Below are 56,343 nucleotides of genomic sequence, written 5' to 3'. Positions count from 1 at the left end.
GCGACCATCCACGGGGCCCGCGCCTACGAGGTGTTCCGCGGATTCGTTTCGGAGCAGGCCGCACAATAGTGACGAGATACTGATAGGAAGTACGACATGTGCCAACCCATCCGATGCCGCATCTGCGGCAAGACCACCTGGACAGGCTGCGGCAGCCACATCGAGGAAGTCCGTCGCACCGTGCCGCCGGCCGACTGGTGTCCCGGTCACGCCAAACAGTCCCTGCGAGACAGATTCAAGTCCTGACCGGAGGGGACCACGGACACCCGCCGTCGACGCGACCAGCGTCGTTGACGGGTGTCCGCGCGTAGAATGGCCGCCATGACCGTCGCCCAGACGTACCCGCAGCTCTTGTCGCTGGCGGACTGGCGTGCCCTGGGGGAGGACGAGGATACGCGAACCGAACTGCAGGAGGGCGTGCTTTTCGTGTTACCCGGACCGGCAAAGTCGCATGCTCGCGTGATCTCCCGGCTCGTGACGCAGATCTCGGCTCAGCTTCCTGACGGTGTCGAGGCCCTCGCGGAAGTCGATCTCGTCGTCGATTCGTCAACACCCGCGACCGTACGCGTGCCGGATGTCGTCATCTGCGCGGAGTTCGCCGAAGAGCTGTTGGAATCAGCACAGGTCGAGGTAGTGGTTGAGGTGCTCTCGCCCGGTACCAGGCGTACCGACCTGGTGACCAAGCGCAGCGAATACGCCGACGCCGGTATCGGTCACTACTGGATCATCGATCGGGACCTGGGAGTCCTGACCGCATTGGAACTGACCGATGACGGGTATGTGGGCACCGACCATACGGGTGTGTTCAGCACCGAAAAGCCCTATCCGCTGAGTGTAGACATCGACGCACTCAGTCTGTAGCCGGTACGAAAGGTGCTTGCGTCTGTTCGGTCGTGGGCGTACGTTGGCCGACATGATCTCCTGAGCCCGATCACACGGTCATTGCGCGCCCCGACAGTGGGCGCGTCATTCTCATACCCTTGAGGGGCTCTCATGCGAAAACTTGTCTATTTTGTCGCGACCACACTCGACGGCTTCATCTCCGATGCCGCCGACAGCGATCCCACCGGTACGGTATTCAATCCCGAAGGCGCTCACGCGGTGCCACTCATCGCCGAATATCCGGAGATGATTCCCAGCCACATCCGGCCGATGCTCGGTCTGACCGACACTGCGCCACAGCATTTCGACACCGTGCTCGAAGGACGTGGCACGTACGAGATCGGGTTGGCGGCGGGCGTGACCAATGCCTACCGGCACCTGCGGCATCTGGTGTTCTCCACCACGCTGACCGTCGTCGACGATCCTGCTATCGAACTGGTGCGCACGGATCCGGCTGAACGCGTCCGCGAGCTGAAAGCCGAAGAAGGACTGGATATCTGGCTGTGTGGTGGTGGAACCCTGGCGGGCGCGCTACGCGAGGAGATCGACGAACTGCACCTCAAGGTGTATCCCGTCGTCCTCGGAAAAGGTGTGCCGCTCTTCGGAACCCAACCATCCGGCGCGCAACCCGTGATCGACCGGTACGCGCTGCGGTCGGCTGCACCGTTCGACAGTGGGGTATCGCTGATGACCTACGAGCGGATCAGTAGCCGGTGAAGGAGTCGGTGTGGATTCGCCAGGGGCGCAGCAGGAGGTCGCGGTGGGCTCGGATCAGGCGCGAGCGGGTGGCGGAGACGAAACCGGGGACGCCGGAGATGTAGTAGCGAGGCGGGGGACCGGCGGCGGCGAGTTCGTGGGACAGATCGACGATGCGGTCGATGGCCTGGGGAGAGGCGTCCGGGTTCTCGATGATCTCGACCCGAGCTCCCCGGACTGCGGCCGCGGCGAGGACGTCGCGATAGACGCGCCGGCTGTCGTCGCCCACCATGTGCACCAGCACCACCGGTGACAGATCGGTGCCGGCGGCGAGCCAGGTGCGCAGCATCGAGATATACGGGGTGATACCGATTCCCGACGCGATCAGCACGATCCGGTCGGTGGCGAAATCGGCGGGCTTCACGACGAAGTCGCCGCCTGATTGTCGATGAAGGCGGCCTTCTGGTCGCTGATCAGACGTGCCTTGAACGGTGAGGGATGCGGGCCGGTGGTGAACGAGAATTCGGCCGAATCGGCACCCGGTACCGACGAGAACGAGAACACGCGTCGCGAACTGTGCCACACCGGCATCGACCAACTCGGGGCGCTGAGAGTGGCCCACTGCCCGGGAACGAACATCGGGGCATCGCCCGTAGGTTCAGCGGCCACCACATAGGTGCCCGTCGCCGACGGTTCGGTGGTGGCCGACAACGGAATCCGCCGCGCCGTCCCAGACGACAGCCGGACCGCGAACGCGAACAGGCAGCCGAACGCCAGGGCGATCTCCGGGTCGAAGGAGAACTCATAGGCCGAACTCACCTCGAACGTCAGCTGGCTGTGCAACAGCACACCCACCAGCGCGCCGTAGATCAGTGTCGTGATCCGGGTGGGCGGCGACGTCAGCGGTTCGGGCAGCATGATCGTGCCGAGGAAGAGCACCGGCGTCGACTTGAGCCACATCCCGGCGTCGGGGACCGCCGTGAACTGCCCGGCGATCAGCAGCGTGATCACCGACGCCGCCAGAAACACCCCGACCAGTTCCCAGATGCGCAGCACGATCACCAGCAGTGCCCCGATGACCAGCATCGGGACGAGCAGCGGCTCGGCGGCCACCCACCACGAGATGAACATCAGCCCACCGATATCGGCGTACATCAGGGCATAACAGACGATCGCGCCCACCACGACCGGGTTGAAGATCAGGCGTCGCCGCCACACGAGCACATACTTCGACGCCGCCGCGGCAGCAGCCCCGATCGCTGCGGTCTTCCAGGTCGCGGAGTCGGTGGCCACCGGCATCACGAAGAACAGGATGAGTGCGGTGATCAGCCACGAATCGGAATTCGGTGGCACCTGGACGATCGCGGCGCCGGCGAAACTGACCGTCGCGAACACGACGATCACCGTGACGAGCGACTTGAACAGATCGGCGGGCAGGTAGCCGAATTCGTCGTCGGTGGCGGCCACCAAGAACGCGCACGCGGTCAGCGCCACCAGCGCCAGCAGAACCGCCCGATGCGCGGTGAGCCCACGCGGTACAAACCGAATCATACGAACAGCTCCAACCCGGGAAAATCGGAATACTCGACCTGGCCATTGTGCCGGATCAGCACGTAATCAAAATCCAGGCCCTCCGATCGGGCATACAGGTCCTCCGCGGGAGTGAAGAACAGCGCCGTCGCCAGACCGTCGGCGATCATTGCCGACGGCGCGATCACCCAGGTGGCGACGACGTCCCAGGTGGGTGTCCCGGTCTTGGGATCGATGATGTGATGCCAGGTTCCGGCAGACTCCCCGATCCCATCCGCCCAGGACCGCCGGTTGCTAGCCGACGCGCAGATGGCGCCGGAAGACATCTCGGCGACGCCGATCGCCTTGGTGGGGTCGGCCGGGTGTTCCAGAGCGACCCGCACCGGCGTGTCGCCGGTCGAGATGACCATGTCGCCGCTCCCGTCGACGATGAACGTTCCGGTCTGCTCCGCGACGATCGCCGCGACGCGGTCGATCGCGAAACCCTTGCCCGCGGCACCGACATCGATGATCGCGGCCAGCCGGGTGACCAACTCGCCGTCGTGGGACTCGATGACATCGGACCAGGTGGGGCACGGCGCGATGCCGGCGATTCGACGCAGCGAATAGCTCGCGTCGTATCCGGCGTCGGCCAGGGCCTGCCCGACGAACGGGGAGACCGCGCCGCCGGTGGACTGGTACAGACGCCAGTACCAGTCCACCAGTGGCTGATCGGACTCGGGAATCGGGAACCGCCCAGGGCGGCGGGCCATCTCACCGACGGTGGAATCGCTGCGGAACCTCGACCACATCACGTCTATGCGGTCGAGTTCGGCGGTGACCGCGTGGGTGCACTCAGGTGGCAGTGGTTCCGGTGTGGACACCATCCATTGCGTCCCCAGTGATTCAAAAGACCAATCGGCGGTGATGGCGTGTGTCAATTTGCGGTACTACCGCCGGGCCTGCGATTTGATCTTGGAAATCGCGTTGTTGAATCCCTTCGGCGTCAACGACGATCCGGCGGTCTTGCCCACGTTGACCGAGTCGATGTTCTTACCGACGACCTGAGAGGCGATCGAACCGGCGGCCAGACGCTGGAACCGCGACGCGACCGGATGCGACGAGCCGGGAGTGACGCGGACGGACCGGACGATGTTCTTCTTCAGTGTGACAGTCACATTGATCTTGTCCGGTCCGCCCGGACGGGTGTAGTTGCCGGTGGCAGAGTAGGTGCCGTCCCGGTAGTTGGCGGCCTCCGCGTCCGCCGCGAGTGCGGTGGTCAGGGTTCCGGCCGTGGCGACGGCCGCGAGCACGCCCGCCACCCGAACGGATCCGTGAACAGAATTCTTTGTTGGATTCATGGCTAGAACAGTACCAAGTCGGACACTACGAAAGATAGCCTTCCCTAATATTGCGCAGCGATGAAATACCGATCTGAAATTGTTTTCCATTCACTGCGGTCAACGCGACTGCAGTTCTCGCCGCAGGACCTTTCCGGTGGCATTGCGGGGCAACTCATCGATGAAGTCGATGTCGCGGGGCACCTTGTAGCCGGCGAGTTGGCTCTTGACCAGTGCTTTGAGTTCATCCGCGGTGGTCTGCTGGCCGTCGCGCAGGACGACGAACGCCCGCAGACGTTGCCCGAACTTCTCGTCGTCGACACCGATGGCCGCGACATCGGCGACCGCCGGATGCCGGGAGATGGTGTCCTCGACCTCCTTGGGGAAGACGTTCTCGCCGCCCGAGACGATCATGTCGTCGTCGCGGCCCACCACGAACAATCTGCCCGCGGCGTCGAAACGGCCCACGTCGCCGGTCGCCATCAGGCCGTTGCGGCGCTGTTTGTCGCCGCCGCCGGAATAGCCGTCGAACAGCTGGGAGTTGCCGACGAAGATACGGCCCACCTCGCCCTGCGGGACCTCGGAGTTGTTCTCGTCCAACAGCTTCACCGTGGTGCCGCGGGTCGGTTTGCCCGCGGTTCCGGGTGCGCGCCGCATGTCCTCGGGTGTGGCGATGGTGGCGTTGGCGACCTCGGTGGAGCCGTACAGGTTGTACAGATTGTCGCCGAACTCATTCATCCATCGGTCCGAAAGGTCGCCGGGCAGTGCCGATCCCGATGCCGCGACCACCGTCAGCGACGACGTGTCGTACCGCTGACGCACGTCACCGGGCAACTCCAGCATGCGTTGCAGCATCACCGGTACCACGGCCAGCGCCTGCACGTCGTGCTCGGCGATCGCCGCCAGCCACTGCTCGGGATCGAACTTGCGCACGCACACGAAGGTGCAGCCCAGGCCAAGCCCGAGAAGCAGATTCGACAGACCCCAGGCGTGGAAGGCCGGTGCGGCCAGACCCACCCGCATCCCGGTCTTGAGCGGGATGCGGTCGAGCAGCGCTGCCGGGGCCTCCAGCGTCGGGATTGAGCCGCCGCCCGAGATTGCTCCTCGCGCAGCACCTTTCGGAGTTCCGGTGGTGCCGGAGGTGAGGATGGTGATCTTGCTGGTGTGGCCTGGGCTCGGCGGCGAACTGTTGGGGTAAGCCGCGGCCAGGGCGGCCAGCGTCGTCGGTTCGGGTTCGAGGTCGGTGCTCGCGCCGTCGGCGAGGATCGCCCTGCGGTTGGCGGTAGCGTCGGACACCAGTTCGGCGAACTCGGAGTCGTAGATGATCGCCGACGGCTGCTCGCGGCGGCACACCTCGGCGATCTGATTGGCGGAGAATCCGGTATTGAGCAGCAGCACATCGGCTCCTGCCTTCGCCACCGCGGACATCGCCAGCACGAAACCGCGATGATTGCGGGCCAGCAACGCCACGGCGTCGCCCTCGCTGACCCCGATCATCCGCAGGCCCGCGGCGATCGAGGTGCTCTGCCGGTCGGCCTCGGCGTAGGTCAGTGCACCCTGGTCGTCGATGATCGCGATGCGGTCGCCGTGCCGGGCCTCGCCGATCGCGATCAGCGATGCCGGTGACAGCCCCCAGTTGCGCGCGGCAAAACCTATGCGCACCAGGCGATCCGGCCGCATCGGTGCGATGATGCCGGCCTTGGTCAGGGTGGTGAGGTACTCGACCTCGTCGGTGATACGCCGCGGCACCGATTTGGTGGGCGCGGCGCCGATCTCGCCCTCGGCCTCGGTCTTGATGTGTTCGACCATGTCCTTGAGGACCGAGAACACCTTGGGATAGGCGGCCAGGTCGGCGACCGCGCCGAGCAGGCCCGGTGCGTCGTAGGACACCCGCAGGGTGAGCGAGGTACCACCGCCGACGGGTCGCAGCCGCAGCCGGAACCGGTGTGTCACACCGCCGTACGTGGCCCAGGCGAGTTCGCGCGGCTCGGTGTACTCGGTGACGATCACGCTGCCGCCGATCGTGGCGCCGCCCACCTGCATCAACACGCGGTAGCGGGAGTCGAGTGCGGGTTCGCGGTCGGGTTCCTGCGCCACGATCTGCATGTGCGAGCCGGTGAACCGGGTCAGTCCCACCGGGTCCGAGCACAGCGCCCACACCTCGTCGACGGGGGCGGCGATGACTTCGCGATGTTCGATTTTCATCCGAGAACCGGCAGCTTTCGTTCGGCTTGGAGAGCGGTCAGCACGTCCTGCATCTGCCCGACGACGTCGTCGTACACCTTGTCGAGATCGGGATCGTCGCCGTAGGTGGCGCGCAGGTCGATGGGTGGCAGATAAGAGATGGTGATCTTGGCCGGCAGCGGAATGAACGGGCTGAACGGCAGGGTGACGCCGAACGGCGCCGAGAGCACGATCGGCAGCACCTTCAGGCGCATGGTCCGGTCGAGACCGAGGAAGCGGGCGATCGAGTCTCCGCGGGCCAGGAACAGGGCGGTTTCCTGACCGCCGATGGTCACCTGCGGCACGATCGGCACATTGTGTTTGAGGGCCAGCCGCAGGAAGCCCTTGCGGCGGTCGAAGTCGACCAGCGCCGATTGTGACGTGGGCCGGTACACCTCGTAGTCGCCGCCCGGGAACACCTGCAGCAGACCGCCGTCGGCGAGGACGGTGTGGCCGTTCTCCGGGTCGGCCTCGACGGTGCCGAACTTGCGCAGCATCGGGGCGAGCGGCGAGTTGAGCACCATGCGGTGGGCGAGTTGATAGAACGGGCGCTGCGCACCGAAGTACGAGGTGACCGCGAGTTGGCTGATCAGCACCTCCGGCGAAAGGATGCCGCCGGTGTGGTTGCCGACGATCAGTGCCGGGCCCTTGGCCGGAATGTGATGCAGCCCACGTACGTCGGGCCGGAACCACACGCTGATGGCCAGCCACATTCCGGGCAGCATCTCGCGAATCGCGTCGGGGTCGCGGTCGTCGAGGTTGCCCACCCGTAGTCGCGGCAGGAACCGCTTGACCTGCCCGGTCACCAGCGACAGCACAGCGGGGCCCACCCCGGTGCCACCCGATTCTCCACTCATCCTCAAGTCCCTCCAGGCGTGCGTCATTGTGGCAGCAGCCGCCGATGAACGGTAGCCGACCGCACGCGCGAGTGTTGGGATTTGCCGAAATACATGCCGCTCGGCGAATCCGCAGCGGGGAGCGTCAGCTGATGTCGCGTTTGGATGCGAATCGTTCGACGCCGCAATGACGTGGGTTGTCAGCTGATGTCGCGCTTAAACGTGGTGAACCGGCCGATCAGCGCCAGCGCGACGATGTAGGCGACCATCATCGCCGCACCCGCCGGACGCGACAGCAGTTCGATGGCCGTGCCGCTGCCGGCGCTGCTGTAGAAGCTGGAGCCGATGATGCCGTCGGCCGCCGCGCCCGGCAGGAACTTGGCCACCGACGACGTCGAATCGAACTCGGCGAGCGCGACCCGGGCGATCGGTTCGACGAACTGGGTGAACGCCAGCAGCACGATGATCGCCGCCACTTGATTCGACAGCACCGAGCCGATCGCTACGCCCATCATCAGCCACAACGCCATCACGATCACCGAGAACACGATCACCTCGACGGTCGCGCCGTCGGTGAGGAACGCCCCGTCACCACGCCAGGCCAATAGCGGGGCGGCCGCGATCACGACGGTCGCGGTGGCGGTGACGCCGTAGATCAGGCCCATCGGGATTCCCGCGAGCAGTTTGGCGCCCAGCAGCACGCCACGTCGCGGCTCCACCAGCAGGCTCGCGGTGATGGTCTTGTGCCGGAACTCGGCGGTCACCGCGAGCGAGCCGATGACCAGCGGGAACACGTAGCCGATGGGGGAGATGAGGGCGTAGATGGACCGGGCCAGCGGTGCGCCGGCGAGGGTTGTCGCGTCGAGTTCGTCGGTGCCCGCGGTCAGTGAGAACGCCATCGCCAGCCCGACGAACCCGAGATAGGCGATGAGCCCGATCAGCAGGATCCACCACATGCGGGTGGAGGTGAACTTGCGGTACTCGGCAAGTAGTGCGGTCTTCATCGGACGGCTCCTGCCTGTGTGGTCCCGGGTGGGGTGGTTTCCGGTGCAGGGGTGGCCCGGCGGTCGGTGCCCGCGGTCAATTGCAGGAACACCGACTCCAGGTCGCCGCCGATGTCGGTGAGTTGATGCAGTTCGATGCCCGCGGCGAAGGCGGCGGCACCGATGACGGCGGCGTCGACGTCGTCGATGCGGAAACCTCCCGGGCCCTGCGAAATGGTCCATTGGTGTTCCTGGGCCAGGGCCAGCAGCTTGTCGGGTGCCGGTGTGCGGATGCCCACCGACTGCCGTGCCAGTCCCTCGAAAGCGGTCAGCGACGACGCGTGCAGGAGCCTGCCGCCGCCGATCACCACCACGTCGTCGACGGTGCTGCGGACCTCACCGAGGACGTGACTGGACACGAGGATCGTGCGGCCCTGTGCTGCCAGGGAGCGCAGCAGTTCCCGGATCCACACGATGCCCTGCGGGTCGAGGCCGTTGGTCGGCTCGTCGAGAATGACGATCCTCGGATCGCCGAGCAGGGCGGCGGCCAGGCCGAGGCGCTGGCGCATACCCATCGAATATCCGCCGACGCGCCGGTTGACCGCGTCGGTGAGTCCGACGAAGTCGAGGATCTCGCGGCAGCGGGCGTCGTCGACGCCGACCTGCGGTGCGAGCATCCGCAGGTGACCGAGCCCGGTGCGGCCCGGATGGAAACTCGATGCCTCCAGTGCGGCTCCGACGACACCTGCCGGCCGCTCGATGGCCTCGTAGGGGGTATCGCCGATGAGTGCGCGCCCGGAGGTCGGGGCCATCAGGCCGAGCAGCATGCGCAGCGTGGTGGTCTTGCCCGATCCGTTGGGGCCCAGGAAACCGGTGATCCGGCCCGGGCAGACGGTGAAGCTGAGGTTGTCGACGGCAGTGAACGCGCCGAAGCGTTTGGTCAGGTTCTCGACGGTGATGGCGGGTGGTTGCACTCGTGTCCTCTCGACGGCCGGGCGCCTTCCACCGTATCGTCAGGACGAATTTTCACAGTCGGGAATTAAATCGGACCAGGGTCCGTTTAGAATACGTGAAGGCCGCGGTCCCGCTCGTGAAGATCCTGGCCTCCCCCGATCGGGTTGTTCCCAATCCTGTTGTCCCTGTTCACCACCCGCCAAGGAGAAACGCCACAATGACCGTCAAAGCCCCCATCCCCGCCGGCACCTGGACCATCGACCCGGTCCACTCGACCGTCGGCTTCTCCGTCAAGCACCTCATGGTGAGCAAGGTCCGCGGCAAGTTCGACACCTTCTCCGGCACCATCACCGTCGCCGAGGACGGCACCCCGTCGGTGCAGGCCGAGATCGAGGTCGCCTCCATCAACACCGGCAACGACCAGCGCGACGGCCACGTGCGCTCCGCGGACTTCTTCGACGCCGAGAACTTCCCGAAGGCCACCTTCGTGTCCACCGATGTCGAGGCCGACGGCGACGACTACGTGCTCACCGGTGACTTCACCCTCAAGGGCGTCACGAAGAGCGTCAGCCTCAAGCTGGAGTTCAACGGCGTCAACCCGGGCATGGGCGCGGGTCCGATCGCCGGCTTCGAGGCCACGACCGTGATCAACCGCAAGGACTTCGGCGTCGACCTGGAAATGCCGCTCGAAGGTGGCGGTGTGGTCGTCGGCGACAAGATCACCATCAACCTGGAGATCGAGGCCGGCAAGGGCGCCTGATCCAACGGCCGACCATTCCGGCCGGTGGCTGCCCGACGGCGCCACCGGCCGGGCTATATGTGCGACGCGCCCGTCAGTTATCGCGTAGGTCGCTCGGCTGACACGCGATTGGGTAGGCTCCTACTACTGGTCGTCGGTGAAAGAACGGGCACGCGAGGAGGGCGCATGGTGGCGCCGCGCTGGGCCGCATCCAGGCGCCCGATGCAGAGGTTCGCGTTCGGTCGTCAGGTCACGGCCTTCGTCCTGGGCACCGGCGAACCCGCCGTCGACTGGGGTGGCCTCGACGTCGCCACCCGCACTCGCCTGGCAAAACGTGCCACGGCCATCTCGATCCTGGTCATCGTCGTCAGCAACGCCGCGATCAGCGTCGAAACCTTCCTGCTGGTGCAGCTCGCCTACAACGGCGGAGTGCTCACCGTCGACTCGACGATCGGCGCCCCGAACTTCCCGGCCATCGTCGCGGCGGTCGTCGTGGGTCTGGCGCTCAACGTGTTGCTGGGGCTGGCGATGCTGCGTCCGCAGATGCACTGGTTCCGTACCGGTTCACTCGCCGACCACGAACGGCGCAGGGCCGTGCAACACGTGCCCTACCGCCAGGTGGCGGCGACGGTCACGGCCTGGTTCTGTGCCGTCGGCGTCTACGTTCTTGTCGCCGACGATGTGACAGCCGGCCGGATCCTCGGGGTGACGGTGGCGTTCACCCTGGCGGCGTTGTCGAGCGGATCGCTCACCTTCCTGTTCGCCGAGCGGGCGTTGCGCCCGCTGGCCGTGGTGGCGCTGCACGACTACCCCGCCACCCACGCGATGCACGGCGTGCGAGCCCGGATGCTCGCCGCCTGGGCGGTCAGTTCGTCGGTGCCGTTGATCGGGCTGATCATCCTCAATCTCGGGCGCGGTCTGGACATCCTGCCCCGCCCGCACGGTCGCATCGATTGGGCCACCGTCATCCTCGCGTTCGTAGCGGTGACCGCGGGCAGCCGCGTGGTGTCGCTGGTCGCGCGGTCGATCTCGGACCCGCTCATGGAACTGCGGCAGGTATTGCTGCGGGTCGACAGAGGTGATTTCGACGCCCGCGTCGCCGTCTACGACTCGTCGGAGATCGGTGTGCTGCAGCACGGTTTCAACGAGCTGGTCATGGGTCTGGAGGAACGCGAACGGGTGCGTGACCTGTTCGCCCGGCACGTCGGCGACACCGTCGCCGAACGCGCGATGTCCTCGGGACTGGGCCGCTCAGGTACCAAGGCCGACGTCGGGGTGCTGTTCGTCGACATCGTCGGGTCGACGTCGATGGCCGAGTACAAGGATCCGGGCGAGACCGCCGAACTGCTCAACGCGTTCTTCACGATCGTCGACGAGGTGGTCAGCCGGCACAACGGGATGATCAACAAGTTCGAGGGCGATGCCGCGCTCGCGGTGTTCGGTGCGCCCGTCGAGCACCCCAATCCGGCGGCGGCGGCGTTGGCCGCGGCCCGTGAACTGGCCCGGCAGTTGCGTGGTGAACTGCCGATCCAGTGGGGGATCGGGGTGTGTTACGGGACCACCTTCGCCGGCAACATCGGCTCCGAACGGCGTTACGAGTACACCGTGATCGGTGACCCGGTGAACGAGTGTGCACGACTGTCCGACCTGGCCAAGACCGTGAACGGTTCGGTGCTGGCGAATGCGTCCGCGGTGGGTGAGGCCGACGGCGAGGCGCGGCATTGGCGGTCGGTGGGCGCCCGGGTGGTGCGCGGCCGGGAGGAACCCACCGAACTGTTCATGCCGGTCGAGTTCCTGCCACACGATCCGCCGAAGATCTCCGACGTCCTGACGTCGATCCTGCGTCCGGCGCGCCGTACGCTACGGCTATGACAGACGCCTCCCGGGAATCCGCCTCCCGCAAATCCGCTTCCCGGAAATCATGGCCCGATGCCCATATCCCCGACCAGAGCGGTCGCACGGTGATCATCACCGGCGCCAACAGCGGACTCGGCGCCGACACCGCCAAGGCACTGGCTGCCCGCGGGGCGCAGGTCATACTGGCCTGCCGCAACACCGACAAGGCCGATCAGGTGGCCGCGCAGATCGGTCCGGCCGCCACCGTGCGCGAACTCGATCTGGCCGACCTCGACTCGGTGCGCAGATTCGCCGATTCCGTCGACGCCGCCGACATCCTGATCAACAACGCCGGCATCATGGCGGTGCCGTTGCGCCGCACCGCGCAGGGCTTCGAGTCGCAGATGGGTACCAACCACCTCGGCCACTTCGCGCTCACCGCGCTGTTGCTGCCCAAGATCTCCGATCGGGTGGTCACACTGTCGTCGTTCATGCATCTGCTCGGCCGCATCAAGCTCGATGATCTCAACTGGGAGCGACGCATCTACCGGCGCTGGCAGGCCTACGGCGACTCCAAGATGGCCAATCTGATGTTCGGCCTCGAACTGGCCGACCGTCTTCGCGAGGCGGGCTCGGAGAAGAAGTCGTTCATCGCCCACCCGGGTATCGCACGGACCAAGTTGATGGGGCATTCGCGCAGCGTGTACGGGCCGCTCATGCAGGTCTTCGTGCGGCCGCTCGGTCAGTCCTCGGCCGCCGGCGCGCGGCCCACCCTGCTGGCGGCGATCACCTCCGACGCGCCGTCGGGTACCTTCTTCGGCCCCAAGCTCGGTGTGCGCGGTGGGCCGGCGAAGGCCGGCCACGCCGGTCGCGCGAACCGTGAGGCCGGCCGCGAAGGACTCTGGGAAGAATCCGAGAAGCTCACCGGTATCGGATTCGACGTCACAGGATGACCGGCGGTGCCCTATGTCATGGTCGCCCGGGTCGCGGGCCTTGTCGCTTGACAAATCTCGGTGTCCGCGGTGAGTTTCTGGTGTGAGCCAGCAAACACCGACCACAGATTCGGACCCGATACGTCGACATCCGGCTGCTGTGCGAGTGGATCGCCGAACTCGAACTCACCCACATCGGGCAGGACGACGACAGCCCTGAGGTGCTGGACCGGTTCCGGCGCAAGATCCGGCAGTTCCTCGTGCCGGCGCTCGAACCGCGCTGAGCCGGAACCGGTCGCGGGATGTTCAGGAGGGGTGCGCTCTGCCGGCGTGACCGCATGGGCCTGAACACGATGCCCGGCCAGGCCGGCTACACCGCCGCCAAGCACGGCGTCGTCGGACTGATGCGTCTGTTCGCCAACCAGCTGGCCAAGAACTTCATCCGCGTGAACACCGTGCACCCGTCGGCGGTCAACACCCCGATGGTCGCCAACGCCGAATACGGCGAGTTCATCAACACCCACCCCGACGTGGCCAGCGATCCGGCCTTCAAGAACCCGATGCCCGTCGAGATGATCGAGGCCGTCGACATCAGCAACGCGATGGTGTTCCTCGCCTCCGACGAGGCCCGCTACATCACCGGCGTCACCCTCCCCGTCGACGCCGGCTACAACAACCGCTGACGGTCATCTTCCGTCATCATGGGCCACCAAACGTCGCCGGTGTGGAACTATTCGGCGAGCCACCACACGATTGGGTGTTCGCCGAGCCCTTCCGGTGGTGTTTCGGCAAGGCCGATGAGGGCCTGTGCGAGTTTGGCTAGGCCCGGCCGGGTCCGTGGAAATCTGCTGTGATGACAGAACACCACTCCGAAGTGGTTGGGCACCAGGCTGATTGCTACACCGAATGTTGCCACGTCCTCCGTGACGACGACTCTGTGCTCGGCCACGGCATGCTCCAGTACCGCACGGTCGTCGGCTCCGCGGAGTTCCGGTCGATCACGGGCCAGGGCGACGGCATCGACACCGGCCGAAGCGAGGTCGTCGGCGAGGCGTCCCGGATAGTGTTCATCGAGCAGGTAGGTGATGCTCACGCGTTACCGAGGGCTTGGCGACGCTCCCACGCGGCGACCGCCTCGTCCTGTGCGAGGTGGTGCCGGGTGATGAGGCCGTCGATCTCCTGACGATTGTCGGCCCAGTAGGCCAGGGCGGTCTCGACAGACTTCATGCTCAAACCCAACGTGTCGGCCAGGTCGCGTGCTGTGCGGTGCTCAGGCTCGTGCTGTAGCCATGCTTCGGCAACAGTCCACACTTGTGGGCCACTGATGAGCGCAGCCCGGCGTTCGCCGGTCACCTCGGTGACGAAGACGATCCCGCGGTGCGCCTCAGCGCGTAACCACTCACTGACCGCTTGGCTGATGACGGTGGATTTGCCCGCGCCCACGCGCGCGGCATAACTCGACAGCGCCTTGTCCACGTCGTCGGGCAGTCGAATATGCGTTGCCGTAGCCATGTCCTACAGTGTAGCCGCAAGTGTGACTGTCGGCTTCCGCATCAGGTCACATCTTCCGGCTCGATAGTTCGCCTGCGGCGGACGAGGGCGGGTACGGGGGCTGCGGCGACCACCGTGAACGGGACGGCGATCGGGAAATCGGCTCTCTGCGAGGTGAACTCGTAGTCGCGGACCAGGGTCGCCAGGGCGAGAGTCGCCTCCAGCATCGCGAACTGGTCGCCGACACATTTGCGACGCCCACCGCCGAATGGCAGGTACTGCCAGTGGTCGAGCGTCTTCATCTTGTCGGGGGTGAAGCGGTCCGGATCGAAGCGCAGCGGATCGTCCCAGAGTGCCGGATCGCGATGCATCGCATAGAAGGACAGGGACACGACGGTGCCGGGACTCAACCGGAAACCGTCCGCCGCCAGGTCGTGTTCGATGGTGCGGATCGCCCCGGCACCGGGTGGGCACAATCGCAACGCCTCATGCAGAACACGCACAGTGCATTCGAGGCCGCCGACGTCCTGCGGGGACAGTTCCGGCCCGCACGATGACGCCTCGGCGCGCACCTGCTCCTGAATCTCGGGGTGATTGCCGAGAGCCCACAGGGAGTAGGCGAGCGTGGTGGCGGTGGTGTCGTGGCCGGCGACCAGGAAGGCCGCCAGCTCTTCCGCCACTTCCGCGTCGGTCAGGGTCTCGCCGGTGTCGGCATCGTGGGCACCGATCAAAGCTCGTACCAGTGGCGCATCGACCGTGGGATCCTCGTGGCAGCGCCGGACGATGTCGTCGGCGGCCGATCGGATCTCCCTCGCGGCCGCATACGCACGACGGTGTGCGGGAGTGGGAAGTTGATGTGGCGGGCGCAGTGGTGCGAGTGCGCGGTCGGTGATGTGCGCCAGCACAGTCCGGATCGCGTGTCCCAGTGATTCGGTGCGGGCGACGTCCATGTCGATGCCGAACATGGCCCGGGTGACCGCATCGAGGGTCATCCTGCGAACCTCGGCGTCGATGTCGATCGTCGCCGCCGGACCCCACTCGGTCATCCGTGATCGCGCTGCGGCGCTCATGTCCCCGGCGTAGTCCTGCACTCGATTCTTGGTGAACAGCGGCTGTACGGCTTTGCGGTGTGCGGTCCAGGGGTGATCCTGCATGTCGAAGAGGTTGTAGCCCAGGACATATCGCATCTCGACGAACAGCGGCGAGGTCTTGTCCGCGCTGCCGTGCGGGGCGGTGAGAACATCGCGGATGCCTTGTGGCGACGTGATGAAGACGATCGGGGGCATCAGCGACTTGGGACCGAGCTTGACCATGACGACAGGTCCGGCCGAGTCGCGAACCGTTTCGGCGAATGTGTGGAACTCCCGGATCTCACGCAACTGGCGCAACTTGGGGAGCGGGCAGCGTGGGGGTGGTGGCAGCGTGGAGACGTCGGGCTGAGCGGATCGAGTGGCCATGGCGGCCTCCGTGTCGGGGCAAGAAGTCGGCTGTTATGCGCGTCGTCGCGCGGCTGTGTGGGACTGACGTCGATGCGGTGGAGAGTGCGGCAACAGTACACCCGCGCATTCCTATATGTCCAGGTCAAACGTACTTTTTGGGTGCTAAACACTCGCCCGGAAATGTGAGGCAGGTAACACTCCTTCGATATGTACCGATATGACCGATATGTCACGCACATCGGTCAGAAATGTCGGCGTCGGGCTTCTGTCCGGCGTACTCATCGCACTCGTTCCGGCGGCGCCGGCATCGGCGTCGACACGGGTCGAGTACACGCCGACCTACACACACGGCAAGACCGGCTCCGGACCGATCTGTGGTGGGAAGATCTCGGGGGTCGTCGTGACCCATCCCATGGCGCCCGGCCGCGCGACCGTGTATCTCACGGCGAAGCTCAAGGCTGAACCGACACTCACGCTGACCTGGGCGTGCGACGTTCCCACCACCGTCCACTGGGTGAACACGCGGACCGGCCGGCGCGGCGCGACATCGGTGACGTTCACGCTCACCTCGCTGCCGCAGACGAAGGAATGCACACCGATTGTCAATGGAGTCCGCTGCGGCACCACCGCCGAACTGCGCCTGAACACCGGAACCGGCCAGATCCGCTCGTGGATCACCACCCGGCTGCGCCACATTCCGGGCCACGCTCGCTTTCAGGTGTTCTAGGGCGTGTCGCCCAGCCCGCCTGCTCAGGAGTGCAGGGAGCGGAGGCGGTCGGCGGCTTCGGCGATGACGTGTTCCTGTTTGGAGAAGGCGAAGCGGACGAGGTGGCGCCAGGAGTCGTGGTCGTCGACGAAGGCGCTGACAGGGACGGCGGCGACACCGACCGTCGCGGGGAGTTCGCGACAGAACTGTGCGGCGTCGTCGAATCCGAGGGGTCGGGGGTCGGCGCAGATGAAATAGGTTGCCTCGCTGCGGTGTACCCCGAAACCGGCGTCGCGCAAGGCGCCGGTGAGCAGGTCGCGCTGATGCTGCAGGCGGGCGGCAGAGCCTGTGACCCAAGGCATCTCGTGGTCGAGCGCGTGGGCGACGGCCGGCTGGAACGGTCCCGATCCGACATAGCTCATGAATTGTTTGGCCGCCCGCGCGGCCGCCACCAGTTCGGGCGGGCCGCTCAGCCAGCCGACCTTCCAGCCTGTGCAATTGAATGTCTTTGCAGCGCTGGAGATCCGGAGAGTGCGCTCGCGCATGCCGGGGAATGTCGCGAGGGGTCGATGGGCGCGGCCGTCGAACAGCAGGTGCTCGTACACTTCGTCGGTGACGGCGACGATGTCGTGTTCGATGCACAGCCGGGCGATCTCGGCGAGGTCGCCGTCCGACAGGACGGTGCCGGTCGGATTGTGCGGCGAGTTCACCAGGATCAGGGACGTCTTCGCGGTGACGGCGCCCGCCAGGCGATCGCGGTCGAGGCGGAAACCGTCGCCGTCGGGGACCAACGGCACGGTGCGCCGCACCCCGCCCGCCATCGCGACCGTGGCCGCGTACGAGTCGTAATACGGCTCGATCATCACCACCTCGCGGCCCGGTTCAACGAGTCCGACGATCGCACCCGCGATGGCCTCGGTGGCGCCGACCGTGATCAGGACCTCGGTGTCCGGGTCGTAGTCGAGGCCGTAGTGCGCGCGCTGATGCCGCGACACCGCCTGCCGCAACACCGGCACCCCGATGCCGGGCGGGTACTGGTTCTGGCCGTCGTTGATCGCGTCGACGGCCGCCGCCAGCATCGACGCCGGGCCGTCGGTGTCGGGGAAACCCTGCCCCAGATTGATCGCGTCGTGGGCCACCGCCAGCGCCGACATCTCCGCGAAGATCGTCGCCCGGAACGGGACCAGGCGCTCGACCATGCCTGCGTGGGACTCGGTGCTCATGCCCCTCAGGCTAGTGGCAAGTAACATGGCCGCACGTGAGCACTCCACCGCCCGGCTACCCCGGACCGCAGTACCCGCCGGGAACACCACAGCCGGGCGTCTATCCTTCTGCTCCGACCGGCGCATTCGGGCAACCCCAGGTTCCCGGGCAACAGCCTTACGCCCAACAGCCCTACGGCCATGGCTATCCGTTTGGGCAGCCACAGCAACCCGCGTATGGTCAGGTGCTCGGCTACGGCACCCCGTATCCGGCGCCGCCGTCACCGCCCAAGAAGTCACGCACCTGGTTGTGGATTCTGATCGGTGTCGGAATGGTCCTGGTCGCAGCGCTCGCCGGAGTACTGGTCGTGGTCGCCACAAAGGGCAAAGTGACAGACGCCGACGACGTCGCCATCGGCGACTGCCTACGGGTCACCGAGTCGGCATCCTCGGTGAAGGCGAACGAAGTCGATTGTGGCACAGAAGAATTCCATTTCGCTGTGGTCAGCAAGACCCAGGACCGCACCGCCTGCGGCGACTACTCGCAACTGTGGTTCACCGGGCTGAGTGGCGACAGGTCCGGTGAGGTGCTGTGCCTGGCGCCGATCATGCGCGAAGGCAGTTGCTACCAGTTCCCCACAGTCGAAACAGACACCGCTCTCGCCGACTTCAACGACGCCGCATGCGGTTCGAATCCGACCGTCACCGGTGCCCGGGTGCTACGCGTCGAATCCAAGGTGTCCTCGCAGCCGTCGTGCCCGAGAGGTCAGGTTCCGCTTTTTATGGCGCGCCCGACTCCGGCGGGCTACTGTTTGGCCGAAGTGACCGATGAGTGGCAGAGCTGAAGGACAGGTAATGCGGAAGAATACAATGCTCACAAGGGTTTCGGTGGCATGTGCGGCGCTCGCCGTCGCCGGGTTCGCGGTGGCCTGCAGCAGTGGCGACGACACTCAGATCGGCAAGGCCGCCGACGCGAAGATCGGTGAGTGCCTCACCATTTCCGGCGGCGGCGGCAAAGAAGAAAAGGTCGATGTCGACAAGGCCTCGTGCGACTCCGGTGACAAACTCACCTTCTACGCCGCCTCGGTCATCGCGGAAGACGCCAAGTGCGTCAACGAGAACTACTCCGTCCTTACCTTCGAAGACAAGTCGCGGCTGTGCATCACGCCGAACTTCGTGAAGGACCAGTGCTACCAGATCCCGATGAGCAGTGGCATCCTCGCCGACTATCAGAAGGTCGCCTGTGATGCGACCCCGAAGGAAGGTTCGGCGATCTTCAAGACCACCGAACGCAGCGAGGCCACGCCCACCTGCGACGGCACCCAGCTCGCCGTCGGCTACGAAACCCCGATCAAGGTCGGCTACTGCCTGCTGAAACAGGATCAGGCCTGAGCCATCAGCCGATGGCCGGGCCGAGGAGGTCGTCGGCGTCGGTGATGCGGTAGGCGTAGCCCTGTTCGGCGAGGAAGCGCTGGCGGTGGGCGGCGTAGTCGGCGTCGAGGGTGTCGCGGGAGACGACCGAGTAGAAGTGGGCCTGGCCGCCGTCCTTCTTGGGGCGTAACAGCCGGCCGAGGCGCTGCGCCTCCTCCTGGCGGGAGCCGAACGTGCCCGACACCTGCACCGCCACCGACGCCTCGGGCAGGTCGATGGAGAAGTTGGCGACCTTCGAGACCACCAGCGTCGATATCTCCCCGGACCGGAACCGGTCGAACAGGATCTCGCGTTCCTTGTTGCGGGTGGCACCCTGCACGACGGGGGCGTCGAGTTCGTGGCCGAGTTCTTCGAGCTGGTCGATGTAGGCGCCGATGATCAGGGTCTGCTGGCCCGGATGCTGCGCCAGGATCGACTTGACGACGTTCACCTTGGTGTGGGCGGTGGAGCAGAGCTTGTACTTGGTGTCGTTCTCGGCGACCGCGTACTGCAGGCGTTCCTCGTCGGTGAGGGTGACGCGCACCTCGACGCAATCGGCGGGCGCGATCCAGCCTTGGGCTTCGATGTCCTTCCACGGGGCGTCGTAGCGCTTGGGGCCGATGAGGCTGAACACATCGCCCTCGCGGCCGTCCTCACGCACCAGGGTGGCGGTCAGTCCGAGGCGCCGTCGTGATTGGAGGTCGGCGGTCATCCGGAACACGGGCGCGGGCAGCAGGTGCACCTCGTCGTAGATGATCAGGCCCCAGTCGCGGGAGTCGAACAGGTCGAGATTCTTGTACTCGCCCTTGGATTTTCGGGTCATCACCTGATAGGTGGCGATGGTGACGGGCCGGATCTCCTTGCGCTCGCCCGAATATTCGCCGATCTCGTCCTCGGTGAGTGACGTACGCGCCATGAGTTCACGTTTCCACTGCCGGCCGGCGACGGTGTTGGTGACCAGGATCAGTGTTGTCGCACCGGCTTTCGCCATCGCCGCCGCACCGACCATCGTCTTACCGGCACCGCACGGCAGGACGACAACACCGGAGCCGCCCGCCCAGAACGAGTCGGCGGCCAGCTCCTGATAGTCGCGCAGGTGCCAGTCGGACTGGTCGAGCGCGATGGGGTGTGCCTCACCGTCGACATACCCGGCGAGATCCTCTGCGGGCCAACCGATCTTGAGCAGGATCTGTTTGAGTCGGCCGCGTTCGGACGGATGCACGATGACGGTGTCGTCGTCGATCTGCGCGCCCAGCATGGGGGAGACCTTCTTGTTGCGCATTACCTCGACGAGCACGGCCCGGTCCAGACTCACCAGCGTCAGCCCGTGCGCGGGATTCTTGACCAGTTGCAGCCGCCCGAATCGGCCCATGGTGTCGATGACGTCCATCAACAGCGGCTGCGGCACCGCATACCGCGAATACTTGACCAGCGCGTCGACGACCTGCTCGGCGTCGTGACCGGCGGCCCGCGCGTTCCACAGGGCCAGGGGCGTCACCCGGTAGGTGTGCACATGTTCGGGGGCGCGTTCGAGTTCGGCGAACGGCGCGATTGCCGCCCGCGCCGCACCGGCATCGGGGTGATCCACCTCGAGCAGCAGCGTCTTGTCGGATTGCACGATCAGGGGTCCATCGGTCACCCGCTCCATTGTCCAGATCCGCGGACTGCCCGGCCACCGGGGTGCCGGCGGGCCGCGTCGGGGTCGAGAGTTGACCAATACTCGCAATTATTTTATAAAATAAAATCTATCACCGGCTGCGACGCTGCTCCCCTGGGAGCCACCACCCGCCGGGTTGAGGTCCGGCTCAGGAGGGGAGTTCCGTAGGTGAAGCTGGTAGCGAGTGCTGCTTCGGCAATAGTCATGTGGTCCACGCGGCATCGGCCGACGGTCTTCGCGGCCTGGCTGGTCCTGCTGGCCGGCAGCATCGGCGTCGCCCTCCTGGGGGTCGGACAACTCGGGAACGACTTCGGGGTTCCCGGGTCCGACTCGGACCGGGCCGTCGAGATGGCCCGGCACATCGACCCGCATCTGTCGGGCACCAACGCGATCGTGGTCCTGCACACCGACACGCCGATCAGCTCCGGCCCATCGCGGGCTGCCGCCGGCGACGTGGTCGCGAACATCCGTGACATCGAGGAGGTGTCGGCGGTATCGGACCCCTTCGCACGCAACCGCGTGTCACAGGACGGGACGACGGCTCTTATCGACGTTCTCTACCGATCGCCGGTCGAGAAGCTGTCGCACGACGACGTCGACACGCTGCGGGCGGCGACGTCGCCCGCAGCCGCCCTCGGCATGACAGTCGAGTTCGGTGGTCAGTTGATCACGGAGAACGCATCGCGTGGATCGGTATGGGTCGAACTGATCGGCGTCGCATTCGCTCTGGTCGTGCTGACACTCACGCTCGGGAGCGGCTCCGCGGCCCTGGTCTGCATCTCTGTCGCCGGCATCGGTGTCGGAACGGGCCTGGCTCTGGTGACGGTGCTCAGCGCGGCTACGCCGATTCCGACGACTGCCCTGACGCTGGCGGCGATGGTCGGCCTCGGCGTCAGTGTCGACTACGCGCTGCTGTTGGTGGCCCGGCTCAGAGATGAGGCAGGACGGGGAAGCGAGGCCGACAATGACAGCTCCCCGGTCCTGACCACCAGCCGGACCGCAGGTGGGTCGATTCTGGTTGCGGGCATCACGGTCGTCGTCGCGATGGCGGGACTGCTCCTCGCCGGGATTCCGGCGATCTCGGCGATGGCGTACGCCTGCGCCCTCACGGTGGCGACGGGCGTCCTCGCCGCATTGACCCTGCTGCCCGCGGTGATGACGGTGCCCCGCCTCGCCCACGTCGTCGACGTGGGGCCGGGACCGCACGGTGAGAGGGCACACCGCACCCGATCACGCTGGCGGGCCTGGTGTACCCGGGTGACGGCACGCCCGTGGTGGTGGCTCGGCGCTGCCCTGGTCGTCGTCGGAATCTGCGCCGCACCGATCGCGAACCTGCAACTCGGGCAGCTCGACGCGAGCGTCGATCCGACCAGCCACACCCAGCGCCGCGCCTACGACCTCATCGCGGAGAAATTCACTGCCGGCGCGAATGATCCGCTGTTGGTGGTGGCCGCCACCGAGGGGGCCGCGGTCGAGCCCGGCCATGTGGTCAAGCAGCTCGCGGCCGATCCCGACGTCGCTCGCGTCGACGTGATCGGTGCCGACGCGCGAGGCATCGTGCTGTCGGTTGCACCTCATCCGTCGGCGAGATCACCCGAGACCGTGGTGCTCATCGACCGGGTGCGGCGGATGGACGTATCCGGCAGGCCGATGCACGTCGGTGGCGCGAGCGCCGCGTACGTCGACTTCACGAAGAAGATCGAGTCGCGGTTGCCGATTGTTGTGCTGACGACGATCGGATTGTCGTTCCTGGTCCTGTTGTGCGCTTTCGGGGCGCCCGTTGTCGCGGTGAAAAGTGCCCTGCTGAACGGGTTGTCGATCGCGGCGTCGCTTGGGGTTGTCGTCGCGGTATTTCAGTTCGTCGTCGGCTGGCCGATTCCGTCGTTCATGCCGTTGCTGATGTTCGCACTCGTCTTCGGGTTGTCGATGGACTATGAAATCTTCATCCTGTCGCGGGTTCGTGAGGCTTACCTGCGCGACGACGCGGCAGACAATCGGCGCTCGATCATCGACGGAGTGGCGGCATCGGCGCAGGTGATCGCGCCGGCGGCGATGATCATGATCTTGGTGTTCGCCGGGTTCGCGATGGATTCGGACGGGAATATCCGCATCATGGGTTTCGGGCTCGCGGTCGCCGTCCTTATCGACGCGACCCTGATGCGGCTCATACTGATTCCCGCGTCGATGTCGCTCATGGGACGGGCCAATTGGTGGCCGCGGACCGGGTGCGTGTATCGCCGTCAACAAGTAGGGAAGTAGCTACAGATCAAGCAATTTCCGGTGTCCGTCAATCTGAACTCTGAACAAGGTGATCATGTGCGCTGACCTGCGCTAGTGCTTCGCGCGCGTGCTCATACTCCCGGGCTATAGCGATCCTGGCCGATTCGGGGTCATTCACGGCGAGTGCGGCCAGCAACTGTTCGTGGTCACCCCGTGCGGTGTGGTGCCAGCCCGGTGCACTCGTATACGTCCCGAACGGCGTGTAGCGATTCGCATGGCCGAGAAGGTTCTCAAGTTTTCTCGCTCCGGCGATCGTGTTCAGGACGAGATGGAACTCCATCTCCCATTCGGTGATATCGGCAGGTTCTCTGTTATTTATCTCAGTGAGCGCTGCGATATCGGCGGGCTGAACATTCTTTGCGCACCGCTCGACGATCCGTCCGTAGATATTGGCCTGAACCCAGAACATGTCGTCGATGTCCTCCGGCGACAGTGGTGCGACGACGAAACCGCGATACGGTTGCAACTCGACGAGATCCTCGGCCTGAAGTTTCAGCAGGGCCTCCCGAACCGGTGTGATGCTGACACCGAACTCGCGTGCGGTCTGTTCGAGCCGAAGCCGATCGCCCGGCGCGTAACTGCCGCTGAGGATCCGTCCGCGCAGATCGGCCGCGATCGCTTCGGTCTTGAGTCGACGATCCTCGCCGGCCACGGGATCCTCCCACTGATTCGGTCGGGCTTCGGGTCTCTCGATGCTACGCCCGAACCGTCGGGCCCCGGATCGGCACCGGGTCCAGCCCTCTTGTAAGGGTTACCTAAGCGGCGTAGCGTGCCGGGGATGGGGAAACTTGCCGAATCACCGCTGGATCCGAGAGCACGCGCCGTCGCCGACCGCCTGCATGGGGCCAGCAAGAAGGAAATGGTCCGCAGTGCGGCGCCGATGCTGGCGGGTATGGTCAAGCACCGCATCACGCAGGGGAGTTGGGACACCACCCAGACCGCCGAGGGTAAGCGGTTTCTCGCCGACAAGATGGTGGCGCTCGATCCGTCCAAAGCGGCGCTGGCCTACTTGTTGTGCCGGTCGCTCGGTGCCCGGCGCGTCGTCGAGGCGGGGACGTCGTACGGGGTGTCGACGATCTATCTCGCGGCCGCGGTCCGCGACAACGTGGCCGGAACCGACGATCCCGCGATCGTGTACGGAACCGAACATGAGCCGGGGAAAGTATCTGCGGCGGAACGGAATCTGACCGAAGCCGGGGTCGCAGAGTATGTGGACATCCTCTCCGGCGATCTGCGCGAGACGCTGACCACGGTCGACGGCCCGATCGATTTCATGCTCGTGGACATCTGGATCCCGATGGCGCTGCCCGCGTTGCGGGCCGTCGAACCGAAACTACGTAGTGGTGCACTTGTGTTGTGCGACAACGTGGTCAGTGGTGCGACCGACTATGCCGACTATCTCGCCTACGTCCGAGACCCGGACGGCCCGTTCCAGTCGGTGACCATCCCCGGCCAAGGCGGCGTCGAGATCTCCATGAAACGCTGACGACTGAAACGCCGAGAATCGCTCCCACATCAGAAAAGAATGTGGGGGCGATGGCGTCAGCCCTTGACGCAGACCACCTGGCGCAGGTGGGCGACGACCTCGACGAGGTCGGTCTGGGCGGCGATGACCTCGTTGATGTCCTTGTAGGCGGCCGGGATCTCGTCGACGACCCCGGCGTCCTTGCGGGACTCGACGCCCTGGGTCTGGGCGATGAGGTCGTCGGCGGTGAACAGCTTGCGTGCCTTGGACCGGCTCATCCGCCTGCCCGCACCGTGTGATGCGGAGAAGAACGACTGCTCCGAGCCGAGGCCCCGGACCACGTAGGAGCCGGTGCCCATCGAACCCGGGATCAGGCCAAGGTCACCCGTGCCGGCCCGGATGGCACCCTTACGGGTCACCAGCAGTTCCATGCCGTCGATCGTCTCGGTGGCCACGTAGTTGTGGTGGCAACTGATCGGATCGTCGAAACGTACTGTGCGGGTGGGGAAGCTGTCGCGGACGGCGTTGCAGACGAGCGTCAGCATCACCTGCCGGTTGCGGGCGGCGTACTCCTGTGCCCAGTCCAGGTCGTGCCGGTAGGCGTCCATCTCCGTTGTGCCGGTGAGGAACACCGCAAGATCCCGATCGGGCAGAGCGCCGTTGTGCGGGAGCTTGGCGGCGATCGACATGTGCCGCTCGGCCAGTTCCTTACCGATGTTGCGGGATCCGGAATGCAGCATGATCCACACCGCGCCCTCGTCGTCGAGGCAGACCTCGATGAAGTGGTTGCCGCTGCCGAGCGTGCCCAGTTGCTTTCCGGCACGGGTATCGAGTTGCCGCACACCATGATGCAGGTCGGTGAACCGGCCCCAGAACGCGTCCCAACCCCGGCCCACCTGCAGCTTGCGCACGTTCACAGGCCGCTCGTGCGACCGGAAACCGACCGGGACCACCGCCTCGATCGCCGAACGGATACCCGACAGGTCGTCGGGCAGGTCCTCGGCGGTGAGATCGGTTCGTACCGCGGACATTCCGCAACCGATGTCGACACCGACGGCCGCCGGACACACCGCATCGCGCATCGCGATCACCGAACCGACCGTCGCGCCCTTGCCGACGTGGACGTCGGGCATCACCCGAACCCCGTGCACCCAAGGCAGACTCGACACCCGGCGCAACTGGTTGCGGGCGTCGTGCTCGATCGACTCCTCGTCCGCCCACAGCAGTGTGGATGCCTTGGCTCCCGAGAGGGGCACGGGAAAGCTGGTACTCATGACTGTTCCTGAGGTCTGCGTGCCCCGCCTCGTGCGGGGCGCGCATCACCGTACGACACGTACCCCGGTGCCGTCCAAAGGTTTTCAGGTGATCAATTGTCGAGGAGTTCGACGCTGGTCATGCGGTGCAACCAGAATTGCCGCGAATCGTCGGTTCCTGATTCTTCGGCGAGTAATTGGCCGGCACCCAGCGACAGTGGGGACACCACATGTTTGCTGGCCGAACCGTGGCCGTCGACGTAGCCGATGAGGAGCTTGCGGCTTGCGCGTAATGCGAGCTGGATGAGGGCGGTCGCCGACTCGCCGGCGTCGGTGGCACGTACCGGACGGCCGGTCGCGGACGACGATGCGCGGCCCGCCCGGTCGCCGGCCCGCAGTCGGCTGATCACAGAGAGCAACTGCTCTTCGGTGGGGGCGGAGCGGCGTGGGGAGGGCTGCCGTGGTCGGCGGGACGTGCCGACGCGGCTGCCGATCTCCCGCAGGTCGACCAGCGCACCCGACGAATCCTCGCCGGCGGGAGCGAAACCCGCGCCGCGCAGGGCCTCGATCACCTCCCGCACCTCGGCGTGCGCGACCGCGACCGTCGGGGCCAGCGCCCGCAGCGCCAGACGCCCGGCGACATCGCTGCGCAGCACCGCCGCCAGCGTCGCCGGGTCCTCGCACCGCACGAATGACGACGCCACTCCCACCCGGAGCTGGCCGTGGCGGCGGGCGACGTCTTCGATCAGATAGGTGAGCGACTGCGGGACGGGGGTGCGCGAATGCGCGGTGAGCATGGTGATCAGTTCGCTGCTGCTACGTCCGGTGTCCAGCGCCCGGCGGACGCTCGCCTCGGTGATCCGGTACACCGACGCCGCGCCACCGGACTCGAGGTCGGCGATCAGTTCGACCTGCTCGGCCAGCTCCGGGGTCAACGGCCCGGGCACCATCAGCGTCAGATCGGCCTGGGTGAGGAAGTGGTCGACCGGCTCGGGCAGTGCCTTGTGCATCGCCGCGACCAGAGCCGTGTCGTCACCGGGCTCACCTGCCAGTGCGGTGCGGCCCACGGTGGTGACGCAGCCGTGCGCCACCAGGCCCACATCCCGCGCCTCGCGCAGGGTCTCGGTGACCACCCGCGAGGTGAGCCGGCGCATCTGCCGCGGATACGACCACACCAGCACCTCGCACAACCCGGCCACTTCCCATGCCTGCGCCGGTCCGGCGAGTGCGAGGGTCTCCAGGATGGTGCGGCGCTGCGCGGGTGCGTACGCGTCGAACAGGTCGGCAGACAGTGCGGCCAGCGCGTTGCCGTCGCGGTCGGGCGTGCCGATCTGCCAGGGCCGGCGCGGAATATCGAGCCACGCCGCAGCCAGCACCGACCACTGCCGGTCCGGTGGCTGATGCAGCCACGCGTCGGCGGCGCCGGTGGGGGCGAAGTACTGGTCGCCGGTGTCGCCGGGCGGCGGTGGGTCGGGCAGGCCGGCGTCTATCAGGCGGGCATGGGAGAGGAGTTCGACGATCAGCCCGACCCGCTGCGGATCGAGGTCGGCGGCCTTGGCGATGCGTCGCAACTCTCGCACTCCGAGTGCGCCGGATCGCAGGAGCGCAGCCGGGGCGGTGCCGAGAATCCGCAGGACGGTGGTGGTGTGCCGGATCAATTCGATGGCCTCGCCACCGGCGGCCGCCTCCACGTCGGCGGGGGAGAAGCGGGACTTGGAGGCCTGCGGTGTCGGCCGGCGCAGATCGTCGGCCCGGATCGGCGCCTCGCCGCGCAGCAGTTGACCGACCATCGGCGGCAGTTCGACCGTCTGCTCGTCGACCCGCGCCAGGAGGCCGAGCGCGATCAGCCGGGGGATCGGGCGGGCCGGATCGGCGTCGGCGGCGGCGTCGCGGGTCCGGCCCAGCGCCGGGCCGCGGGACAGGGTGCCGAGCAGTTCGGACTGCCCTTCGTCGAGGCCGTCGAGAAGGGCGTGGATGTCGTCGGGGGAACGTCCGGCGAGGGGACCGGTGAGCTGCAATGCCTTCCACGGCAGCGCCGACGGCGTATGCGCGCCGATCATGAGCTGTTTCGGCCCGCCCCAGACGAGCGCGCGGCGGCGTAGCAGGTCGATCCGTTCGAGCACATCGGCGCGATCGGCGCGTTTGCCCAGCGCCTTGATCACCGCGGTCGAGGCCACCGGAATTACCGTGCGCGCACCGGAATCCGGTGTGGACAGCGCGATGAGCTGTTCGAGAACGGCGACGGCCGCAACGTCGAGATCTTCACCGGCGAGGGTGATGGACGCGGCCGACAGCGCACGCTGACCCAGCACCCCTGAACCCTGAGGCGGGGGCGCCGCCAGATCGGGCCGGGCGACGAACAGCGCGACCAGATCGTCATCGGATCGGGCCGCGAGGTCCTCGGCCAATCCGATGTGCAGATCGTCGGCACTCATTTGCACGATTCTACTGATACGACCCCGGGGGGCTCGTGGCAGAATGACCGTCGTGGCTCAAAACAAGCATGGCAAGAAGCAGTACATCGACAACGGCTGGCCGGTCGACGACGAGGGCGGCCATCAGCATGCGGTCTCCGAGTTCGCCGCGAGCGTGCCGGGTGCGTTGTCGCCGTTCGGCGATGTGACGTTCCCGCTGCCCGCGGAGAGTCTGTCGTTCGTGCAGTCGCACACCGTCGTCAACCGCTGATCCGGCGGTGACCGACCCCGGGCCCGCGCCCCGCCTGTCACATATCGACGGGTCGGGCACGGCCCGCATGGTCGATGTCGGGGACAAGGCGAGCACGCGCCGACGAGCGGTGGCCGGTGGTACTTTTCGCACCACCCCGGAGGTCATCGCGCTGCTCGTCGACGGTGAGCTGCCGAAGGGCGATGTGCTGGCCACGGCCCGGATCGCCGGGATCATGGCCGCCAAGCGCACCGACTCGCTGATCCCGCTGTGCCATCAGCTGTCACTGTCCTCTGTCGATGTCGAGTTCACCATCGACACCGAGTGCATCGGGGTCACCGCGACGGTCTCGACGTCCGGGCAGACCGGCGTCGAGATGGAGGCGCTCACCGCGGTGGCCGTGGCCGGTCTCACCCTGCACGACATGGTCAAGGCCGTCGACCGGGCCGCCCGGATGGACGACATCCGATTGCTGTCGAAAACGGGGGGCAAGTCGGGGGACTGGTTTCGCGACGGCACCCCGTAAGGACCATCTCATGAGTGCACATGCCGGCCGGCCCCTGCGAGTCGCGCACGTGGTGGTGGCCTCCACCCGAGCGAGCCGGGGTCTCTACCTCGATCAGACCGGTCCGCTGATCGAACAGTGGCTGACCGAACGTGGCTTCGACGTCACCGAACGCACCGTCGTCGCCGACGGCGAACCCGTCGGCGGGGCGATCCGGACCGCGATCTTCGAACAGGCCGACCTGGTCATCACCACCGGTGGCACCGGACTCTCACCCACCGACCGCACCCCCGAACACACCAGACCGCTGCTCGACGTCGAGATCCCCGGCTTGGCAGACGCCATCCGGGCCGCGGGCGCGCCGGCAGTGCCGACGGCGATGCTTTCGCGCGGGGTCGCCGGGATCGCCGACCGCACCCTCGTGGTGAATCTCCCAGGATCGACGGGCGGAGTGCGGGACGGGCTGGCGGTACTGGATACGGTGCTCGATCACGCGCTCGACCAGATCGCCGGAGGGGACCATTGACCGCCGGAGGCAGCACTTGACCGCCGGAGGCAGCACTTGACCGCCGGAGGCGACTCACGGCCCGAGATCTGCACGCAGGTGTGCGACACGCCGATCTCGCAGCATGAGCATGAGGACCGGGTAGTCGGACTGTCCGGAGGTACGGCCGGTGCGATCGTCGGCTTCGGCGGCATCGTCCGCAATCACGACGGCGACCACGATGATGTGGTCGCGTTGTCGTATTCGGCGCACCCGACCGCACCGGCGGTGCTCGATGAGGTTGTCGCCGAGGTAGTGGCGGCGGCCGGTGCCGGTATCCGGGCGGTCGCGGTGTCACACCGGGTCGGTGACCTGCGGGTGGGCGACGTGGCGTTCGTGGTGGCAGTGGCCGCCGATCATCGTGGGCAGGCGTTCGGGTTGTGCGCAGAACTCGTCGACGAGGTGAAGGCACGACTGCCGGTATGGAAGCATCAGATGTTCGCCGATGGGACCGACGAATGGGTGGGGTCGGCCTGAGCGGCTGGGCCGGAGCGCGACGACGTCATGTGCCGAAAGGTCGCCGGACCCAACGCGTCCCTCGCCCCTGCGTCGCTTCGGCCTCAGGGATCAAGATGGTGGGTCGCGATCGGACCGGAAAGGCTTCAAAGACGGCGAAAACCTCCGCACGGACCGTGGTCGACGCGCGGAGGCTTTGGCCGGGATGCTACTTGGGCAGCTGGTTCTCGTACTGGTTGAACAGTGCGATCTGATCGGGGCTGAGCTCGAAGCCGCTCTTCTTGGCGGCGGCCCACATCTTGGTGATCTGGGGATGCACGTTGAGGGACTCGAGGGCCTCGTCGATCCGGTTCTGCACGTCGCCCGTGTTCTTGGCGAGGTGATCGGCGACCTTCTGGATCGCCTGGGGAGCGTCGGGAAGGGTCACCCGGGGGGCCTGCGGTGCGGGCGTGGCGGCCTGGGGGGCGCTGCGCGGGGTGGGTCCGGACAGGACGGTTCCGCAGACCGGCCACGCGCCGCGGCCCTGACCTGCGAGGACACGCTCGGCGACGACGATCTGCTGTTCACGGGTGGCCATGTTGGCCTGCGGGGCGAACTCGCCGCCGCCGTAACCCGACCACGTGCTCGGGCTGAACTGCAGGCCACCGTGGTAGCCGTTACCGGTATCGATGGCCCAGTTGCCGGTGGACTCGCACTGAGCCACCTGATCCCATTCGGCGTCGGTGGCGGCGTGCGCCGACCCGGTGCCCAGGAGTGCTGCTCCGCCGCCGAGGACGGCGCCGGTGAGGGCCACCTTGGCGATGGTCTTGCCGGCAGTGCTGGTTGTCTGTTTACGATGACGTCCGGACATTGTTCTGTGGTTTCCTCTCTCCACGCGCCTACGAAGTCAGCTGTCGGGTTCGAGCGAGAGGTTGCCCGGCCGGATGTCGTGCATCCGGCTTAACCCCAAGGGCATCGGATTATCGATGCCCGGTCTCGCGATGAGGGTGGGTCCCCCGTCCTCGTTCCTGAATGTGGGTCACGACCGGGGGTGGAACGAGGCTCAGCGCGACCACCCGGTCGTTATGTATTTGTTTCTTACGGTCGGTCGTTCGGAGGACCGAACGATTCGTAGACTACGACGTTTGTCGTCGGTATTCACCCATGTCGGCGACGGTATTTCGGGTCGGATTCCGTGCCGCCGGGTCCGGAGAATACGTTCGCCCTGCTCACAGGTCCTTAGTCGACTTGTGGCCGTCCCGTTATCGAGCTGTTATGTGATGAACATCACACCAGGATTCGTGGGTGTCAGCCGCCCGCGAACGGTGGCAGGACGTCGAGCGAGCGGCATGCGCCCAGCGCGGCGGACCGGTCGCAGAACGCGATCTCGTCCCGCAGATACGAGCAGCGCGCCAGTACGCGACGCAGTCCGTCGTTGCCGTCGGACAGCAGATCCTCCAGCTCGCCGAGCGTGTCGGCAGGGTCGATGTCGACGACGGTCGACTCGGCACCGGCCGCCGCGCGGGCGGCGGCGAAGTACCGGACGGTCAGCCGCATCGCCTCAACCGCCTATCGCCGACATCGGCCGGTCGGGCTGGTGGAAACCGGGGTCGTTGACGCCGTGGCCGGCGGCCTTCGCCCAGGTATTGGCGCGCCAAGCCGCGGTGATCGCGGCGTCGGTCTCCTCGGACGTGCGAGCACCGGAGCGCAGTATCGGACGCAGGTCGGTCTCGGAGTCGGCGAACAGGCAGTTGCGGATCATCCCGTCGGCGGTGAGCCGGGTCCGGTCGCAGTCGCCGCAGAACGGCCGGGTGATCGAGGCGATCACGCCGATCCGGGCCGGTTCGCCGCCGGGCGTGTGGTGGCCCGGGACCATCCACGTGTCGGCGGGGGCGCTGCCGCGGGGCCGGTCGTCGTCGACGAGGGTGAACTCGCTACGCAGGGCGTCCAGGATGTCGTCGGCGGTCACCATCTGCGTTCTGTTCCAGCGATGATCGGCGTCCAGCGGCATCTGCTCGATCACCCGCAGCTGATAGCCGTGGTCGAGGCAGAACCGCGCCAGCTCCGGAAGCCGGGCCAGGTCCTGACGATCGGGGACGACGGCGTTGACCTTGATGGTGCCGAGGCCGGCGCGGCGCGCGGCGGCCAGTCCGTCGACGACGTCGGTCAGCCGTGCCCGGCGGGTGATGCGTGCGAACCGTTCGGGGTCGACGGTGTCGAGTGAGACGTTGATGCGATCGAGGCCGGCCGCCACGAGCCCGTCGATCCGGTGGCGCAGGCCCACACCGTTGGTGGTCAGCGCGATCTCCGGGCGCGGGTACAGCGCGGCGACACCGGCGACGATCGCTTCGAGGTCGCGGCGCAGCAGCGGTTCGCCGCCGGTGAACCGGACACTGCGCACCCCGAGATCGCGCACGGCGACGGCGATGATCCGGACGAACTCGCCCGTGGTCAGCACGGCGTCGTTGTCGAGCCAGTCCAGGCCGTCTGCGGGCATGCAGTAGGTGCAGCGCAGATTGCACCTGTCGGTCACGGAGACCCGCAGGTCACGCACCACCCGGCCAAACCGGTCGATCAGCCCCGGATCCTCGGCGTACACAGGTTCGGCGTTCGCGGCTGCGCGACGACCCTGGCTGTGGCGCCGCTGTGGCAGGCCGAGTGCGGTGACGGTCATCGGCTTGCGGCTACGACCCTGCCGTCACGTCGCCGGCGGTCCGGGACACGAGGGTGCGGAACCCACTGGCGTGGAACACCAGGGGCTCGACGTCCGGGTCGGCGTCGAGTTCGTTGATCCGCAGCAGCACCAGCGTGTGATCGCCGGCCGGGATCTCGTTGTACAGCGTGCACGACAGACTGGCCGCGGCGCCCGGCACGAACACAGCTCCCCGCTCAGTGTGCAGCGGTTCGATACCGGCGAAGCGCAGGTGCGCCGGGCCGGCGAGCTGACGGCACAGCGCCGATTGATCGCTTGCGAACACGCTCACGCCCACCTGCGGCACACCACGTAACCGCGGCCACGTCGTCGACGTGTTCTGTACGCACAGCGACACCAGCGGCGGATCGAGGGAGACGGTGGTGAACGCGCTCGCGGCCATCCCGACCAGTTCGTCGTCGACGCGGCTGCAGATGGCGACGACGCCGGACGGGAAGCAACTGAACGCCCGTCGCAGCACGGCCGAATCCGAGACGGGCGCCAAGGTGGTCAGGTATGGGTCCGGTGTCCCGTTGATTGTCGTCCCGTGGTTCTGTGTCCCGTGGTTCTGTGTCCCGTGGTTCTGTGTCATAGCTCGATCCTCACCGAACCCCACGTGCCGAACGGAATGCAAAAATCAGCCCGATCACAAAGCCGAGGGGTGCGCACATCGTCAGTAGGTAGACGAACGTCGGCGCGGTGGCTCCACCGTCGATGACCGGCGACAGGAACAGCGCGACGATCGCGACGACCCCGACCGCGAAGACGCCGCCTGCGGCGATCAGCCCCGCGGGAGCGCGGGGCGGGCGCTGTGACGAGGAACGCGCCTCGGTGCTGTCGCTGTGCATGGCTCCACCGTAGAACACCGTGAACAGGTGCGGGAGCGTGCGGCGCCCGGTATTGGCGTGACGGGGGATATGGGTGCCCGCTAGACTGATGGGCGACGATGCCCCTTGCTCGATGTCATGGAGCCGAATCTGTGATCGAGCGGGCGCTTTTCAGTGTGTCCGAGTGGTTCGGGCGCAGGTACGTTTCGGACACAGGTGAGGGTGAGCACAGTGCCTACCGGCAAGGTCAAGTGGTACAACGCCGACAAGGGCTTCGGTTTTCTGTCGCAGGAGAGCGGCGAGGACGTGTACGTCCGCGCCGAAGCGCTCCCGGAGGGTGTCGAGGCGCTCAAGACCGGACAGAAGGTGGAGTTCGGGATGGCCGCGGGCCGTCGCGGTCCACAGGCGCTGGCCGTGACCATCCTCGATCCCGCTCCCAGCGTGGCGCGCAATACCCGCGAGGCCGCCCGCAGCCAGGCCCGCAAGGAGACCAAGCGGCACACCCCTGACGAACTGCACGGCATGGTGGCCGACCTGATCACGCTGCTCGAGGGCAAGGTCCAGCCCGATCTGCGCAAGGGCCGCTATCCCGATCGCAAGACGGCGCAACGTATCTCGGAGGTCGTGCGCGCCGTGGCCCGCGAACTGGAGGCCTAGGGTTTTTTCGGGTCGGACTCTTGCTCGTCCGCGGTGGGCCGGGTGTCGGCGGCGATGATGGCCCGCGCCACCGGCACCCCGTCGGCGTCGACCCGGATCGAGGGCAGCTGGATCTCGATCGTGGTGAGGATGTAGTCCGGCCGCGAGTGCAACACCATCGTGTACGTGCTGCCCGACATCCGGATGCCGCCGTCGCGGGTGGGACCGTGCGGGGTCAGGTATTCGGCGACCATGTTCCACGGACGTTCGGCGATCGACGACGGCACCGACAGCACCACCGATTCGCCGACCTCCACCGGCACGCGGGGCACCACCATGTCCTGCATCCGTGCGGGCGTGCACTCGGTCAGGTCGAGCGAGCACCAGCGGGCCGGTTCGATGCGCGTCAATGTGCCGCCCACGGCCAGCGACACCTTCGGCGGCTCGTCGTCGTGGCCGGTGAACCCGTCGGTGAGAAATGCCACGGTGCCGCCGACGATCGCCGCGAAGGCCACGGCCACCACGACGATGATCGCCAATGCCCTGCTGCGGAGCTGTCCGAGAATCACGTCCGGGGTCTTCCTCTTCTGTCAGTATGCGGGGGGTACGGGGTGGTGCCCTGGTGTGGGGGACCGGGGTGTGGGTGACCTGGCTGTGGGGGAGCCGGCCGGGTTCCCGGGGCGGGCCGGGCAATGACCCCGGAGGGCGAAGCATAGTCGGGACGGTTGCCGCCGAAGCCAGGGACCAGCGTCGACCCGCGGGTGGTGAGGATCGTCTGCACCGTCCCGATCGCCGTCACCCCGGCGACCACACCGAAGCCGATCGACAACGTGGTGGGCAGCAGCACGCCGAGCGCGGCCCCGAGCACCCAGCCGAACTGCAACACCGTCTCCGATCGCCCGAACGCCGAGGCCCGGGACTGTTCGGGCAGGCCGTCCTGGATCGTCGAGTCCAGGCATACCTTGCCGATGGCGCTCATTCCGGAGCCGACCAGACCCGCCGCCACCGCGCCGAACAGGTTGCCGAAGATCGCCGCGAGCAGAGCGATGGCACAGCACGAGGTGGTGGCGATGACGATGATCCGGGGCGGGTTCTTCAGCTCGACGCGAGTACCCAGCCCGTTGCCGAGTGCGTTTCCGACGGCTGCCGCCGCACCGACCGCACCGACGGCCGCCAGTTGCATCAGCCCGGACTGCTGGCCCTGCGCCTTGGCGTAGAACGCGATGTAGAGGGTGAGGAAACCGGTGAGGACGCGGATCGTGGCGTTGCCCCAGAGCCCGGCCACCACCGCTCGGCCCAGTGGCTGGCGGATGGTCTGCGCGATGGCACCGGCCACCTGCCTGCCGCGGGCCGCGACGCCTTCGGCACCCTGGGCGAATCCGGCGTCGTCGCGTGGGGGCGCCGACGTGGCCGGTTCACCGTGGTAGGTGAACGTCGTGGGGACCTCGCCCTCGGTCACCTCCACCCAAGCCGGAATCCGCATGCAGTACACGGCGCCTGCGATGCCGAGCGCGCACAGCCACACCAATGCACCCGGCACGTGCGGCGGTAGCGCCTTGGACAGCAGCAGTTCGAACACTGCGGCCACTGCCCCGCCCACGATGGTGCCGAAGATCAGGCCGAAGGTGGTCAGTCGCGAGTTGACGCGCGGCAGGTCGATCGCCGGTGGCACCACTCGGGGGGTCACCGCCGATTTGAGCACGCCGAACGACTTGGACAGCACCATCATCCCCAGCGCGCACGGGTACAGCACCCACGGGTCGTAGTGCAGTTGCCCGGCCTGCGAGTTCCAGTCGCTGTTGGCGATGATCAGCACCGCCAGCAGGGCCCGGAGCCCGAATGTGGTGGCCATCGCGATGCGGCGGCCCCGTTGCAGGCGGTCCAGGACAGGACCGATGAGCGGGGCGATGACCGCGAACGGGGCGATGGTCAGCGCGAGGTACAGCGCGACACTGACCTTGGATTCGCCGGTGGCCGCGGCGAAGAACAGGGTGTTGGCCAGGGCGACGGCCATGGCGGCGTCGACGGCGAAGTTGGTGATCACCGGGATGGTCAGCGCGGTCATGCCCGAGCGGTCGGCGCCGTCGGCGGTGGCCGCCTGATACACCTTGTCGGCGAACAGCCGGGAGAAGTATCTGCCGCGCATCGCCGCGACCCGGGTCACCGTCAGTTTCGAGGGGGCGGCCGGGGTGGTCGACGGTCCGTTGCGGGGCGACTGACCGGGATCGATCCCGGCAGCCGGGTCCTCGCCCGGGTGAGGGCGGACGTGGGGCTTGTCGTACCGGTCGTTCAGGGGTGACAGATGTGGGTTGTGAGTGGGCCGCGGCAGGTAGGCCTGGTCGGCCCGGCCCGCACCCGTCCGGCGGGTATCGCGCCGGGTGTGGTCGGCGGACCGGTCGCCGGGGTAGCCGTCCGGCGGGTAGTTGACGGCGCCCGGATGCTCATCGAGAGGCCGGGTCACCGGGGTGCTGCGGTTGGGCGGCGTCTGGCCGCCCGGTCGCCGGGGACTGCCCGGTAGCGGGTAACTGCCCGAGTTCGACGCCGATCCGGGCCGGGTCGGGCCGGGCTCGTCTGGCCGGGGATGCGGCGGCCGTTCACGTCGATTCACATCGTCGATTGTTCCCTATCGGTGTGTCGCTGTGGGGAGGCGCGGTCGGGCGGCGAGTGGAACGCGGACCCGTCCGTATTGCACACTGGAACAGTGACTCTTCCAAGTGGTGGTGACCGGCTCCTCGACGCTGTTGCTCAGGCACGGGATGCGCTGATCGACGACGGCGCGCAGCCCGGTGCGCATCGGGGTGCCGACGCCGAGGGCCCTTGGGCCGTCGCCCACTACTTCGAGGCTGATCTGGTGGGGTATCGGGGCTGGCAGTGGTGCGTGGTGCTGGCCGGCGCTCCCGGGTCCGAGGAGATCACGGTCAGTGAGATCGCGCTGCTGCCGGGCACCGATTCGCTGCTGGCCCCGGCCTGGGTGCCGTGGAACGAGCGGGTCGTCGCGGGCGATCTCACCCCCGGCGACGTCCTGGCGGCCGAACCCGACGACCCCCGGCTGGTGCCGGGTCAAGTCGATACCGGGGATGAGTTCCGCGCCGAGAGCGAGTCGACCGATCCGGACGATGTCGCGCAGGCCATCGGCGAGCTGGGTCTGGGCCGCAGCAGGCTGCTCAGCCGGGAGGGCCGTGACGACGCGGCGCAGCGCTGGTACGACGGCGAGTTCGGGCCGACGGCCGCGATGGCGCTGGCGGCCAATCATTCGTGCTGCTCGTGCGGCTTCTACGTTCCGTTGTCGGGTGCGTTGCGGGCGGGCTTCGGCGTGTGCGCCAACGAGTACTCGGCCGACGGGCGGGTGGTCTCCGCCGAGTACGGTTGCGGCGCGCATTCGGACATCCCCGCGCCGCGCGGCGCCGGGTCGCCCGCGTTCGAGGCCTATGACGACGGTGCGGTGGAGATCGTGTCCACCGCGGCGCGCCAGGCCGCCATCGAGCAGACCCCGGTCCGCGTCGCCGCAGAGTGAGCGCGGGCGACACGGCCGATCCGTTCGGGCCGGGTTCCGATCCGTTCGGTACCGCGCGGTTGCGTGCGGCGATCTGCGAGTCGTGGCAGGTGTCGCCGACCCGGCTACTCGAGGACAGTGCCGCCGAATCCGATCTGGTATCGGTCGGCTACCGCGACCGGCTGTTCACCGAACTCGCCGCCAACGGTGCCGACGCCGCAGCGGCTGCGGGGGTACCGGGCACCGTCGCGGTCTGGCTGACCGGACGTGAGTTGCACGTGGCCAACACCGGTGAACCGCTGTCGGCGGCGGGGGTGCGTTCGCTGACGGCCCTGAGAGTATCGGCCAAACAGGGAGTATCGGCCAAACAGGGAGTATCGGCCACTCACCCCGACAGCCACATGGACAGCTCAGTGGCCGATCAGCCGCATGGTGCCGGCGGGGATTCGTTGCCGGTGGTCGGCCGGTTCGGCGTCGGGTTCACGGCCACGGCGGCGGTTGCCGACACCGTCGAGATCCGGTCACGTTCGGGTTCGGTGGTCTTCGACCGGGACCGTAGCTGGCAGCAGATCACCGGTCTCGGTGCCGCCGACGGTCTGACGGCCCAACGGGTGCCGTTGCTGCGACTGGCGTGGCCGTCGCAGGTGCCGCCGGCCGACGGCTTCGACACCGAACTCGTGCTGTCGGTGCGTGCCGGGCTCGACCCTGCGGCGCTGATCGCCGGGATGATGTCGGAAGCACCGGATCTGCTGCTCGAACTGTCCGCGCTCGCCCAGATCGACATCGCCGGAACCGGATTCGTCATCGACCGGCGCCCGCATCCGGACGAGCCGGGGGTCGAGGTAGCCACGGTGCGGTCCGCCGGCGGGCGAGAACGTTCGTGGCTGGTGTCCACCGGGCGGAGTGCGGCGTGGCTGGTGGAGCTGGACGCGGCCGGTGCGGCGGTGCCCGCTGACGGCGACGTACTCCGGGCGCCGACCCCTACCGACATCGAATTGTCCTTGCCCGCAAGGTGTATCACCGATCTTGTGTTGACACCGGATCGCCGTCGAGTGCATCCGGACGCCGACCTGACCGGGATCGCCGACGGCTACGTGGCGCTGATGCGGGCGCTGCCGCGGGCCGCCCGGCCGGTATTGGTTCCACGAGTAGGGTTGGCGCGCAACGATATCGACGCCGCGTTGACCGGTGCGGTACTCGCCGAGGTGGCGGCGGGCAGCTGGTTGCCCACCGTCGCCGACGGTGACGTATCGCCCCGGCGGGCCGAGGTGTTCGCCGACCTCACCGAGCCGCTCGCCGACGTTCTCGGTGATCTGATGGGTGGCCTTGCGTCCGTGGATATCTCGGGACCGGCCCATCTTCCCGGGTTGCGCGCGGCGGGTGTCGCCGAGATCGGTCTGGCCGATATCGCCGACCGTCTCGCGGGAGCCCAGCGACCCCCGCGGTGGTGGTGGCGGCTCTATGATGCGCTGTCGCCGTTGGTGTCCGGTCCCGACGAGGCCGAGTCGCTCGGTGCGTTGCCGGTGCCACGGGCCGACGGACGACTCAACTTCGGCGCCCGTGGGCTGTTGATCCCGCAGGTATCGGGCACCCGGGCGTCCTGGATCGCCACCCCGGACCGGCAGGCGGTCCATCCGCTCCTGGAACGTCTTGGTGCACAGGTGATCTCGATCGTCGAACTGCTTGACCTGCCGGAGCTGCGGGCCGCCGTGCAGGCGTGCGCCGACGATCCGTACGAGGCCGACACCGACACCGTGGTGGCCGAGGTTCTCGGGGTTCTCGCCGCCGACCCGGACGTCGTCGCCCCCGAATGGCTGGCGGCCCTGCCGTTGCCCGATTCCGGCGGCGAATGGGTGTGCGCCGACGAACTGCTGCTACCGGGCAGCCCGCTCGCACAGGTCCTCGACGAGGACTCGCCGTTCGGCTCCGTCGACCCGGAGTTCGTGGCCGAGCACGGTGTGGCGACACTGCGCAGGCTGGGCGCGGGCTGGGGGTTCCTGATCGTCACCGACGACATGCCGGTGGCCGCCGACCACGATCTGCCCGACGAGGACCTCTGGTGGGACGCGCAGCCGGAGCCGCCGCAGACGTTGCGGGCCGTCCGCGACCTCGACCTCGTCGACCCCGACAGGTGGCCGGCGGCGCTGACGCTGCTGGCGACCGACGGACGCACGGCGCCGCTGCTGTCCGACCGCGACGGCTACACGGCATGGTGGTTGCGCCGCAACGCCGTCGTCGGCGGCCTTCGTCTCGGCGACTATCGGGCGCCCGACGACCCGCGGCTGGCCGGGGTGCTCGACCCGCTCGACCATCCGCATGCCGACCTGTTGGCATCCGCACTCGGCGGCGTCATCGAATCGGCGGCCGACGCGCAGCTGGTGCTCGACCGGCTGGCCGACCCGGCCCGGGCGGTCAGCCCGGGCGTGGCGATCCGCGCCCATGCCGACGTCGTGGCGGCCTGCTCGTCGGGTGTGTTCACCGTCGACGACCTCGACGTGCCGGCGGGGGTGCGCAGAATCGACGGGTCCGCCGGCCGGGACGGCGTCGTCGTCGACCGGCCGTGGCTGGTCGGGGTGACCGAGCCGTCCTCGGCCGTGCTGTGCGGGCTGCCGGTGGATGCCGACGCCGCGGAGTTGCTCGCCGACATCCTCGACATCGGCCTGGCATCGGAGCGTCAGCGGGCCGACGTGGTCGGCGAGGGCACCGCGGCGACGTGGGACGACGGCGCGGCGGTCGCGTTCGCGGCGGCCACCGGCCGGGTGCCGGGCCACGGCGAGGTCAGGGTGCACGGGCGGGTGCGGGTACGCATGCGCGACACCGGCGCCGAGCACACCGTGGCGTGGTGGGTCGACGACCGCGGTATCACCCATCTACCGGCCGCAGCGGGGCTGGTGGGTGGGTCGGTGTCTCAGTCCAGGCCAACCTGAGCGCCCTTGGCGCCCCGGCGTACCGCGCCGCGCTGCACCGTCACGATGACGATGCCGAGCACACCGACGCCGAGCCCCACCAGACACACGGTGAGCGCCCGGTCGGAACCCGCACCGGTGACGGCCACGACGATCGTCGCCACGAGCCAGGCCACCATTCCGGCGACGATCACGGGCCCCGGAGCGCGCAGCTTTTCCGGCAGTTCGGGGATCTCTGTGGACTCGGGGGAGTCGGGTGCGACGGCCATGGGTTCAGGGTAACTTTCTGCTGTGGCTGACTCGTCTGCGCTCGGCGCCCCGACACCGGCAGGGTCCGGTACCGGCGCTCTCAACAGGTTCTTCAAGATCAGTGAACGGGGGTCGACGCTGAGCCGCGAGGTCCGCGGCGGTCTTGTCACCTTCTTCACGATGGCCTACATCGTGGTGCTCAACCCGATCATCATCGGCGGTGAGCACAACACCGACGCCAATGGGCACTTCCTGCAACTAGATCAGGTAGCCGCGGTCACCGCGCTGGTCGCGGGCGTCATGTCGATCATCTTCGGCATCGTCGCGAACTATCCGTTCGCGCTGGCCGCGGGTCTGGGCATCAACAGCCTGCTCGCGGTGACCATCGCCCCGCAGATGTCGTGGCCGGCGGCGATGGGCCTGGTGGTGATCGACGGCATCATCATCGTCGTGCTGGCGGCCACCGGATTCCGCACTGCCGTGTTCAACGCCGTGCCGACCGAACTCAAGGCGGCGATCGCGGCCGGTATCGGGTGTTTCATCGCATTCGTCGGGATGGTCGACGCCGGATTCGTCCACCGTGTTCCCGACGCCGCCAACACGACGGTGCCCGTGCAGTTGGGCACGGAGGGCAATTCGATCGCCACGGTGCCGACGCTGATCTTCGTCGTCGGCGTGCTGCTGATGGCCGCGCTGGTGGTGTGGCGGGTTCCCGGCGGCCTGCTGCTGGGCATCGCGATCATGACCGTGGTGTCGGTGGTCGTCGAGTCGGTGTTCGACTTCGGGTCCGGGGCCACGGAGAAGGGCGGCTGGAGTCTGTCGGTTCCTTCGATCCCCGACAGCGTGGGCGGTCTGCCGGATCTGAGTCTGGTCGGCGAGGTCGATCTGTTCGGGGCGTTCAGTCAGATCTCGGTGTTCGCCGCGTGTGCGCTGGTGTTCGCGCTGGTGCTGTCGAACTTCTTCGACGCCATGGGCACGATGACCGGGCTCGGGCAGGAGGCGGGCCTCGCCGACAAGGACGGCGCCCTGCCGGGTATCGGCCGGGCGTTGATCGTCGAGGGCTCGGGCGCGGTGGTCGGCGGTGCGGCGTCGGCCTCGTCCAACACGGTTTTCGTCGAGTCCGCGTCGGGTATCGCCGAGGGCGCGCGCACCGGACTCGCCAATGTCGTCACCGGTGCTCTGTTCCTCGTGGCGATGTTCTTGACACCGATTTACAGCATCATTCCGCTTGAGGCGGTGGCGCCGTCACTCGTTGTGGTGGGTGGAATGATGATTTCTCAGGTGCGCAATATAGACTTCACACGGTTCGACATTGCGCTGCCATGTTTCCTGACGATCGTGACGATGCCGTTCACCTATTCGATCGCCAACGGAATCGGTGTCGGATTTGTCAGCTGGGTGGTGCTGGCGGCCGCGTCGGGCAAGGCGAAAGCGGTGCATCCGCTGCTGTGGCTGGTGGCGGCGGTGTTCGTGCTTTACTTTGTCCGCGAACCAATCTCAAATCTTTTCGATTAGCAATCACCCGTACGGACTACAAGTTTGTGGCGTGTCGTGGGTCCTTGGTCCCTTATCTGGGCTAAATACCCACCCGGCCTGATTCTTTAATACGTTGCATCCACGTTGTCGATTAGTCTGTCAGCGTGAACGAGATTTACGATGTCGACCGGTTGCCGGGCGATCTGTCGTTGGTTGTGGTCAGGCTGGCTCGTCGCCTGCGGGGCCGTCGCGGAGCCAAGTCCGTGTCCCTGACCCAGCTGTCGGCGTTGAGCACCCTGCACCACGAGGGTCCGATGACACCGGGTGCGCTCGCCATGGCCGAACGGGTACAGCCCCCGTCGATGACCCGGGTGATCGCCTCACTGGCCGAGCTCGGCATGGTCAAGAGGGAACCGCACCCGACCGACGGACGGCAGGCCATCGTGTCGCTGGCCGCTCGCGGAGCCGACGCGATCGCCGAAGAACTCGCCGCGCGCGAGGAATGGCTCAGCCGGCGGCTCGCCGAACTCACCACCGAGGAGCGCGACGCGCTGCACCGGGTGGTCGGCATCATGGACAAGATCATCCACAGCGCCGACGACATTGATGAGAACGCGCCCCGCGCGGTGGATGAGATCGCGCCTCGCGCGGTGGACGAGATCGCGCCACGCGCGGCGATGGGTGCGGTCCCGCCGCCGGTACCCGTCATAGTTCCGGTCGCCTGAGATCCGGTCGCCTGACACTCGACCGGCACCCGTGCCGATCGGGCGTCAGACAACCGGCCGATCAGAACCCCGGCCGATCAGATCAGAAGTAGGTGCCCGCGAACGGTGCCCGATCGGTGGCCCACGCCCGATCCAGTGCTGCGGTGATGTCCGGACCGGCCGTCCACAGCCTTCCGGCGGCCGCCATCGCCGACGGTGCGATCGCGCCCAGATAGATCGAACCCAGTACCGCGATATCCATGCGCACATCGGGTTCGGCCGTCGACGGGGCAACCTGTGCGACTCCGTCGGTCACCTGGAGGCCGAACGTGCCCCCGCGGCCACGGAATGGGTCCTCGATGTCGATCACCACGTCGAGATCGCCGCGGTAGCCACGCAGCGTCAGGGCCGCCGGAATGTCGAGAATCCGCAGCCACATCGCGTCGCCACGTGTCTCCCGCGCCACCGGCCGAAGATCGGTCACAGCCAGCGGCAACGGGTCGTCGGTGGGGAGCTGAACGTCCACAGTGCTCACCAGGTCGAGATTGAGCAACACCCGCCATAGTTCGCGATGCGCCTCATCGGTGACCGCGACGAAATCGAAGACATCGGCGCGGACGATGCGGACCGTGCGGGATGCCGCGGGGTCGTCGGCGACGCTGTAGCGCGCATAGCCGTCCTGATGCAACAGTACGTGCACGGCCTCTGTGCTTGGCGCCGGTGTGTCCGTATCCGGGACGATACGGAATATGTTCCGCCATCGGTTCTCGTTCCGATGGACCGCGCCGGGTCGCGTTCGTGCCCACCGGTCATGCAGAACGGGAAGCACTTTCGCGATATCTCCCGGCGCGGCGTAGACGACGGGAGTGGTACCCGAGGTATCGGCCTCCGCCCGTAGCTGAGCCTTCTCGATCTCGATCCGATACGAATCGGTGAACGTGGCCGGGCCGAAACCATAGCGCTCGTAGATGGTCGCCTCCGACGCGATGAGCGCGGCCAACGGATACTCTTCGGACTCCCACTGGTCGAACAGATCACTCATCATCGCCCGCAGGATGCCCCGGCGCCGATGCGTCGAGGCCACCGACACCCAGGTGAGGCCGGCAGCCCGCACGACCGGTTGATCAGGACCGGGCACGGTGATCTGCAAGCGCTCGAAGGTGGCGACGCCGGCCAGCGACTGGCCGGCCGTGATCGCCGGATCTCGCACGACGACTACATCGTCGTTGCCGTACATTCCGCGCACGGAGGCCCGATCGGACTCCGGCATCGGGCCTTGTTGCAGGAAGGCCCGTGCGTCGGCGACGAAGATGTCCGGCCAGTCGTCGTCGGTGGCGCGGCGCAGCTCGAAGGGGAATGCCGGGTTCGAAGTACTCACCACTCCACGGTGTCACAGCATGTCAAGTGGATTTGGCAGACTTGACCGCGTGTCGTTCCCAGATGCCGAGTCCCCAGATACCGAGTCCCCGGACGCCGAATCCGCAGCCGTCGACAGAGCGCTCGTCCCCGACGGTCTCTCGGTGACCGTCGTCGACATCGACGACCCCGGCGACCTGCGCGTCGACGACTTCCGGGACCTGAACTCCGTGGACCGCCGGCCGGATCTGCCCGCACTGCCGGGCGGTCGCGTCGGCAAGGGACTGGTGATCGCCGAAGGGGTGCTGGTCGCGCAGCGGATGATCGCCTCGCGATTCGCGCCGCACGCCTTCCTCGGTGTCGACAAGCGGTTACATGAGCTGGCCGCTGATCTGCGTGACCCGTCGCTGGCCGGGGTGCCGTTCTACCGGGCGAGCGCCGACGTCATGGCGCAGGTCGTCGGGTTCCACCTCAACCGCGGCGTGCTCGCGGTGGCCCGCAGACCGCACGTCCTTGATGTCCCGCACGTCCTTGATGTGGCCGACGTGCTGGTGGGTGCGCGGACCGTCGCGGTGCTCGAAGGCGTCAACGACCACGAGAACATCGGCAGCATCTTCCGCAATGCCGCGGGTCTCGGCGTCGACGCCGTGCTGTTCGGGGCCGGGTGTGCCGACCCCCTGTACCGGCGTTGTGTCCGGGTGTCGATGGGGCATGCGCTGCTCGTGCCGTTCACGGCTTTCACCGACTGGCCGGGTGGGTTGGACATATTGCACGAGAACGGTTTTCAGACGTTGTCGCTGACTCCCGAGCCGTCCTCGCCCGATCTCGCGCGGGCATTGATCGATCCGGCGACCGGCGCGCCGCGGGACAAGGTCGCGTTCCTGGTGGGGGCCGAGGGGCCCGGCCTGACGCGGGCCGCGATGCGGGCCAGTCACATCCGGGCACGTATCCCGATGTCGCGGGGCACCGACTCCCTCAACGTGGCCACCGCCGCCGCCATCGCATTCTACGAACGGGTGAGGGCCGGGCGATGAGTGTCGCGCCACCGCCCGAACCGACACCGTGGGCGCTGGGCCTACTCGTCGCCACCGCGCTGGCGTTGTTCAGCGCCTGTCTGCTCGTGGGGATCAACGACCTCATCGGCGGTATCCGGTGGTGGCTCGGCTGGATCGCGACGGCAGTCGTGGCGGTAGGCATCGCGTGGACGCTGTGGGACCTACGGCTGCGGCCGGTCTGGCGGTGGCTGGTCGCCGGCAGCTACGTGGGACTGCTCGCCGGGCTCGGGGCCGGCGTGGTACTCACCTTCGTTCCGCACTGACTTTCATCCCGAACTGACCGTCATCGCGCACCCGCGCCCGTGACTGTCCTGAAGACCGCTCTCCTGGAGACCGGGCCCCTAGAGACCGGGCCTCTAGAGACCGAAGCCGAAATACTGGCCGATGCGCTTGCCGATGCCGACTCTGGGTGCCCGGACCGAACCCCGCGGCTCCCGCTCCGGCTCCAGCTCCGGCTCGCCGGCCGGTACCACGGCAACCGTGACCGATCGTGCGGGTGCGGCGGTCATGAGGCCGGCCGCCCGGAGGACCGGCGCGAGGGGGGCGGTCACGGGGTCGGCATACACCGAAGTCGGCAGTTGGAGCGCGGGTTGGGAGACGAAGTCCCCTGATCCCATAGGGTCCCCGGACGTCATGGGATCCCCCGATGTCATGAGGTCGGCTGTCATGGGGCCGGCTGTCGCGGGGTCGAATGTCGCGGGGTCGAACGTCATGGGGTCGAACGCAACGGGCACCGGCGCCTGCGATGCGAGCGGGGCCGTCACGATGTCGGAATCATCGGGAACCTGTGTCCGTTGCGGTGGGACGGACGTCACCACATCGTCCTCGGTCGGGACGTAACCGGCCGGATGGATCCGGAAACCGACCACCGGGATCGACTCCGGATCGCTGTCGGTGTCGGCGAGCGGGTGCGTGAAGCGGAAGCCGAGCCAGTCACGGTTGGCCTGCTCGGCGAGTTCCTGGGGGTGGAACGGCAACGCCATCAGCTCCGGCTGGGTGCCTGGCGCATAGTAGATCGGGCATTCGCCCGCCCAGAACGGCCGCTCGAACACGAACGGGATGCCTTCGTCCTGATGGATGTCCACGGGGTCGGCCGCGAACGATCGGCGCAGCGTGCCGTTCTCCCACCGGGCGAAGCAGCCCAGCGCGGTGTCGGGGTCGGTGTGCAGCAAGGTCACCACGGAACTGCGGCGCATGGCCGAGATCGTGCACGTGAGCGTCGACGGGCGGGCGGTGGCGAACCGGGAGGACATGACGACGGCCAGGCCACCGTAGGAGCCGACGTACACCATCGAATCGGGGTCCGATTCGGCAAGCTCAGCGGCTGTGGCCAGGTCTGTCTCGACGGCGGGGACCAGCACCTTGTCGTCGTAGATCGGCGCGACGAGCGCGCCGGCGTCGTCGGCATTGTTGACGAGGCCTTGGCGGATACGGACCGTGGCGTCCGGTGTGTCGATGAACCAGACGGCTGTGGCGCGGGCGGACACGGCTCAGCTGTGCCCGTTGCCGCGGACGCCCAGCAGGACGTCCTCCCAGGCCGGGACCGATGGAGTGCGGGACCTGCGTCGAGGTTTCACAGCGACGTCGTTGCTGTGGGCATCGTCGTGATGGGCGGGGTCCTGATGAGCGGCGTCTTGATGAGCGGTGTCCCGATGGGCGGCGTCGTGACGGTCATCGTCCTGAAGGGCATCGTGCACGGGCTCCTCGTGGTCTTCGGAATCGGTGATGTCGGGTGCCGCACCCCCGGTCACCCCGTCACCGCCCATCGGCCCGGGCTCCGGGCACGCATCGTCGTGTGCGGCGACGTCGGCCACGAGCGGCACGATCGGGGCTGCCGGGTCGGGTGACACCTGCTGCGGTTGATCGGCGAATGCCGCCGGCAGCGTGTCGGGCTGCGCCGACTGCCCGACCACCACCGGCGACAGTCTCGGCCGCGGTGTGATCAGTTCCGGGTGGGTGATCTCGTATGCCGGCTTCTGCTTGGGATCGGTGATGCCGCCGTGCGATCCGGGCCGGTACCGCCAGTGGGCGTAGAAGTCGGTGTGCCCCACCAGCCACATGAGCTGGATGACCCACTCGCCGTCGTCGCCCTTCCAGGCGTCCCAGTCGATTTCGGTGGAGCTGTAACCGAACGCGGAGAATGCCTCGGCGACCGCCTCGGAGAGCGTGGACTTGGACGGGCCGTCCTCCCGGAGCGGATGCGACTGCGCGGCCAACTCGGTGGCGCGTTGCCGTTCGAGCAGCACCGGATGCGCGAAGCGCTCGATCCGTTCGATGGTGACACCGGCGATCGCGGCCACCTCGGCGACGCTCGCACCGCCGCGGATGCGGGCCTGGATCTCGCGCGGCCGCAGCGAACTCTCCATCTCGATCTGGATCTGGCCCAGCCGGGAGAGATCGCCGCGGGCGGCGGCCCGCAGTCGCTCGTCGGCGACGATCGCGAACCGCTCGGTGGTGTCGGGATCCTGGCAGATGACACGTTTGCCGTCGGTGTCGACACCGACGACGCGGAGTTCACGCATCTGCTCCTCCTCCGTGACCCTGAGTACCGGTATGACCCTGAGAACAGGCACCGGGCACAGCCTGAATCAGACCCTAGATCAGACCGCCGGTTTCGATGCCCGATGACACGCGAAAACCCGTTATCCGCCTGCGATGCCAGTGATAGCTGATGCTACAGGTATCGGGCGATGCCAGTGTGGCAGAACGTAACTCTCAGAGCTTGCCGACGACGTGGTCGATGCACCGGGTCAGTGCGGTGATGTCGTCGGGTTCGATCGCCGGGAACATGCCGATGCGCAGTTGGTTGCGGCCCAGCTTGCGGTACGGCTCGGTGTCGACCACGCCATTGGCGCGCAACGCCTTGGCGACGGCCGCCGCGTCGACGTCGTCGGAGAAGTCGATGGTGCCCACGACCTGGCTGCGCAGCGCCGGATCGGGGACGAACGGGGTGGCGTATTCGCTGGCGTCGGCCCAGTCGTACAGGCGCTTGCTGGAGTCGGCGGTACGCGAGACACACCAGTCGAGGCCGCCGTTACCCAGCATCCAGTCGATCTGGTTGCCGAACAGCAGCAGCGACGCCAGCGCCGGGGTGTTGTAGGTCTGGTTCTTGGAGCTGTTGTCCACCGCCGTGGGCAGCGACAGGAACTCGGGCACCCACCGGTCGGTCTGGGCGATCTTCTCGATGCGTTCGAGCGCCTTGGGGCTCATCAGGGCCACCCAGATACCGCCGTCGGCGGCGAAGCATTTCTGCGGGGCGAAGTAGTAGACGTCGGCGTCGGCGACGTTCACCGGCAGACCGCCGGCACCGGAGGTCGCGTCGATGGCCACCAGCGAGTCCTCGGACCCGGCCGGGCGCAGCACCGGCACGGCCACGCCGGTCGACGTCTCGTTGTGGGCCCAGCCGATCAGGTCGGCGCCGCCGAAGTCGTCGGCGGTCAGGGCGGCCGGGTCGGGGGCGGTGCCCGGGTCGGTGGAGATCACCGCGGGTGCGTCGAGGAACGGCGCCTTCTTGGACACGGTGGCGAACTTGGAGCTGAACTCACCGTAGGTCAGGTGCAGCGAGCGACGCTCGATCAGTCCGAACGCGGCAGCGTCCCAGAACGCGGTAGTACCGCCGTTGGACAGCACGACCTCGTAGCCCTCGGGCAGCGAGAACAGCTGGGCCAGGCCTTCGCGGATCGCACCCACCACGTTCTTCACCGGAGCCTGCCGGTGGCTGGTGCCGAACACCGACGACCCCGTGTCGACGAGGTACTGCAACTGCTCGGGACGGACCTTGGACGGTCCGCAGCCGAAACGTCCGTCGGACGGCAGCAGGTCGGCGGGGATGGTGATAGGTGCGGTGGCGGTTTCGCTCATGACGATGCAGTTTACCGGTGTGGCGGGGACCACTTGCTCACGTGGTTCCCCGTCGATGTGGTAAAGCACGACCGATACCTCGCGGCGGGTCGCGACTATGGGCGCGGCACCCAGCCGTCGACGTCCTCGGGGCGGCGCGGACCGGGACCGGTGTAGACGGCCGCGGGCCGTACCAGTTTGCCGAGTTGTTTCTGTTCGAGGATGTGCGCGCACCAGCCGGCGGTGCGTCCGCAGGTGAACATCGCGGGCATCATGTGCGTGGGCACCTCGGCGAAGTCGAGGATCACCGCCGCCCAGAATTCGACGTTGGTCTCGATGGCGCGGTCGGGACGGCGTTCACGCAGTTCGGTGAGCGCGGCCTGTTCGAGGGCGGCGGCCACCTCGTACCGGGGCACGCCGAGTTCTCGTGCGGTGCGGCGCAATACCCGGGCGCGGGGATCCTCGGCCCGGTACACCCGGTGCCCGAATCCCATCAGCTTCTCCTTGCGGTCGAGGATGCCCTTGACCAGCGCGCGGGCATCGCCGGAGCGCTCGACCTCCTCGATCATCGGCAGCACCCGGGCGGGCGCCCCGCCGTGCAGCGGACCTGACATCGCGCCGATCGCCCCCGACAACGACGCCGCGACGTCGGCGCCCGTGGAGGCGATGACGCGGGCGGTGAACGTCGACGCGTTGAGACCGTGTTCGGCGGCGCTGACCCAGTAGGCGTCGATGGCCGCGACATGCCGGGGGTCGGGATCGCCCTGCCATCGGGTCATGAACCGGGCGGTGACGGTGTCGCAGTCGTCGATGATGTGCTGCGGCACCGCCGGCTGATGGATGCCGCGGGCCGACTGCGCCACATAAGACAGCGCCATCACCGAGGCCCGCGCCAGATTGTCGCGGGCGGTGGCGTCGTCGATGTCCAGGAGCGGTCGATAGCCCCAGATCGGGGCCAGCATCGCCAGTGCCGCCTGCACGTCGACGCGGACGTCGCCGGTGTGGATGGGCAGCGGGAACGGTTCGGCCGGGGGCAGGCCGTCGCCGAATTTTCCGTCGACGAGCAGCGCCCACACGTCGGCGAAGGTGACCTTGTTCTCGACGAGGTCCTCGATGTCGACGCCGCGGTAGCGGAGGTTGCCGCCGTCTTTGTCGGGTTCGGCGATATCGGTGGTGAAGGCGACGACGCCCTCGAGTCCGGCGGAAAATCCTTCGGGCACATTCGCGGGCATCGGCCCTCACCTCTTCACGTCGGGGCCTCGCCGCGCGGGCCTGTGCTGATCGCCGGGCTGCGGCGGTGTCACCTGCTCAAGACTGTAGCCACGTCCACCGTCCGGGCGCTCGCGCAGCGGCGGAGGAACCTGCCACTACGTGACCGAAGATCTGCCCGGCGATCGCCGGTACCCCGTCGATCGGCCCGGCGACCGCCGGTACCGTGTCGACCTGTCCAACCTGCGCGTCGGATACGGCGGCGACACCCCCGCCACCCCCGGGGGAGGTTTCCCGGCGGCCGGTGCCGACGGTGTCGGCGAGAAACTCGACCCGGGCTGGTTGCGCGGCGACCCGCCGTGGCTCGAACTGTTCGAGGTGTGGCTGCACGAGGCGCTCGAAGCCCGCATCCCCGAACCCAACGCGATGGTGCTCGGTACCGTCGACGCCGACGGACTGCCCGTCACCCGCACCGTGCTGTGCAAGGGCGCCGACGCCGACGGCATCACCTTCTTCACCGGCTACGACTCGGACAAGGGCCATGACCTGGCCGTCCACCCGCACGCGTCGGTGACGTTCCCGTGGATCGCGCTCGAACGGCAGGTGCACCTGCGGGGACCGGTCGAGAAGGTGAGCGCCGCAGAAACCGCTGAGTACTGGGCCAAACGTCCCCGCGGATCGCAGCTGTCGGCGTCGGCGTCGGAGCAGTCGCGTCCCATCGGCAGCCGCCTCGAACTTGAACGCAAGGCCGCCGACGTGGCTGCGGGCTTCGGTGGATTCGATTCGGGCGCACCGGTTCCGGTGCCCGGGCAGTGGGGCGGGTACCGGATCCGGCCGCGCGTCGTCGAGTTCTGGCAAGGCCGGGCCAACCGGCTGCACAACCGGGTCCGGCTAACCCTCACCGACGACGGCTGGCACGCGCAGCGATTGCAACCGTAGGGGTGGCGCGACTTCTCGCCGACACCGCGCCGCTGAAGGACCTCGACTTCCGGCGGCTGTGGCTGGCCAACATCGTGACGGTGATCGGGGCACAGCTGACCATCGTGGCCGTGCCCGCGCAGATCTACCTGATCACCGGGAGCTCGGCGTACGTCGGGCTGACCGGCGTGTTCGGGCTCGTGCCGCTGGTCGTGTTCGGGTTGTGGGGCGGTGCGCTCGCCGACGCGATGGACCGCCGGATGCTGCTGGTGTGCACCACCGTCGGGCTCATCGGGTGCAGTGCCCTGTTCTGGCTGCAGGCCGCCGCCGGTGTCGAGAACGTGTGGGTGATCCTGGCGCTGTTCTCCGTTCAGCAGGCGTTCTTCGCGGTCAACCAGCCCACGCGGACCGCGATCCTGCCGAGGCTGCTGCCCGCCCGCGAACTGCCCGCGGCACTGAGCCTGTCGATGACGGTCACGCAGGCGGGTGCGATCGCCGGCCCGCTCGTCGGCGGCGCGATGATCCCCGCGCTCGGCTTTCCGCTGCTGTACCTGCTGGACACCATCTTCCTGCTGCCCACCCTGTTCGCGGTGATCCGGCTGCCGTCGATGAAGCCCGACGGCGACGCGCCCAGGGCCGCGGGACTGCGGTCGGTGATCGACGGACTGCGGTATCTGTCACGGGAGAAGATCCTGCTCGCCTCGTTCGTGGTCGACCTGATCGCCATGATCCTGGGTATGCCGCGGGCGCTGTTCCCGCAGATGGCGCACGAGAACTTCGGTGGCCCCGCCGAGGGCGGCTGGGCGTTCGCGCTGCTGTTCGTCGCGATCTCGGCGGGTGCGGTGCTCGGCGGAGTGTTCTCCGGTTGGGTCAGCCACGTGCGGCGGCAGGGTCTGGCCGTGATCGTGTGCATCCTGATCTGGGGTGTCGCGGTGGCCGGTGCCGGTGTGGCCGTGGCGTTCTCGGGGGGTTCGGCGTTGCCGATCCTGCCGGTGGTGCTGGTGCTGCTGATGATCGGTGGTGCCGCCGACATGGCGTCGTCGGCGTTCCGGCAGTCGATCATGCTGGCCGCCGCCAACGACGAGGTGCGCGGCCGGTTGCAGGGCGTGTTCCTGGTGGTGGTGGCGGGTGGTCCACGGATCGCCGACGTCGCGCACGGAGCGGCGGCAGCGTCGGTGGGCGTCGCGTGGGCCACCTCGATGGGCGGGGTGGGCGTCGTGCTGGCCACCCTCGTGGCCGCAGTGCTGATCCCGTCGTTCATCCGGTACCGGGTGGGCGGGCGAGAGTGAACGTCCGTCGTCAGCCGGTGCGGAAGCGGATCAGCGATCCGGCCACCAGCTGCGCCACCGCATCCAGACTGTGCGCCGACAGCACACCGGCCACCGGGTAGCCGCCGGTTACCGGGTGGTCGGCGAGGAAGATCACCGGGTTGCCGGTGGGCGGTACCTGCACCGATCCGTGTGCGATGCCCTCGGAGGCCAACTCTCCCGCGTCCGGGCGATGGTTGGCCGGTGACTGCGCGGTGCCGCCGGGCCGGGCCAGCCGCACCCCCACCCGGTTGCTGTCGGCGCCTACCTCCCACATGCCCGCCGTCAGCGACGCCGGGTCGGCGAGGTGCTCGCGCCGTGGACCGTCGAACAGGGTGACGACGGTGATGCGGTCGCGGTGGGCATCGACCGGCGCCATCGCCACCGCCGGCAGCGCGGCCTGCGGCGGGCCGACGGCCAACACGTCCCCGGCCGCCAGCGGCGGCGGACCGAGCCCGGCCAGCACATCGGTCGATCGGGAACCGAGTACCGCCGGCACGTCGATGCCGCCGCGGACTGCCAGGTAGCTGCGGCAGCCGGTGACCGGAGTACCGATGCTCAGTTCGCCGCCTGCGGGAAGTTCGGTCCGTGCTCCGGTGCCGACGGGCCGCCCGTTCACCATCACCGCACCCACCGCACCGGTCACCGCGACCAGCGCGCGGCCGTCGGTGCGCAGCCGCAACCCGCCCAGCGTCACCTCGATTCCGGCGGTGCCCTCGAAGTTGCCCACGAGACGATTGGCCAGCCGCAGTGCACCGCGGTCGGCGGCGCCCGAGCGGGGTACACCGAGATGGGCGTGGCCGGGGCGACCGAGATCCTGCACAGTGGCGAGCGGGCCGGTGGCCAGGATCTGCAGTCCGGTCATCGCCGATCACCTTCGGCGGCAAACCGCACAAGCGTGCCCGGAGCGAGCAGCGCGGGCCGGTCGGCGGTCTCGTCCCATAGGCGGACGCCGGTGCGGCCCAACAGGTACCAGCCGCCCGGGCTCTGTCTGGGGTAGACGGCGCTGTAGCCGGCGGCAATGGCCACCGAACCCGCCGGTACTCGGGGCCGCGATTCCGGTCGTCGGCCGATCCGGTGGAAAGGGTGCGGTCCGTCAGATGATCCGGCGGTGGGCGTCAGGTAGGCGAAACCCGGTGCGAAGCCCATGAACCGGACCTGCCACAGGGTGCGCCGATGGATGTCGGCGACCTCGCCGGGGCCGGTCCCGATGAGGGCGGCGACGGCGTCGAGGTCGGCGCCGTCATAGACGACGGGGATCGTCACGGTATCGGGTTCGGCGGCCCGACCGGTCGCGGCGGTGGCGGTCCGTAACGCGCGGCGAACCCCGAGATCATCCACACCGGAACCGGATTCGGCCTGCACGAGCAGCGTATGCGCACCCGGCACCAGGTCTGTGATCGTGGGCAGCGCACCCGCCGCCAGAGCCTCGGACAGTGCCCGCCATGCGTGCTCGCCTGCGGCGGCCGGATCGTCGTCGGAACCGAAATCCAGCAGCAGCGCGTCGGGTCCGGCGGGCAGTACACGCATACCGCCGAGGGTAGTGCGCCCGTCGCGCCACCGCCCCGATCCCCACAGGATCACCGCAATCGGCCGCGCGTGGGCCCGGGCGCTGGCACGATGAAAGCAGAACAAACGAGTTGGACGTGCGCGAGAAGGTGGTGTGCGGTGAGCGACGGTCGCAGTCGGCCGTTACAGTTTCCAGGTCGGGTGCGCACCCTCCGTGGGCGTGTGAGCCCGATACCGACTAGGTTGTACCCCATGGTCCTCACCGGGCCACAACAAAATTCACTTCAATGCAAGAAGGGGATCGCGTGTCCGCTGAAACAGTCCCTGCCGACCAGGCAACCGACACGGCCTCCATCACTTACCCCGGTGGACAGCTGCAACTCCCGATCCTCAAGGCAACAGAGGGCACCGACTCCATCGCACTCGGCAAGCTGCTGGCCGAGACGAACCTGACCACCTTCGACGGCGGCTTCGTCAACACGGCTTCCACCAAGTCGGCCATCACCTACATCGACGGCGACGCCGGCATCCTGCGCTACCGCGGCATCCCGATCGACCAGCTCGCCGAGAAGTCGACGTTCATCGAGGTCAGCTACCTGCTGATCTACGGTGAGCTACCCACCCCGGCCCAGCTCGAGGACTTCACCACCAAGATCCAGCGGCACACCCTGCTGCACGAGGACCTCAAGCGCTTCTTCGACGGTTTCCCGCGCAACGCGCACCCGATGCCGGTGCTCTCGAGTGCGGTCAACGCGCTCAGCGCGTACTACCAGGATTCGCTCGACCCGAAGGATCCGGAGCAGGTCGAACTGTCCACCATCCGGCTGCTCGCCAAGCTGCCGACCATCGCCGCGTACGCGCACAAGAAGTCCCAGGGCCAGCCGTTCCTGTACCCGGACAACTCGCTGAGCCTGGTGGAGAACTTCCTGCGGATGACCTTCGGCTTCCCCGCCGAGCCGTACGAGGTCGACCCCAAGGTCGCCAAGGCCCTCGACATGCTGTTCATCCTGCACGCCGACCACGAGCAGAACTGTTCGACGTCCACGGTCCGGCTCGTCGGCTCGTCGCAGGCCAACCTGTTCACCTCCATCTCGGGCGGCATCAACGCCCTGTGGGGCCCGCTGCACGGCGGCGCCAACCAGGCGGTGCTGGAGATGCTCGAGGAGATCAAGCAGTCCGGCGGCGACACCAAGGCCTTCATGGACAAGGTCAAGAACAAAGAAGACGGCGTGAAGCTGATGGGCTTCGGGCACCGCGTGTACAAGAACTACGATCCGCGCGCGGCCATCGTCAAGAAGACCGCCGACACCATCCTCGAATCCCTCGGCGTGCAGGACGACCTGCTCGACATCGCCAAGGGCCTCGAAGAGGTCGCCCTGCACGACGACTACTTCATCTCGCGCAGGCTGTACCCGAACGTCGACTTCTACACCGGCGTCATCTACCGGGCGATGGGCTTCCCGACCCGCATGTTCACCGTGCTGTTCGCGCTCGGCCGGTTGCCCGGCTGGATCGCGCACTGGCGTGAGATGCACGAGGACCCGACCACCAAGATCGGCCGCCCGCGACAGTTGTACACCGGTTACACCGAACGCGACTACGTCGACCTCAGCACCCGATAAGTCACCGACACCACGCGCCGCACCCGGCGCGTGGTGTTCTTTTGCGCGCCGTATTTCGTGCGCCCGCCAACGCGACTCAAAGGAGAGTTTCATGAGCAAACCCGTTGTGGAGTTTCCCGAAGGCCCGGCACCGGCTGAATTGCAGGTCGTCGACCTGGTCGTCGGTGAGGGCGACGAGGCCCGGCCCGGTGGCGTCGTCGACGTCCACTACGTCGGTGTCGAGTACGAGACCGGCGAGGAGTTCGACTCGTCGTGGGATCGTGGCCAGTCCGCGAACTTCCCGCTGCCTCGGCTCATCCCGGGCTGGCAGGAAGGTATCCCCGGCATGAAGGTGGGCGGTCGCCGTCGCCTCACCGTGCCGCCGGCGCTGGCCTACGGTCCGGCGGGCGCCGGGCATCGGCTGTCGGGTAAGACGCTGATCTTCGTGATCGACCTGCTCGGTGTCGGCTGAGCATCCCTGCCCGAACCATCCGGAAAGTCCGTGCGCTCAGGTGCACGGACTTTCTGCTGGTACGCCCGGCATGGGCATTCGCTTGGAGGTGGAAGTCCTCTGGAGGGGAAGG

General features: G+C 67.6%; 56 protein-coding genes, 2 pseudogenes and 1 riboswitch (1 of these 59 only partly in view). Of the genes and pseudogenes, 27 read left to right on the top strand and 31 right to left on the bottom strand.

The window, feature by feature from the left end; all coding sequences use genetic code 11:
• From Q0627_RS10280 to Q0627_RS10270, 3 genes are all read left to right on the top strand, one after another.
• A protein-coding gene (locus Q0627_RS10280) for a carboxymuconolactone decarboxylase family protein (RefSeq protein WP_291015374.1) crosses the window boundary here: on the top strand, positions 1 to 69 show its 3' portion. 318 nt of this gene lie to the left of the window's left edge; the window shows 69 of its 387 coding nt (coding positions 319-387); its start codon lies beyond the left edge, outside the window; it ends in the stop codon at positions 67 to 69.
• 252 nt (positions 70 to 321) lie between these two features.
• A complete protein-coding gene (locus Q0627_RS10275) occupies positions 322 to 861 on the top strand; it encodes a Uma2 family endonuclease (RefSeq protein ID WP_291015375.1) in 540 nt (179 codons plus the stop codon).
• A 132-nt stretch (positions 862 to 993) separates the two neighbouring features.
• Positions 994 to 1,599, top strand: coding sequence for a dihydrofolate reductase family protein (locus Q0627_RS10270; RefSeq protein ID WP_291015377.1), 606 nt, complete (start codon positions 994 to 996; stop codon positions 1,597 to 1,599).
• Here Q0627_RS10270 and Q0627_RS10265 read toward each other — a convergent pair.
• The 8 genes from Q0627_RS10265 to Q0627_RS10230 all read right to left on the bottom strand — a co-directional run bounded on the left by Q0627_RS10265 (position 1,586) and on the right by Q0627_RS10230 (position 9,443).
• Positions 1,586 to 2,002 carry a hypothetical protein gene (locus Q0627_RS10265; RefSeq protein ID WP_298809481.1) on the bottom strand — a complete coding sequence of 139 codons (417 nt, stop codon included), beginning with the start codon at positions 2,000 to 2,002 and terminating at the stop codon, positions 1,586 to 1,588. The two genes, Q0627_RS10270 and Q0627_RS10265, sit on opposite strands and share 14 nt — an antisense overlap.
• Positions 1,999 to 3,129: an oxidoreductase gene (locus tag Q0627_RS10260; protein WP_298809478.1), complete on the bottom strand. Its 1,131-nt coding sequence runs from the start codon at positions 3,127 to 3,129 to the stop codon at positions 1,999 to 2,001. The genes Q0627_RS10265 and Q0627_RS10260 overlap by 4 nt, the downstream gene beginning before the upstream one ends.
• Positions 3,126 to 4,028 (bottom strand): FAD:protein FMN transferase, encoded by a 903-nt coding sequence (locus tag Q0627_RS10255; protein WP_324384630.1) that lies wholly within the window; start codon positions 4,026 to 4,028, stop codon positions 3,126 to 3,128. Before Q0627_RS10255 ends, Q0627_RS10260 begins: the two co-directional genes overlap by 4 nt.
• A 9-nt stretch (positions 4,029 to 4,037) precedes the next feature.
• Entirely contained in the window at positions 4,038 to 4,448 is a 411-nt protein-coding gene (locus Q0627_RS10250) for an FMN-binding protein (RefSeq protein WP_291015382.1), read from the bottom strand.
• Positions 4,449 to 4,547: 99 nt separating this feature from the next.
• Positions 4,548 to 6,632, bottom strand: coding sequence for an AMP-binding protein (locus Q0627_RS10245; protein WP_291015384.1), 2,085 nt, complete (start codon positions 6,630 to 6,632; stop codon positions 4,548 to 4,550).
• Positions 6,629 to 7,507, bottom strand: a complete 879-nt coding sequence (locus Q0627_RS10240) for a 1-acyl-sn-glycerol-3-phosphate acyltransferase (RefSeq protein ID WP_291015386.1) — start codon at positions 7,505 to 7,507, stop codon at positions 6,629 to 6,631. Before Q0627_RS10240 ends, Q0627_RS10245 begins: the two co-directional genes overlap by 4 nt.
• A 179-nt stretch (positions 7,508 to 7,686) precedes the next feature.
• Positions 7,687 to 8,490: an ABC transporter permease subunit gene (locus Q0627_RS10235; protein WP_291015387.1), complete on the bottom strand. Its 804-nt coding sequence runs from the start codon at positions 8,488 to 8,490 to the stop codon at positions 7,687 to 7,689.
• On the bottom strand, positions 8,487 to 9,443 hold the full coding sequence (locus tag Q0627_RS10230) for an ABC transporter ATP-binding protein (protein ID WP_291015388.1): 957 nt from the start codon (positions 9,441 to 9,443) through the stop codon (positions 8,487 to 8,489). The genes Q0627_RS10235 and Q0627_RS10230 overlap by 4 nt, the downstream gene beginning before the upstream one ends.
• A gap of 197 nt (positions 9,444 to 9,640) precedes the next feature.
• Here Q0627_RS10230 and Q0627_RS10225 point away from each other — a divergent pair, with 197 nt between their 5' ends.
• From Q0627_RS10225 to Q0627_RS10210, 4 genes and pseudogenes are all read left to right on the top strand, one after another.
• Positions 9,641 to 10,183, top strand: coding sequence for a YceI family protein (locus Q0627_RS10225; RefSeq protein ID WP_291015390.1), 543 nt, complete (start codon positions 9,641 to 9,643; stop codon positions 10,181 to 10,183).
• A 165-nt stretch (positions 10,184 to 10,348) separates the two neighbouring features.
• A complete protein-coding gene (locus tag Q0627_RS10220; protein ID WP_291015392.1) occupies positions 10,349 to 12,034 on the top strand; it encodes an adenylate/guanylate cyclase domain-containing protein in 1,686 nt (561 codons plus the stop codon).
• Positions 12,031 to 12,951, top strand: coding sequence for an oxidoreductase (locus tag Q0627_RS10215; RefSeq protein ID WP_291015393.1), 921 nt, complete (start codon positions 12,031 to 12,033; stop codon positions 12,949 to 12,951). The genes Q0627_RS10220 and Q0627_RS10215 overlap by 4 nt, the downstream gene beginning before the upstream one ends.
• A 317-nt stretch (positions 12,952 to 13,268) precedes the next feature.
• Positions 13,269 to 13,613: pseudogene (locus Q0627_RS10210) on the top strand (SDR family oxidoreductase); the annotation flags it as partial.
• Positions 13,614 to 13,660: 47 nt separating this feature from the next.
• Here the strand turns inward: Q0627_RS10210 and Q0627_RS10205 are convergent.
• From Q0627_RS10205 to Q0627_RS10195, 3 genes are read right to left on the bottom strand one after another with little or no spacing between them, the layout of a single operon-like run.
• On the bottom strand, positions 13,661 to 14,023 hold the full coding sequence (locus Q0627_RS10205) for a DUF5615 family PIN-like protein (RefSeq protein WP_291020342.1): 363 nt from the start codon (positions 14,021 to 14,023) through the stop codon (positions 13,661 to 13,663).
• Positions 14,020 to 14,442, bottom strand: a complete 423-nt coding sequence (locus tag Q0627_RS10200) for a hypothetical protein (protein ID WP_291020340.1) — start codon at positions 14,440 to 14,442, stop codon at positions 14,020 to 14,022. Before Q0627_RS10200 ends, Q0627_RS10205 begins: the two co-directional genes overlap by 4 nt.
• Before the next feature lie 41 nt (positions 14,443 to 14,483).
• On the bottom strand, positions 14,484 to 15,878 hold the full coding sequence (locus Q0627_RS10195; protein ID WP_291020338.1) for a cytochrome P450: 1,395 nt from the start codon (positions 15,876 to 15,878) through the stop codon (positions 14,484 to 14,486).
• Positions 15,879 to 16,077: 199 nt separating this feature from the next.
• On the opposite strand from Q0627_RS10195, the gene Q0627_RS10190 reads away from it, so the two are divergent.
• Positions 16,078 to 16,587, top strand: coding sequence for a hypothetical protein (locus Q0627_RS10190; protein WP_291014936.1), 510 nt, complete (start codon positions 16,078 to 16,080; stop codon positions 16,585 to 16,587).
• A 23-nt stretch (positions 16,588 to 16,610) separates the two neighbouring features.
• Here Q0627_RS10190 and Q0627_RS10185 read toward each other — a convergent pair whose 3' ends face one another.
• Positions 16,611 to 17,789 carry a pyridoxal phosphate-dependent aminotransferase gene (locus Q0627_RS10185; protein WP_291014939.1) on the bottom strand — a complete coding sequence of 393 codons (1,179 nt, stop codon included), beginning with the start codon at positions 17,787 to 17,789 and terminating at the stop codon, positions 16,611 to 16,613.
• Positions 17,790 to 17,824: 35 nt separating this feature from the next.
• On the opposite strand from Q0627_RS10185, the gene Q0627_RS10180 reads away from it, so the two are divergent.
• Together Q0627_RS10180 and Q0627_RS10175 are read left to right on the top strand one after the other, a co-directional pair.
• A complete protein-coding gene (locus tag Q0627_RS10180; protein ID WP_291014942.1) occupies positions 17,825 to 18,613 on the top strand; it encodes a hypothetical protein in 789 nt (262 codons plus the stop codon).
• 10 nt (positions 18,614 to 18,623) lie between these two features.
• A complete protein-coding gene (locus Q0627_RS10175; RefSeq protein WP_291014945.1) occupies positions 18,624 to 19,160 on the top strand; it encodes a hypothetical protein in 537 nt (178 codons plus the stop codon).
• Between the two features lie 4 nt (positions 19,161 to 19,164).
• Here Q0627_RS10175 and Q0627_RS10170 read toward each other — a convergent pair whose 3' ends face one another.
• Positions 19,165 to 20,817: a DNA repair helicase XPB gene (locus Q0627_RS10170; protein WP_324384620.1), complete on the bottom strand. Its 1,653-nt coding sequence runs from the start codon at positions 20,815 to 20,817 to the stop codon at positions 19,165 to 19,167.
• 186 nt (positions 20,818 to 21,003) lie between these two features.
• Between Q0627_RS10170 and Q0627_RS10165 the strand changes: the two genes are divergently transcribed.
• Positions 21,004 to 23,094, top strand: coding sequence for an MMPL family transporter (locus Q0627_RS10165; protein WP_291014950.1), 2,091 nt, complete (start codon positions 21,004 to 21,006; stop codon positions 23,092 to 23,094).
• A 28-nt stretch (positions 23,095 to 23,122) separates the two neighbouring features.
• Here the strand turns inward: Q0627_RS10165 and Q0627_RS10160 are convergent, their stop codons facing one another.
• Positions 23,123 to 23,767, bottom strand: coding sequence for a GntR family transcriptional regulator (locus Q0627_RS10160; RefSeq protein WP_291014951.1), 645 nt, complete (start codon positions 23,765 to 23,767; stop codon positions 23,123 to 23,125).
• A 126-nt stretch (positions 23,768 to 23,893) separates the two neighbouring features.
• On the opposite strand from Q0627_RS10160, the gene Q0627_RS10155 reads away from it, so the two are divergent.
• On the top strand, positions 23,894 to 24,601 hold the full coding sequence (locus Q0627_RS10155) for an O-methyltransferase (protein WP_291014953.1): 708 nt from the start codon (positions 23,894 to 23,896) through the stop codon (positions 24,599 to 24,601).
• A gap of 56 nt (positions 24,602 to 24,657) precedes the next feature.
• On the opposite strand, the gene Q0627_RS10150 is transcribed toward Q0627_RS10155, so the two are convergent.
• Both Q0627_RS10150 and Q0627_RS10145 read right to left on the bottom strand, forming a co-directional pair.
• Positions 24,658 to 25,854 carry an RtcB family protein gene (locus Q0627_RS10150; protein WP_291014955.1) on the bottom strand — a complete coding sequence of 399 codons (1,197 nt, stop codon included), beginning with the start codon at positions 25,852 to 25,854 and terminating at the stop codon, positions 24,658 to 24,660.
• A 92-nt stretch (positions 25,855 to 25,946) separates the two neighbouring features.
• The gene (locus Q0627_RS10145; RefSeq protein ID WP_291014956.1) at positions 25,947 to 28,268 is read right to left on the bottom strand and encodes a helicase-associated domain-containing protein; all 2,322 of its coding nucleotides are present in this window, start codon (positions 28,266 to 28,268) and stop codon (positions 25,947 to 25,949) included.
• Between the two features lie 43 nt (positions 28,269 to 28,311).
• Here Q0627_RS10145 and Q0627_RS10140 point away from each other — a divergent pair, with 43 nt between their 5' ends.
• From Q0627_RS10140 to Q0627_RS10125, 4 genes are all read left to right on the top strand, one after another.
• Positions 28,312 to 28,518, top strand: coding sequence for a hypothetical protein (locus Q0627_RS10140; protein WP_291014959.1), 207 nt, complete (start codon positions 28,312 to 28,314; stop codon positions 28,516 to 28,518).
• A gap of 67 nt (positions 28,519 to 28,585) precedes the next feature.
• On the top strand, positions 28,586 to 29,023 hold the full coding sequence (gene moaC / locus Q0627_RS10135; RefSeq protein WP_291015021.1) for a cyclic pyranopterin monophosphate synthase MoaC: 438 nt from the start codon (positions 28,586 to 28,588) through the stop codon (positions 29,021 to 29,023).
• 10 nt (positions 29,024 to 29,033) lie between these two features.
• The gene (locus Q0627_RS10130) at positions 29,034 to 29,528 is read left to right on the top strand and encodes a MogA/MoaB family molybdenum cofactor biosynthesis protein (protein ID WP_291014963.1); all 495 of its coding nucleotides are present in this window, start codon (positions 29,034 to 29,036) and stop codon (positions 29,526 to 29,528) included.
• 78 nt (positions 29,529 to 29,606) lie between these two features.
• Positions 29,607 to 30,023: a molybdenum cofactor biosynthesis protein MoaE gene (locus Q0627_RS10125; protein WP_291015023.1), complete on the top strand. Its 417-nt coding sequence runs from the start codon at positions 29,607 to 29,609 to the stop codon at positions 30,021 to 30,023.
• Positions 30,024 to 30,210: 187 nt separating this feature from the next.
• Here the strand turns inward: Q0627_RS10125 and Q0627_RS10120 are convergent, their stop codons facing one another.
• The 5 genes from Q0627_RS10120 to Q0627_RS10100 form a co-directional block, all read right to left on the bottom strand.
• On the bottom strand, positions 30,211 to 30,852 hold the full coding sequence (locus Q0627_RS10120; RefSeq protein ID WP_291014966.1) for a transglycosylase family protein: 642 nt from the start codon (positions 30,850 to 30,852) through the stop codon (positions 30,211 to 30,213).
• Between the two features lie 9 nt (positions 30,853 to 30,861).
• A riboswitch (cyclic di-AMP (ydaO/yuaA leader) is annotated at positions 30,862 to 31,032 on the bottom strand.
• 257 nt (positions 31,033 to 31,289) lie between these two features.
• Entirely contained in the window at positions 31,290 to 31,538 is a 249-nt protein-coding gene (locus tag Q0627_RS10115; RefSeq protein WP_291014969.1) for a MoaD/ThiS family protein, read from the bottom strand.
• A gap of 4 nt (positions 31,539 to 31,542) precedes the next feature.
• The gene (gene moaA / locus Q0627_RS10110; protein WP_291014972.1) at positions 31,543 to 32,655 is read right to left on the bottom strand and encodes a GTP 3',8-cyclase MoaA; all 1,113 of its coding nucleotides are present in this window, start codon (positions 32,653 to 32,655) and stop codon (positions 31,543 to 31,545) included.
• Positions 32,656 to 32,665: 10 nt separating this feature from the next.
• Entirely contained in the window at positions 32,666 to 33,265 is a 600-nt protein-coding gene (locus Q0627_RS10105) for a flavin reductase family protein (protein WP_291014975.1), read from the bottom strand.
• Between the two features lie 10 nt (positions 33,266 to 33,275).
• Complete coding sequence (locus Q0627_RS10100) at positions 33,276 to 33,521, bottom strand: hypothetical protein (protein WP_291014977.1); 246 nt, start codon at positions 33,519 to 33,521, stop codon at positions 33,276 to 33,278.
• Between the two features lie 210 nt (positions 33,522 to 33,731).
• On the opposite strand from Q0627_RS10100, the gene Q0627_RS10095 reads away from it, so the two are divergent.
• Complete coding sequence (locus Q0627_RS10095; protein WP_291015026.1) at positions 33,732 to 34,157, top strand: cold-shock protein; 426 nt, start codon at positions 33,732 to 33,734, stop codon at positions 34,155 to 34,157.
• Here the strand turns inward: Q0627_RS10095 and Q0627_RS10090 are convergent.
• On the bottom strand, positions 34,154 to 34,705 hold the full coding sequence (locus tag Q0627_RS10090) for a DUF2771 family protein (protein WP_291014979.1): 552 nt from the start codon (positions 34,703 to 34,705) through the stop codon (positions 34,154 to 34,156). The genes Q0627_RS10095 and Q0627_RS10090 overlap by 4 nt on opposite strands.
• Complete coding sequence (locus Q0627_RS10085) at positions 34,702 to 36,744, bottom strand: MFS transporter (protein ID WP_298809451.1); 2,043 nt, start codon at positions 36,742 to 36,744, stop codon at positions 34,702 to 34,704. The genes Q0627_RS10090 and Q0627_RS10085 overlap by 4 nt, the downstream gene beginning before the upstream one ends.
• 93 nt (positions 36,745 to 36,837) lie before the next feature.
• Here Q0627_RS10085 and Q0627_RS10080 point away from each other — a divergent pair, with 93 nt between their 5' ends.
• Both Q0627_RS10080 and Q0627_RS10075 read left to right on the top strand, forming a co-directional pair.
• Positions 36,838 to 37,650: a DUF3027 domain-containing protein gene (locus Q0627_RS10080; RefSeq protein ID WP_291014984.1), complete on the top strand. Its 813-nt coding sequence runs from the start codon at positions 36,838 to 36,840 to the stop codon at positions 37,648 to 37,650.
• Positions 37,647 to 40,556 (top strand): hypothetical protein, encoded by a 2,910-nt coding sequence (locus Q0627_RS10075; protein WP_298809449.1) that lies wholly within the window; start codon positions 37,647 to 37,649, stop codon positions 40,554 to 40,556. Before Q0627_RS10080 ends, Q0627_RS10075 begins: the two co-directional genes overlap by 4 nt.
• On the opposite strand, the gene Q0627_RS10070 is transcribed toward Q0627_RS10075, so the two are convergent.
• On the bottom strand, positions 40,538 to 40,804 hold the full coding sequence (locus Q0627_RS10070; RefSeq protein ID WP_291014989.1) for a DUF2530 domain-containing protein: 267 nt from the start codon (positions 40,802 to 40,804) through the stop codon (positions 40,538 to 40,540). The two genes, Q0627_RS10075 and Q0627_RS10070, sit on opposite strands and share 19 nt — an antisense overlap.
• A gap of 22 nt (positions 40,805 to 40,826) precedes the next feature.
• On the opposite strand from Q0627_RS10070, the gene Q0627_RS10065 reads away from it, so the two are divergent.
• Together Q0627_RS10065 and Q0627_RS10060 are read left to right on the top strand one after the other, a co-directional pair.
• Complete coding sequence (locus Q0627_RS10065) at positions 40,827 to 42,299, top strand: NCS2 family permease (protein ID WP_291014991.1); 1,473 nt, start codon at positions 40,827 to 40,829, stop codon at positions 42,297 to 42,299.
• A 125-nt stretch (positions 42,300 to 42,424) separates the two neighbouring features.
• Positions 42,425 to 42,847, top strand: a pseudogene (locus Q0627_RS10060) (MarR family transcriptional regulator); the annotation flags it as partial.
• Positions 42,848 to 43,067: 220 nt separating this feature from the next.
• Here Q0627_RS10060 and Q0627_RS10055 read toward each other — a convergent pair.
• Positions 43,068 to 44,342: a GNAT family N-acetyltransferase gene (locus tag Q0627_RS10055; RefSeq protein WP_324388331.1), complete on the bottom strand. Its 1,275-nt coding sequence runs from the start codon at positions 44,340 to 44,342 to the stop codon at positions 43,068 to 43,070.
• Between the two features lie 142 nt (positions 44,343 to 44,484).
• On the opposite strand from Q0627_RS10055, the gene Q0627_RS10050 reads away from it, so the two are divergent.
• Both Q0627_RS10050 and Q0627_RS10045 read left to right on the top strand, forming a co-directional pair.
• Positions 44,485 to 45,354, top strand: coding sequence for an RNA methyltransferase (locus tag Q0627_RS10050; protein WP_298809493.1), 870 nt, complete (start codon positions 44,485 to 44,487; stop codon positions 45,352 to 45,354).
• A complete protein-coding gene (locus tag Q0627_RS10045; RefSeq protein ID WP_291014994.1) occupies positions 45,351 to 45,638 on the top strand; it encodes a DUF2537 domain-containing protein in 288 nt (95 codons plus the stop codon). Before Q0627_RS10050 ends, Q0627_RS10045 begins: the two co-directional genes overlap by 4 nt.
• 93 nt (positions 45,639 to 45,731) lie before the next feature.
• On the opposite strand, the gene Q0627_RS10040 is transcribed toward Q0627_RS10045, so the two are convergent.
• The 4 genes from Q0627_RS10040 to Q0627_RS10025 form a co-directional block, all read right to left on the bottom strand.
• A complete protein-coding gene (locus tag Q0627_RS10040) occupies positions 45,732 to 46,862 on the bottom strand; it encodes a DUF6928 family protein (RefSeq protein ID WP_291014996.1) in 1,131 nt (376 codons plus the stop codon).
• Between the two features lie 3 nt (positions 46,863 to 46,865).
• Positions 46,866 to 47,897 carry a septation protein SepH gene (gene sepH, locus Q0627_RS10035; RefSeq protein WP_298809441.1) on the bottom strand — a complete coding sequence of 344 codons (1,032 nt, stop codon included), beginning with the start codon at positions 47,895 to 47,897 and terminating at the stop codon, positions 46,866 to 46,868.
• Positions 47,898 to 48,090: 193 nt separating this feature from the next.
• A complete protein-coding gene (serC, locus tag Q0627_RS10030) occupies positions 48,091 to 49,236 on the bottom strand; it encodes a phosphoserine transaminase (RefSeq protein ID WP_298809438.1) in 1,146 nt (381 codons plus the stop codon).
• A gap of 95 nt (positions 49,237 to 49,331) precedes the next feature.
• Positions 49,332 to 50,447 (bottom strand): citrate synthase 2, encoded by a 1,116-nt coding sequence (locus Q0627_RS10025; RefSeq protein WP_291015005.1) that lies wholly within the window; start codon positions 50,445 to 50,447, stop codon positions 49,332 to 49,334.
• A gap of 151 nt (positions 50,448 to 50,598) precedes the next feature.
• Here Q0627_RS10025 and pdxH point away from each other — a divergent pair, with 151 nt between their 5' ends.
• Both pdxH and Q0627_RS10015 read left to right on the top strand, forming a co-directional pair.
• A complete protein-coding gene (gene pdxH, locus Q0627_RS10020) occupies positions 50,599 to 51,363 on the top strand; it encodes a pyridoxamine 5'-phosphate oxidase (protein WP_298809490.1) in 765 nt (254 codons plus the stop codon).
• A 2-nt stretch (positions 51,364 to 51,365) separates the two neighbouring features.
• On the top strand, positions 51,366 to 52,631 hold the full coding sequence (locus Q0627_RS10015; protein ID WP_291015008.1) for an MFS transporter: 1,266 nt from the start codon (positions 51,366 to 51,368) through the stop codon (positions 52,629 to 52,631).
• 10 nt (positions 52,632 to 52,641) lie between these two features.
• On the opposite strand, the gene Q0627_RS10010 is transcribed toward Q0627_RS10015, so the two are convergent.
• Positions 52,642 to 53,514, bottom strand: coding sequence for a biotin-dependent carboxyltransferase family protein (locus tag Q0627_RS10010; protein ID WP_291015010.1), 873 nt, complete (start codon positions 53,512 to 53,514; stop codon positions 52,642 to 52,644).
• The gene (locus tag Q0627_RS10005) at positions 53,511 to 54,179 is read right to left on the bottom strand and encodes an allophanate hydrolase subunit 1 (RefSeq protein ID WP_291015012.1); all 669 of its coding nucleotides are present in this window, start codon (positions 54,177 to 54,179) and stop codon (positions 53,511 to 53,513) included. The genes Q0627_RS10010 and Q0627_RS10005 overlap by 4 nt, the downstream gene beginning before the upstream one ends.
• Positions 54,180 to 54,463: 284 nt before the next feature.
• Here Q0627_RS10005 and Q0627_RS10000 point away from each other — a divergent pair, with 284 nt between their 5' ends.
• Both Q0627_RS10000 and Q0627_RS09995 read left to right on the top strand, forming a co-directional pair.
• The gene (locus tag Q0627_RS10000) at positions 54,464 to 55,780 is read left to right on the top strand and encodes a citrate synthase (RefSeq protein WP_291015015.1); all 1,317 of its coding nucleotides are present in this window, start codon (positions 54,464 to 54,466) and stop codon (positions 55,778 to 55,780) included.
• A 91-nt stretch (positions 55,781 to 55,871) separates the two neighbouring features.
• A complete protein-coding gene (locus tag Q0627_RS09995; RefSeq protein WP_291015018.1) occupies positions 55,872 to 56,231 on the top strand; it encodes an FKBP-type peptidyl-prolyl cis-trans isomerase in 360 nt (119 codons plus the stop codon).
• Positions 56,232 to 56,343: the final 112 nt, after the last annotated feature.

This window comes from uncultured Gordonia sp. (assembly GCF_937858515.1).
Classification (GTDB): Bacteria; Actinomycetota; Actinomycetes; order Mycobacteriales; family Mycobacteriaceae; genus Gordonia.
Note: the sequence above shows the minus strand (reverse complement) of the source record. Positions and strands in the feature narration are given on the sequence as shown.

Coding starts and splice junctions, on each gene's coding strand:
- Q0627_RS10275 (WP_291015375.1), top strand. CDS start 322: ATGACCGTCGCCCAGACGTACCCGCAGCTCTTGTCGCTGGCGGACTGG.
- Q0627_RS10270 (WP_291015377.1), top strand. CDS start 994: ATGCGAAAACTTGTCTATTTTGTCGCGACCACACTCGACGGCTTCATC.
- Q0627_RS10260 (WP_298809478.1), bottom strand. CDS start 3,129: ATGATTCGGTTTGTACCGCGTGGGCTCACCGCGCATCGGGCGGTTCTG.
- Q0627_RS10250 (WP_291015382.1), bottom strand. CDS start 4,448: ATGAATCCAACAAAGAATTCTGTTCACGGATCCGTTCGGGTGGCGGGC.
- Q0627_RS10245 (WP_291015384.1), bottom strand. CDS start 6,632: ATGAAAATCGAACATCGCGAAGTCATCGCCGCCCCCGTCGACGAGGTG.
- Q0627_RS10240 (WP_291015386.1), bottom strand. CDS start 7,507: ATGAGTGGAGAATCGGGTGGCACCGGGGTGGGCCCCGCTGTGCTGTCG.
- Q0627_RS10235 (WP_291015387.1), bottom strand. CDS start 8,490: ATGAAGACCGCACTACTTGCCGAGTACCGCAAGTTCACCTCCACCCGC.
- Q0627_RS10225 (WP_291015390.1), top strand. CDS start 9,641: ATGACCGTCAAAGCCCCCATCCCCGCCGGCACCTGGACCATCGACCCG.
- Q0627_RS10220 (WP_291015392.1), top strand. CDS start 10,349: ATGGTGGCGCCGCGCTGGGCCGCATCCAGGCGCCCGATGCAGAGGTTC.
- Q0627_RS10215 (WP_291015393.1), top strand. CDS start 12,031: ATGACAGACGCCTCCCGGGAATCCGCCTCCCGCAAATCCGCTTCCCGG.
- Q0627_RS10200 (WP_291020340.1), bottom strand. CDS start 14,442: ATGGCTACGGCAACGCATATTCGACTGCCCGACGACGTGGACAAGGCG.
- Q0627_RS10195 (WP_291020338.1), bottom strand. CDS start 15,878: ATGGCCACTCGATCCGCTCAGCCCGACGTCTCCACGCTGCCACCACCC.
- Q0627_RS10190 (WP_291014936.1), top strand. CDS start 16,078: ATGACCGATATGTCACGCACATCGGTCAGAAATGTCGGCGTCGGGCTT.
- Q0627_RS10185 (WP_291014939.1), bottom strand. CDS start 17,789: ATGAGCACCGAGTCCCACGCAGGCATGGTCGAGCGCCTGGTCCCGTTC.
- Q0627_RS10175 (WP_291014945.1), top strand. CDS start 18,624: ATGCGGAAGAATACAATGCTCACAAGGGTTTCGGTGGCATGTGCGGCG.
- Q0627_RS10155 (WP_291014953.1), top strand. CDS start 23,894: ATGGGGAAACTTGCCGAATCACCGCTGGATCCGAGAGCACGCGCCGTC.
- Q0627_RS10150 (WP_291014955.1), bottom strand. CDS start 25,854: ATGAGTACCAGCTTTCCCGTGCCCCTCTCGGGAGCCAAGGCATCCACA.
- Q0627_RS10145 (WP_291014956.1), bottom strand. CDS start 28,268: ATGAGTGCCGACGATCTGCACATCGGATTGGCCGAGGACCTCGCGGCC.
- Q0627_RS10140 (WP_291014959.1), top strand. CDS start 28,312: ATGACCGTCGTGGCTCAAAACAAGCATGGCAAGAAGCAGTACATCGAC.
- moaC (WP_291015021.1), top strand. CDS start 28,586: ATGGTCGATGTCGGGGACAAGGCGAGCACGCGCCGACGAGCGGTGGCC.
- Q0627_RS10130 (WP_291014963.1), top strand. CDS start 29,034: ATGAGTGCACATGCCGGCCGGCCCCTGCGAGTCGCGCACGTGGTGGTG.
- Q0627_RS10120 (WP_291014966.1), bottom strand. CDS start 30,852: ATGTCCGGACGTCATCGTAAACAGACAACCAGCACTGCCGGCAAGACC.
- Q0627_RS10115 (WP_291014969.1), bottom strand. CDS start 31,538: ATGCGGCTGACCGTCCGGTACTTCGCCGCCGCCCGCGCGGCGGCCGGT.
- moaA (WP_291014972.1), bottom strand. CDS start 32,655: ATGACCGTCACCGCACTCGGCCTGCCACAGCGGCGCCACAGCCAGGGT.
- Q0627_RS10105 (WP_291014975.1), bottom strand. CDS start 33,265: ATGACACAGAACCACGGGACACAGAACCACGGGACACAGAACCACGGG.
- Q0627_RS10100 (WP_291014977.1), bottom strand. CDS start 33,521: ATGCACAGCGACAGCACCGAGGCGCGTTCCTCGTCACAGCGCCCGCCC.
- Q0627_RS10070 (WP_291014989.1), bottom strand. CDS start 40,804: ATGGCCGTCGCACCCGACTCCCCCGAGTCCACAGAGATCCCCGAACTG.
- Q0627_RS10045 (WP_291014994.1), top strand. CDS start 45,351: ATGAGTGTCGCGCCACCGCCCGAACCGACACCGTGGGCGCTGGGCCTA.
- sepH (WP_298809441.1), bottom strand. CDS start 47,897: ATGCGTGAACTCCGCGTCGTCGGTGTCGACACCGACGGCAAACGTGTC.
- serC (WP_298809438.1), bottom strand. CDS start 49,236: ATGAGCGAAACCGCCACCGCACCTATCACCATCCCCGCCGACCTGCTG.
- Q0627_RS10025 (WP_291015005.1), bottom strand. CDS start 50,447: ATGCCCGCGAATGTGCCCGAAGGATTTTCCGCCGGACTCGAGGGCGTC.
- Q0627_RS10010 (WP_291015010.1), bottom strand. CDS start 53,514: ATGACCGGACTGCAGATCCTGGCCACCGGCCCGCTCGCCACTGTGCAG.
- Q0627_RS10005 (WP_291015012.1), bottom strand. CDS start 54,179: ATGCGTGTACTGCCCGCCGGACCCGACGCGCTGCTGCTGGATTTCGGT.
- Q0627_RS09995 (WP_291015018.1), top strand. CDS start 55,872: ATGAGCAAACCCGTTGTGGAGTTTCCCGAAGGCCCGGCACCGGCTGAA.